This is a genomic window from Amycolatopsis sp. NPDC051106, from assembly GCF_040682775.1.
In the GTDB taxonomy this organism is placed as follows: domain Bacteria; phylum Actinomycetota; class Actinomycetes; order Mycobacteriales; family Pseudonocardiaceae; genus Amycolatopsis.
The window spans coordinates 1-55774 of record NZ_JBFBBQ010000021.1 but is presented as its reverse complement, the minus strand read 5'-3'; the positions used below and the strand labels follow the sequence as shown (position 1 = coordinate 55774).

General features: G+C 70.4%; 54 protein-coding genes and 1 tRNA gene (1 of these 55 cut by a window edge). 30 read left to right on the top strand and 25 right to left on the bottom strand.

The window, feature by feature from the left end; genetic code table 11:
- Positions 1-507, top strand: the 3' portion of a protein-coding gene (locus AB0M83_RS18400; protein WP_364518453.1) for an LLM class flavin-dependent oxidoreductase. It extends 483 nt beyond the left edge of the window; 507 of the gene's 990 nt are visible here — the last part of the coding sequence; its start codon lies beyond the left edge, outside the window; it ends in the stop codon at positions 505-507.
- Here the strand turns inward: AB0M83_RS18400 and AB0M83_RS18395 are convergent.
- From AB0M83_RS18395 to AB0M83_RS18385, 3 genes are all read right to left on the bottom strand, one after another.
- On the bottom strand, positions 476-868 hold the full coding sequence (locus tag AB0M83_RS18395) for an SCO5389 family protein (RefSeq protein ID WP_103338170.1): 393 nt from the start codon (positions 866-868) through the stop codon (positions 476-478). The two genes, AB0M83_RS18400 and AB0M83_RS18395, sit on opposite strands and share 32 nt — an antisense overlap.
- Before the next feature lie 100 nt (positions 869-968).
- Complete coding sequence (locus AB0M83_RS18390) at positions 969-1703, bottom strand: ABC transporter permease (protein ID WP_364518451.1); 735 nt, start codon at positions 1701-1703, stop codon at positions 969-971.
- Positions 1700-2413 carry an ABC transporter ATP-binding protein gene (locus AB0M83_RS18385; protein WP_364518449.1) on the bottom strand — a complete coding sequence of 238 codons (714 nt, stop codon included), beginning with the start codon at positions 2411-2413 and terminating at the stop codon, positions 1700-1702. The genes AB0M83_RS18390 and AB0M83_RS18385 overlap by 4 nt, the downstream gene beginning before the upstream one ends.
- A gap of 169 nt (positions 2414-2582) precedes the next feature.
- Here AB0M83_RS18385 and AB0M83_RS18380 point away from each other — a divergent pair, with 169 nt between their 5' ends.
- Together AB0M83_RS18380 and AB0M83_RS18375 are read left to right on the top strand one after the other, a co-directional pair.
- A complete protein-coding gene (locus AB0M83_RS18380; RefSeq protein ID WP_364518447.1) occupies positions 2583-4460 on the top strand; it encodes a histidine kinase in 1878 nt (625 codons plus the stop codon).
- Positions 4457-5056: a response regulator transcription factor gene (locus tag AB0M83_RS18375; protein WP_364518552.1), complete on the top strand. Its 600-nt coding sequence runs from the start codon at positions 4457-4459 to the stop codon at positions 5054-5056. Before AB0M83_RS18380 ends, AB0M83_RS18375 begins: the two co-directional genes overlap by 4 nt.
- On the opposite strand, the gene AB0M83_RS18370 is transcribed toward AB0M83_RS18375, so the two are convergent.
- On the bottom strand, positions 5053-6378 hold the full coding sequence (locus AB0M83_RS18370; protein WP_364518550.1) for a pyridine nucleotide-disulfide oxidoreductase: 1326 nt from the start codon (positions 6376-6378) through the stop codon (positions 5053-5055). The genes AB0M83_RS18375 and AB0M83_RS18370 overlap by 4 nt on opposite strands.
- A 111-nt stretch (positions 6379-6489) precedes the next feature.
- Between AB0M83_RS18370 and AB0M83_RS18365 the strand changes: the two genes are divergently transcribed.
- From AB0M83_RS18365 to AB0M83_RS18350, 4 genes are all read left to right on the top strand, one after another.
- Entirely contained in the window at positions 6490-7134 is a 645-nt protein-coding gene (locus tag AB0M83_RS18365) for an aminodeoxychorismate/anthranilate synthase component II (protein WP_364518445.1), read from the top strand.
- Positions 7131-7922: an ABC transporter ATP-binding protein gene (locus AB0M83_RS18360; RefSeq protein WP_364518443.1), complete on the top strand. Its 792-nt coding sequence runs from the start codon at positions 7131-7133 to the stop codon at positions 7920-7922. Before AB0M83_RS18365 ends, AB0M83_RS18360 begins: the two co-directional genes overlap by 4 nt.
- The gene (locus AB0M83_RS18355) at positions 7910-8551 is read left to right on the top strand and encodes a hypothetical protein (protein WP_364518441.1); all 642 of its coding nucleotides are present in this window, start codon (positions 7910-7912) and stop codon (positions 8549-8551) included. The genes AB0M83_RS18360 and AB0M83_RS18355 overlap by 13 nt, the downstream gene beginning before the upstream one ends.
- 98 nt (positions 8552-8649) lie before the next feature.
- Positions 8650-8967: a hypothetical protein gene (locus AB0M83_RS18350; protein ID WP_364518439.1), complete on the top strand. Its 318-nt coding sequence runs from the start codon at positions 8650-8652 to the stop codon at positions 8965-8967.
- Positions 8968-9021: 54 nt separating this feature from the next.
- On the opposite strand, the gene pknB is transcribed toward AB0M83_RS18350, so the two are convergent.
- From pknB to AB0M83_RS18315, 7 genes are all read right to left on the bottom strand, one after another.
- Positions 9022-10983: a Stk1 family PASTA domain-containing Ser/Thr kinase gene (gene pknB / locus AB0M83_RS18345; protein WP_364518437.1), complete on the bottom strand. Its 1962-nt coding sequence runs from the start codon at positions 10981-10983 to the stop codon at positions 9022-9024.
- A complete protein-coding gene (locus AB0M83_RS18340; protein ID WP_364518435.1) occupies positions 10980-12320 on the bottom strand; it encodes a serine/threonine-protein kinase in 1341 nt (446 codons plus the stop codon). Before AB0M83_RS18340 ends, pknB begins: the two co-directional genes overlap by 4 nt.
- 3 nt (positions 12321-12323) lie before the next feature.
- Positions 12324-13793, bottom strand: coding sequence for a penicillin-binding protein 2 (locus AB0M83_RS18335; protein ID WP_364518433.1), 1470 nt, complete (start codon positions 13791-13793; stop codon positions 12324-12326).
- Positions 13790-15277 carry an FtsW/RodA/SpoVE family cell cycle protein gene (locus AB0M83_RS18330; protein WP_364518431.1) on the bottom strand — a complete coding sequence of 496 codons (1488 nt, stop codon included), beginning with the start codon at positions 15275-15277 and terminating at the stop codon, positions 13790-13792. Before AB0M83_RS18330 ends, AB0M83_RS18335 begins: the two co-directional genes overlap by 4 nt.
- Positions 15277-16674 carry a PP2C family serine/threonine-protein phosphatase gene (locus AB0M83_RS18325; RefSeq protein WP_364518428.1) on the bottom strand — a complete coding sequence of 466 codons (1398 nt, stop codon included), beginning with the start codon at positions 16672-16674 and terminating at the stop codon, positions 15277-15279. The genes AB0M83_RS18330 and AB0M83_RS18325 overlap by 1 nt, the downstream gene beginning before the upstream one ends.
- Positions 16671-17132, bottom strand: a complete 462-nt coding sequence (locus AB0M83_RS18320) for an FHA domain-containing protein (RefSeq protein ID WP_003079002.1) — start codon at positions 17130-17132, stop codon at positions 16671-16673. The genes AB0M83_RS18325 and AB0M83_RS18320 overlap by 4 nt, the downstream gene beginning before the upstream one ends.
- 100 nt (positions 17133-17232) lie before the next feature.
- Entirely contained in the window at positions 17233-18468 is a 1236-nt protein-coding gene (locus tag AB0M83_RS18315; protein WP_364518427.1) for a DUF3662 and FHA domain-containing protein, read from the bottom strand.
- A 131-nt stretch (positions 18469-18599) separates the two neighbouring features.
- Here AB0M83_RS18315 and AB0M83_RS18310 point away from each other — a divergent pair.
- Positions 18600-18682, top strand: a tRNA-Leu gene (locus tag AB0M83_RS18310).
- Positions 18683-18816: 134 nt separating this feature from the next.
- Here AB0M83_RS18310 and AB0M83_RS18305 read toward each other — a convergent pair.
- The 4 genes from AB0M83_RS18305 to AB0M83_RS18290 form a co-directional block, all read right to left on the bottom strand.
- The gene (locus AB0M83_RS18305) at positions 18817-19557 is read right to left on the bottom strand and encodes a trypsin-like serine protease (protein ID WP_364518425.1); all 741 of its coding nucleotides are present in this window, start codon (positions 19555-19557) and stop codon (positions 18817-18819) included.
- Positions 19558-19672: 115 nt separating this feature from the next.
- Positions 19673-20425, bottom strand: coding sequence for a trypsin-like serine protease (locus AB0M83_RS18300; RefSeq protein WP_364518423.1), 753 nt, complete (start codon positions 20423-20425; stop codon positions 19673-19675).
- A gap of 89 nt (positions 20426-20514) precedes the next feature.
- Positions 20515-21270 carry a trypsin-like serine protease gene (locus AB0M83_RS18295; protein WP_364518421.1) on the bottom strand — a complete coding sequence of 252 codons (756 nt, stop codon included), beginning with the start codon at positions 21268-21270 and terminating at the stop codon, positions 20515-20517.
- 103 nt (positions 21271-21373) lie between these two features.
- Positions 21374-21748, bottom strand: coding sequence for an FKBP-type peptidyl-prolyl cis-trans isomerase (locus AB0M83_RS18290; RefSeq protein ID WP_364518419.1), 375 nt, complete (start codon positions 21746-21748; stop codon positions 21374-21376).
- A 139-nt stretch (positions 21749-21887) separates the two neighbouring features.
- Here AB0M83_RS18290 and AB0M83_RS18285 point away from each other — a divergent pair, with 139 nt between their 5' ends.
- From AB0M83_RS18285 to AB0M83_RS18270, 4 genes are all read left to right on the top strand, one after another.
- Entirely contained in the window at positions 21888-25106 is a 3219-nt protein-coding gene (locus tag AB0M83_RS18285; RefSeq protein ID WP_364518417.1) for a penicillin acylase family protein, read from the top strand.
- Positions 25107-25198: 92 nt separating this feature from the next.
- Positions 25199-26239, top strand: a complete 1041-nt coding sequence (locus AB0M83_RS18280) for a PLP-dependent transferase (protein WP_364518415.1) — start codon at positions 25199-25201, stop codon at positions 26237-26239.
- A 61-nt stretch (positions 26240-26300) separates the two neighbouring features.
- A complete protein-coding gene (locus tag AB0M83_RS18275; protein WP_364518413.1) occupies positions 26301-27080 on the top strand; it encodes a hypothetical protein in 780 nt (259 codons plus the stop codon).
- Positions 27077-27661 carry a class F sortase gene (locus AB0M83_RS18270; RefSeq protein ID WP_364518411.1) on the top strand — a complete coding sequence of 195 codons (585 nt, stop codon included), beginning with the start codon at positions 27077-27079 and terminating at the stop codon, positions 27659-27661. The genes AB0M83_RS18275 and AB0M83_RS18270 overlap by 4 nt, the downstream gene beginning before the upstream one ends.
- Here the strand turns inward: AB0M83_RS18270 and AB0M83_RS18265 are convergent.
- Positions 27658-28692 (bottom strand): patatin-like phospholipase family protein, encoded by a 1035-nt coding sequence (locus tag AB0M83_RS18265; protein WP_364518410.1) that lies wholly within the window; start codon positions 28690-28692, stop codon positions 27658-27660. The two genes, AB0M83_RS18270 and AB0M83_RS18265, sit on opposite strands and share 4 nt — an antisense overlap.
- A gap of 10 nt (positions 28693-28702) precedes the next feature.
- On the bottom strand, positions 28703-29449 hold the full coding sequence (locus AB0M83_RS18260) for a FadR/GntR family transcriptional regulator (RefSeq protein WP_364518408.1): 747 nt from the start codon (positions 29447-29449) through the stop codon (positions 28703-28705).
- Positions 29450-29515: 66 nt separating this feature from the next.
- Between AB0M83_RS18260 and AB0M83_RS18255 the strand changes: the two genes are divergently transcribed.
- From AB0M83_RS18255 to AB0M83_RS18210, 10 genes are all read left to right on the top strand, one after another.
- Positions 29516-31006, top strand: coding sequence for an ABC transporter substrate-binding protein (locus AB0M83_RS18255; RefSeq protein ID WP_364518406.1), 1491 nt, complete (start codon positions 29516-29518; stop codon positions 31004-31006).
- Positions 31003-31947, top strand: coding sequence for an ABC transporter permease (locus AB0M83_RS18250; RefSeq protein WP_364518404.1), 945 nt, complete (start codon positions 31003-31005; stop codon positions 31945-31947). Before AB0M83_RS18255 ends, AB0M83_RS18250 begins: the two co-directional genes overlap by 4 nt.
- On the top strand, positions 31947-32753 hold the full coding sequence (locus AB0M83_RS18245; RefSeq protein WP_364518402.1) for an ABC transporter permease: 807 nt from the start codon (positions 31947-31949) through the stop codon (positions 32751-32753). The genes AB0M83_RS18250 and AB0M83_RS18245 overlap by 1 nt, the downstream gene beginning before the upstream one ends.
- Positions 32750-33481, top strand: coding sequence for an ABC transporter ATP-binding protein (locus AB0M83_RS18240; protein ID WP_364518400.1), 732 nt, complete (start codon positions 32750-32752; stop codon positions 33479-33481). The genes AB0M83_RS18245 and AB0M83_RS18240 overlap by 4 nt, the downstream gene beginning before the upstream one ends.
- A complete protein-coding gene (locus AB0M83_RS18235) occupies positions 33478-34248 on the top strand; it encodes an ATP-binding cassette domain-containing protein (RefSeq protein WP_364518398.1) in 771 nt (256 codons plus the stop codon). The genes AB0M83_RS18240 and AB0M83_RS18235 overlap by 4 nt, the downstream gene beginning before the upstream one ends.
- On the top strand, positions 34241-35653 hold the full coding sequence (locus AB0M83_RS18230) for an aldehyde dehydrogenase family protein (protein ID WP_364518396.1): 1413 nt from the start codon (positions 34241-34243) through the stop codon (positions 35651-35653). The genes AB0M83_RS18235 and AB0M83_RS18230 overlap by 8 nt, the downstream gene beginning before the upstream one ends.
- Positions 35650-36405, top strand: a complete 756-nt coding sequence (locus AB0M83_RS18225; protein WP_364518394.1) for an SDR family oxidoreductase — start codon at positions 35650-35652, stop codon at positions 36403-36405. Before AB0M83_RS18230 ends, AB0M83_RS18225 begins: the two co-directional genes overlap by 4 nt.
- 9 nt (positions 36406-36414) lie before the next feature.
- The gene (locus tag AB0M83_RS18220; RefSeq protein WP_364518392.1) at positions 36415-37800 is read left to right on the top strand and encodes an amidase; all 1386 of its coding nucleotides are present in this window, start codon (positions 36415-36417) and stop codon (positions 37798-37800) included.
- A 79-nt stretch (positions 37801-37879) separates the two neighbouring features.
- Entirely contained in the window at positions 37880-38401 is a 522-nt protein-coding gene (locus AB0M83_RS18215) for a sigma-70 family RNA polymerase sigma factor (RefSeq protein WP_364518390.1), read from the top strand.
- Positions 38394-39263, top strand: coding sequence for a CU044_5270 family protein (locus AB0M83_RS18210; protein ID WP_364518388.1), 870 nt, complete (start codon positions 38394-38396; stop codon positions 39261-39263). Before AB0M83_RS18215 ends, AB0M83_RS18210 begins: the two co-directional genes overlap by 8 nt.
- A 40-nt stretch (positions 39264-39303) precedes the next feature.
- On the opposite strand, the gene AB0M83_RS18205 is transcribed toward AB0M83_RS18210, so the two are convergent.
- A complete protein-coding gene (locus AB0M83_RS18205; protein ID WP_364518386.1) occupies positions 39304-40152 on the bottom strand; it encodes a CoA ester lyase in 849 nt (282 codons plus the stop codon).
- Positions 40149-41219, bottom strand: coding sequence for a CoA ester lyase (locus AB0M83_RS18200; RefSeq protein ID WP_364518384.1), 1071 nt, complete (start codon positions 41217-41219; stop codon positions 40149-40151). The genes AB0M83_RS18205 and AB0M83_RS18200 overlap by 4 nt, the downstream gene beginning before the upstream one ends.
- A 421-nt stretch (positions 41220-41640) precedes the next feature.
- Here AB0M83_RS18200 and AB0M83_RS18195 point away from each other — a divergent pair, with 421 nt between their 5' ends.
- From AB0M83_RS18195 to AB0M83_RS18185, 3 genes are read left to right on the top strand one after another with little or no spacing between them, the layout of a single operon-like run.
- Positions 41641-42294 carry a hypothetical protein gene (locus AB0M83_RS18195; RefSeq protein WP_364518382.1) on the top strand — a complete coding sequence of 218 codons (654 nt, stop codon included), beginning with the start codon at positions 41641-41643 and terminating at the stop codon, positions 42292-42294.
- A gap of 32 nt (positions 42295-42326) precedes the next feature.
- Positions 42327-42977, top strand: a complete 651-nt coding sequence (locus tag AB0M83_RS18190; RefSeq protein ID WP_364518380.1) for an SDR family oxidoreductase — start codon at positions 42327-42329, stop codon at positions 42975-42977.
- Positions 42974-43924, top strand: coding sequence for a ribose-phosphate pyrophosphokinase (locus AB0M83_RS18185; RefSeq protein ID WP_364518379.1), 951 nt, complete (start codon positions 42974-42976; stop codon positions 43922-43924). The genes AB0M83_RS18190 and AB0M83_RS18185 overlap by 4 nt, the downstream gene beginning before the upstream one ends.
- Here the strand turns inward: AB0M83_RS18185 and AB0M83_RS18180 are convergent.
- Positions 43921-45216 carry a D-arabinono-1,4-lactone oxidase gene (locus AB0M83_RS18180; RefSeq protein ID WP_364518377.1) on the bottom strand — a complete coding sequence of 432 codons (1296 nt, stop codon included), beginning with the start codon at positions 45214-45216 and terminating at the stop codon, positions 43921-43923. The genes AB0M83_RS18185 and AB0M83_RS18180 overlap by 4 nt on opposite strands.
- Before the next feature lie 84 nt (positions 45217-45300).
- On the opposite strand from AB0M83_RS18180, the gene AB0M83_RS18175 reads away from it, so the two are divergent.
- Complete coding sequence (locus AB0M83_RS18175; protein WP_364518375.1) at positions 45301-46485, top strand: amino acid deaminase/aldolase; 1185 nt, start codon at positions 45301-45303, stop codon at positions 46483-46485.
- Positions 46486-46821: 336 nt separating this feature from the next.
- Here the strand turns inward: AB0M83_RS18175 and AB0M83_RS18170 are convergent, their stop codons facing one another.
- Positions 46822-47469, bottom strand: a complete 648-nt coding sequence (locus AB0M83_RS18170; protein ID WP_364518373.1) for a TetR family transcriptional regulator — start codon at positions 47467-47469, stop codon at positions 46822-46824.
- Between the two features lie 129 nt (positions 47470-47598).
- Here AB0M83_RS18170 and AB0M83_RS18165 point away from each other — a divergent pair, with 129 nt between their 5' ends.
- A complete protein-coding gene (locus AB0M83_RS18165; RefSeq protein WP_364518371.1) occupies positions 47599-48924 on the top strand; it encodes a GH1 family beta-glucosidase in 1326 nt (441 codons plus the stop codon).
- Positions 48914-50182 (top strand): MFS transporter, encoded by a 1269-nt coding sequence (locus AB0M83_RS18160; RefSeq protein ID WP_364518369.1) that lies wholly within the window; start codon positions 48914-48916, stop codon positions 50180-50182. The genes AB0M83_RS18165 and AB0M83_RS18160 overlap by 11 nt, the downstream gene beginning before the upstream one ends.
- 390 nt (positions 50183-50572) lie before the next feature.
- Here AB0M83_RS18160 and AB0M83_RS18155 read toward each other — a convergent pair whose 3' ends face one another.
- Complete coding sequence (locus AB0M83_RS18155; protein ID WP_364518367.1) at positions 50573-50998, bottom strand: hypothetical protein; 426 nt, start codon at positions 50996-50998, stop codon at positions 50573-50575.
- Positions 50999-51010: 12 nt separating this feature from the next.
- A complete protein-coding gene (locus AB0M83_RS18150; RefSeq protein ID WP_364518366.1) occupies positions 51011-51346 on the bottom strand; it encodes a hypothetical protein in 336 nt (111 codons plus the stop codon).
- A 337-nt stretch (positions 51347-51683) separates the two neighbouring features.
- On the opposite strand from AB0M83_RS18150, the gene AB0M83_RS18145 reads away from it, so the two are divergent.
- Positions 51684-53069 carry a helix-turn-helix transcriptional regulator gene (locus AB0M83_RS18145; protein WP_364518364.1) on the top strand — a complete coding sequence of 462 codons (1386 nt, stop codon included), beginning with the start codon at positions 51684-51686 and terminating at the stop codon, positions 53067-53069.
- 22 nt (positions 53070-53091) lie between these two features.
- Positions 53092-53979, top strand: a complete 888-nt coding sequence (locus tag AB0M83_RS18140) for an aminoglycoside phosphotransferase family protein (RefSeq protein ID WP_364518362.1) — start codon at positions 53092-53094, stop codon at positions 53977-53979.
- Between the two features lie 211 nt (positions 53980-54190).
- Here the strand turns inward: AB0M83_RS18140 and AB0M83_RS18135 are convergent, their stop codons facing one another.
- Both AB0M83_RS18135 and AB0M83_RS18130 read right to left on the bottom strand, forming a co-directional pair.
- Positions 54191-55219 (bottom strand): CopD family protein, encoded by a 1029-nt coding sequence (locus AB0M83_RS18135; RefSeq protein ID WP_364518360.1) that lies wholly within the window; start codon positions 55217-55219, stop codon positions 54191-54193.
- A gap of 2 nt (positions 55220-55221) precedes the next feature.
- Positions 55222-55767, bottom strand: coding sequence for a copper resistance CopC family protein (locus AB0M83_RS18130; RefSeq protein WP_364518358.1), 546 nt, complete (start codon positions 55765-55767; stop codon positions 55222-55224).
- Between the last annotated feature and the right edge of the window lie 7 nt (positions 55768-55774).

Sequence of the window (55774 nt, the reverse complement as noted above, 5' to 3'; positions counted from 1 at the left end):
GAGCGGCGGCCGGACGTCGTCGTGGCCTGCGGTGGGCCGGCGTCGGATGCCGTGCGGCTGGCCGCGGCGAGGGATCTGCCGCTGCTGCTCGGCCTGCACGCGGACGACGAAGAGAAAGCAGCCACCGTCGCGGCCTACGGAAAGCCCGCGGACCACGTCTCGACCGTGCTCTGCCAGGTGGGCGACGCCGGCGTCGTCCGCGAGGCGCTGCCGGCGTGGCTGAAGGACGGGCTCGCCGCGCACGTCACGGTCGACGGGCGGCCCGGGCCGGCGCGGGATCCGGGGGAGTACACCGAACGGCTCTGCGAAATTCACCCCGTCGGCGAGGCGGACCACTGCGTCCGGGTCCTGGGAACGAGCCTCCGGCGCACCGGCGTCTCCCACGTGCTGATGCTCGTGGAAGCGTCGGGTACGCCGGAGGGCACGTACGCGAACATCGCGCGGATCGGCACCGAGGTGCTGCCCGCGCTGCGGGCTAGCAGTCCCGCAGCTCCGGGCTCTGGTTGAGCAGCTGGCCGCGCGGCGAGACGAACGCGCGGTAGCGGTCACCGTCCAGTTCGGACTTCTTGAACACGGCGACCCGGTGGCAGTTCTGGAAGGCCAGCTTGACGCCGAAGTGGCGTTCGAGGCCGCCGCGGATCGCGTCCGAGGCCAGGGCCCGCAGGAGCTGCCCGCGGGCGGCCTCGCTCGGTGGCGGCGTCTCGTTGTCGGCGAAACCGTCCGCCGCTCCCTCGGCGTCGGCGATGACGCCGGTGATGACCTCCCAGGCGTACGGCAGGGATTCCTTGACGCAGGTGACGAACTCGGCGTCGGTGACCTCCCCGCGCTCGGCCTTCTCCAGCAGCGCGGGTGACACGTCCAGGGACATCGAACCTCCAGTTTGAGCAGGGCCACCTTCCTGGCTACCGGCCGGGTGGCCCGGCCACAAGAGAAAACGATGATCATCACCAATATGGCGGAAGGCGGGGTCACTCCCAGCGGAAGAGCTTCGCCGCCAGCGCCGTTCCGAGCACCGCGAACCCGGCGAGCACGACCAGCTGCGGCGGCTGCACGCCGGCGCCCACCCAGGCGTCCTGCAAGGCCTGGGTGCCCGGCGGGAGGTAGTCGCCGATCCGTTGGAGGACCTCCGGCAGCAACGCCCGTGGCAGGTAGACGCCGCCGAAGAACATCGTGGGCAGGAACGCGATCATCGCGAAGCCGCCGGCGGCCTTCGCCGTCCGGGCGACCGCCGCCGCCAGCAGGCCGAACGAGAACATCGAGACCGTGCCCAGCAGCAGTGTCACCAGGAATAACAGGGGATGCTTCGGCATCGGGACGTCGTAGGCCGCGTGGGCCACGCCCAGTGTCAGGCCGATGCCCGCCAGCGCGACGGCGACGTGGATCAGCAGCTGTGCGCCCAGCAGGTTCGCCGGGTGCACCGGGGTCGTGGCGAGCCGGCGCAGCACGCCCTGCTCGCGGTAGGTCGCGACGGCGCCCGGGATCGACTGCAGCGCCAGCATCGCGAGGCTGAGGACGATCACCGACGGCACCCACGCGTCGATGAACCGGTACCCACCGGCGGCCGAGCTGGGCTCCGTCATGCCCGGGATGGCGCCGACCGCCAGCAGCACCGCGGCCGGCAGCAGGATGCCCGCGACACCCATGAACGGCGTGCGGAGGAAGAGCTTCGTTTCGGTGGCGGTGATCTTGGCGAAGGTGTTCACAGCGTGCTCCTCGTGAGCGAGACGAACGCGTCGTCCAAAGTGGAGGCTCCGGCCGCGGCGCGGAGCTCGGCGGGCGTGCCGGTGGCGACCACGCGCCCGGCGTCGAAGACCGCGACGCGGTCGCAGAGCCGCTCGGCCTCGTCCATGAAGTGGGTGACCAGCAGGACGGTGACGCCGGTGGCGCGCACGCCTTCGACCAGCCGCCACGTCTCACGGCGGGCGTGCGGGTCGAGCCCGGTGGTCAGCTCGTCGAGGATGGCCAGTTCCGGGTTGCCGACCAGCGCCAGCGCGATCGACACACGCTGCTTCTGACCGCCGGAAAGCTTTCCGAAGTACGCGCGGGCGTGGTCTCGCAGGTCGACCTGGTCGAGCAGGACGTCGACGTCGGCCGGGTCCGGGTAGAAGGACGCGAACAGCTCCAGCGCCTCACGCACCCGCAGCTTCGCGGGCAGCCGGCTTTCCTGCAGCTGGACGCCGACGCGACGGGTCAGCGCGGCGCGGTCGGCCGCGGGGTCGAGGCCGAGCACGGAGAGCTCGCCGCTGTCGGCCTGGCGAAGGCCCTGCAGGCATTCGACGGTCGTGGTCTTCCCGGCGCCGTTCGTGCCGAGGATGCCGAAGATTTCGCCGCGCTCGACGGTGAAGGAAACGCCGTCGACCGCGACCCGGGAGCCGTAGCTCTTGCGGAGGTCGGTGACTTCGATGAGGGGCATGGTCATGAAGCTACGAAGGTTCGGCGCCGCGCAGAATGCCGCTGAATCCCCAGCTCAAGTAGGGTTTTGCTGAAGCCGGGGTGGGGCTGGGCCCACCCCGGTCGGGGAGTTTGGGGCAGTGCGTGGACCGGGGTGGTCCGGCGAAGATCTGCGGGGAAGGAGGTGCCGGATGACGTACCTGCGTGCCCTCGGGCGGGCCTGCGCGCTGGCCGCGTTCTCGTTGCTCAGCTGGTTCGACGTGCTCGTCGAGCTGATCGCGTTCGCCGTGCTGTGCGTCGGCCTGGTCTTCTTCCTCGGCCCGGCGGTCGAATGGACGCGGGGTCGCTCGTCGACGGCCCGGGCGCTGGCCGCGCGCTGGTGCGGCGTCGCGATCGAACCGCCGTACCAGCCCGAGCCGCCGGAACCGGTGCGGGAACGCGACGGCTGGTACCGCGACGGCAACCAGCTCTACAAGCGGGCGTTCTGGGTCCGCTGGCAGCACCGGCTCACGTGGGCGCTGGAGGACCCGGCGGCCGGCCGGGAGTTCACCTGGCAGCTGCTGAACCCGCTGGTCACGCTGCTGCTGCCGATCGCTGTGCTGCTCGGCGGGCCGGTGGTGCTGCGCGGCTACGGCCGGTGGACGCGCTGGTGGCTCGGCCCCCGCCCGGTCGTCGAACACCGCGAGAACTGGCTGCACCGGCACCTCGAATCACTCGGCCACCAGGCCGGCATCCTCGCGCTTTCCGTGGTGCACCTGGTTTTCTCGGTGTGGCAGCTGGCCGTCATCATCGTCGCTGCACCCGTGGCGGCACCGGTCGTGCTGGGGAGCCGGACCATCACGGACACGCTGCGGCGTGAGGCCGGGAACTGGACCGGCGTGCGGATCCCGCGCCCGTACCTCCCGCCGCCCGGTCTCCCGGTGCCCCGCCCGGACGGGCTGTTCCAGGTCGGCAAGCGGTTGTACGAGGAGCCGTTCTGGCCGGTCCAGCACGCTCGACGGCGATGGGTCCTGCGCGACCGGGCCACCTGGCGCGACCTCGCCGCCGGCGGCCTGGTCCCGCTGGTGTCGCTGGTGTTGACCCTGCCCACGGCCGCGCTGCTCAGCTGGGGATCGATCGGCTTGGCGATGCTGTGGGTGTGGCGGCCCTTCGTGACGTCGCCGGTCCAGTGGCTCTTCCTGCCGGAGGTGTCGACGCACCTCGGCGCGCTCGCGCAAACCCCGCTGTGCCTCGCCGCGCTGGCGGCCGGTCTGGCACCGACGACGTGGCTGGCCCGGCAGCAGGCGCGGTTCGCGCGGGTTTGGCTCGGGCCGACGGACGCGACCCGGCTCGCCCAGCGCGTCGAACGGCTCAAGCAGACCCGCAGCGACGTCACCGTGACGCAGGCGGCGGAGCTGCGGCGGATCGAACGCGACCTGCACGACGGCATCCAGTCGCGGCTGGTCGCGATGGGGATGAAGCTCGGCGCGGTCGAGGCGCTCGTGGACACCGATCCGGCGGCGGCGAAGCGGCTCGCGGCCGAGCTGCGCGCGGCGTCGTCGGAAGCGCTCACCGAGCTGCGGGTCCTGATCCGCGGCATCCACCCGCCGGTGCTGTCCGAGCGCGGGCTGCTGGACGCCGTGCGCGCGCTGGCTTTGGACAGCCCGCTGAAGGCGCAGGTCACGGGCTCGCTGCCGGGACGCATCGAGGAGCCGGTGGAGGCGTGCACGTACTTCGCGGTGTCGGAACTGCTGGGCAACGCGGCCAAGCACGGCGCGGGGCGGGTGTCGATCGACGTCGGCTTCGCCGACGACCAGCTGACGGTCGTCGTGACCGACGACGGCAAGGGCGGCGCGAACCCGGCGCGGGGCTCGGGACTCCGCGGAATCGAGCGTCGGCTGGGCGGCTTCGACGGTAGGTTGACGCTGACCAGCCCGATCGGCGGGCCGACGAGGGCGACCGTGGAGATTCCGTGCCTGATACATCCGGGGCTTCGCCCCGGGCCGGGGGCTCTGCCACCCGGAGCCCCCAAGGGGGGCGACCCAGAACAGTCGTCGCCGAGGACCAGTACCTCCTCCGAGACGGCCTGACGCATCTCCTGGCAGCACACGGTTTCGATGTCGTCGCGGCGGTCGGCAGCGGTCCCGAACTGGCCGCAGCACTGCGGGAGCACCGGCCCGATGTGTCCGTTGTGGACGTTCGCATGCCCCCGACGAACACGGACGAAGGCCTGCAGGTGTCGTTGGCGGCCCGGCGCGAATTCCCGGGCCTGCCGATCCTCGTGCTGTCCCAGCACGTCGAGCAGCTGTACGCCCGCGAACTCCTCGCCGACGGCACCGGCGCGATCGGTTACCTGCTGAAGGACCGGGTCTTCAACGCGGACCAGTTCATCGACGCGGTCCGCCGGGTCGCGGCCGGCGGCACGGTGATGGACCCCGAAGTGATCGCGAAACTCCTGTCCGGCAACGCGTCCGACCCCCTCGCCGCCCTGACCCCGCGCGAACGCGAGGTCCTCGGCTTGATGGCGGAGGGCTGCTCCAACGCGGCGATCGCCGGACGGCTGCACTTCAGCGAAGGCGCGGTCGGCAAGCACACAGCGAACATCTTCCAGAAGCTCGGCATCTCGGCTTCGGATGACACGAACCGCCGTGTGCTGGCCGTCCTCGCGTACCTCGGTGCCGTTTAGCCGCGCGAAACCCGGGTCATCTCTTCGCGCTCCACGACCTTGATCCGCTCACGGCCCGCGGCCAGGCCCAGCGACTTCTCGTGCGCGTCGAGCTTGCCCCAGCCTTCCCAGGTCGTGAACGGGATCCCGCGCGCCGCCAGGAACTCCAGGATCGCGTCCGGGGACGCGTACTTCGGGGCGGCCAGCGTTTCCGCGTCCGACAGCAGGTTCGCGATCGTCTCCGCCGCGTCGCCCTTCGTGTGGCCGATCAGGCCCACCGGTCCGCGCTTGATCCAGCCCGTGACGTACACACCCGGGAGCTGGTTCTCGTCGAGATCCAGCACGCGGCCCGCCTGGTTCGGGACCACGCCGTGGACGTGGTCGAACGGGAGCTCCGGCAGGTGCGACGACAGGTAGCCCACCGCGCGGTACACCGCCTGGACGTCCCAGTCGTGGAACTCGCCGGTGCCGCGCACGTTCCCGTCGCCGGTCAGTTCGGTCCGTTCCGTGCGCAGGCCGGAAACCCGGCCGTCCGTGCCCAGGACTTCCGTGGGCGAGTGGAAGAAGTGCAGGTGCAGCCGTTTCGGGCGCGAGCCCGGCTCGCGGATCGCCCACTCCTGCAGCGTCTTCACGACCATGTCGATCTGCTTCGACGCCCGCAGCGCCGCGATGCTGCCGTCGTCGAACTCGATGTCCTCCGGGGACACGATGACCTCGACGTTCGGCGAGTGGTCCAGCTCGCGCAGCTCCAGCGGCGTGAACTTCGCCTGGGCCGGGCCGCGGCGGCCGAACACGTGCACGTCGGTGATCGGGCTGGCCTTCAGGCCCTGGTAGACGTTGTCCGGGATGTCGGTGGTCAGCAGCTCGTCGGCCGTCTTCGCCAGGATGCGTGCGACGTCCAGCGCCACGTTGCCGACGCCGAGGACCGCGACCGAAGACGCGTCGAGCGGCCAGGTGCGCGGCACGTCCGGGTGGCCGTCGTACCAGGACACGAAGTCCGCGGCGCCGTGGCTGCCGTCCAGGTCGATGCCCGGGATGTCGAGCTCGCGGTCGGCGGACGCGCCGGTCGAGAAGATCACCGCGTCGTAGAACTCGCGCAGCTCGTCGAGCTTGATGTCGGAGCCGTAGTCGATGTTGCCCAGCAGGCGGATGTTCGGCTTGTCCAGCACCTTGTGCAGCGCCGTCACGATGCCCTTGATCCGCGGGTGGTCGGGCGCGACGCCGTAGCGGATCAACCCAAAGGGCGCGGGCATCCGTTCGAAGAGGTCGACCACGACTCCGCCCGACACGTCAGACTTGTCCAGGATGTCGGCGGCGTAAATGCCCGCGGGACCAGCGCCCACGACGGCTACGCGAAGAGATCGGCTCACTCGTTCCACGGTAGGTTAGGTTGCCCTAACCTAAAATGTGATTTACGGTACGGTCCACTAGCTGGGAGCCGGTAGGCTCGGCACATGCGCGTTCTCGTCGTCGACAACTACGACAGCTTCGTCTACAACCTGGTCCAGTACCTGGCCCAGCTCGGCGCCGACTGCACGGTCTGGCGCAACGACGTCGTGGACCTCGACCGCGTTCCCGAGTTCGACGCCGTGCTCGTCTCGCCGGGCCCGGGAACTCCCGAACGCGCTGGTCAGAGCATGGACGTCATCCGCAAGTGCGCCGAGACCCGCACGCCGATGCTCGGCGTCTGCCTCGGCCACCAAGCGCTCGGCGTCGTCTACGGCGCGACCGTGGACCGCGCGCCCGAGCTGCTCCACGGCAAGACGAGCCAGGTCCGGCACGAGGGCACGGGCGTCCTCAAGGACCTGCCCGAGGAGTTCACGGCCACCCGGTACCACTCCTTGACCGTGGTGCCCGACACCATCCCGGCCGACGTCTTCGAGGTCACCGGCCGCACCGAGACCGGCATCGTGATGGGCATGCGCCACCGCGAGCTGCCGCTGGAAGGCGTCCAGTTCCACCCCGAGTCGGTGCTCACCGAGGGCGGCCACCGGATGCTGGCGAACTGGCTGGCCGCGGCCGGTCATCCCGTCGACCCGGCCCGCGTCGAGGAGCTCGAGCGGGCGACCAAGGCGCTTCAGAAGGCCGCTGTTGCGTGATCCGGCTCGAGGGAGTCGGCAAGCGGTACGGGCGCGGTGACTTCGTCCTCCACGACGTCGACCTGAGCGTCGAGCCCGGGCACGTCGTCGGCGTCCTCGGCAGCAACGGCTCCGGCAAGTCGACGCTGCTGCGGATCATGGCCGGCGTCTCGCACCCGACCACCGGCACCCTCACCGGCACCCCGCGGATCGGCTACCTGCCGGACCGCTTCCCGGCCGGTCAGCGCATGGGCGCGCGGGCGTACCTGCGGCACATGGCGCGCATCCGCGGGTTCGCCGACCTTTCGGTGATCGACCCGCTGCTCGAGCGGCTCGCGCTGGTCGGCGGCCCGACGGCGCCGCTGCGCACGCTGTCCAAGGGCAACGCGCAGAAGGTCGGGCTCGCGCAGGCCGTCATGGTGCGGCCGGACCTGCTGATCCTCGACGAGCCGTGGTCCGGGCTCGACGTCGGGACGCACGCGATCCTCGGCGAGGTCGTCGCCGAGACGCGGGCGCGGGGCGCGAGCGTCGTGTTCACCGACCACCGGCCGCAGGTGGTGCACGACCACGCCGACGTCGTCCACCTCATGAACGACGGCCGGCTCACGGCGGAGAGCACCGAGCCGACGACGCGGATTGTGCTGCGCGGCCACGGCACCGGGTGGGTGGACGAGCCCGGCGTGCGCCACGCGGTCGCGGAAGGCCCCCAAGTCGTGCTCACGGTCGAGGTCGCTTCGGTGGACGCCATTCTGCTGCGGGCGTTGAAGGACGGCTGGTCGGTGCGGGAGGTGGCACCGTGCTCGCCCTGACCCGCTACTACCTGGCGCTGCTCGGCCATTCGCAGCGGTACCTGCCGGCGCTGCTGGCTTACCTCGCGCTGTGCGTGATCCTCTACGCCGACCCGCATTCGCCGCCGCTGCCGCTGTTCGGCGTGAGCGCCGGCGGCCTGCTCGTCGTGTCGTGCTGGCTGACGATCGCGCTGCTCGACATCGAGGATCCGGTGCAGCGGCTGGTCACCCTCAGCCACGCGCGGCAGTGGCGGCGGATGATCACCGGGGCGATCCTCACCGTGCTGGCGTGCTCCGCGATCCTCACCGTGATCACCGAGACGTGGTCGGCCCTCAAGTCGGTCAAGTTCCAGCCGGCGGCGCTGGGCATCGGGCTGCTTGCCCACCTCGCGTGCGCGCTGCTGGGCATCGCGATCGCGCTGCCGTGCTCGCGGCTGCTCGTGCAGCGGGTCGGCTGGACGGTGCTCGCCGCCGTCGTCACGACGATCGTCGTGCTGCTGGCGAAGATCCCGCTGGTCCACCCGCTGCTGCACGCCCTGACCGACGAGGAACCGGTCGGCGGACCGCTCGTCCTGGCCGTGATGACGTCGGCGGTGGTGCTGGCCGCGAGCTTCCTCGTCGTGGCTCGGCTCGTGCAGCGCCGTTCCTGAGTGCAATTTGCAATCTTCAATTTCCGCGGCAGGGTACCGGCGGGTACTCGAACCCGGCTAAGGTTCGGGTCCTTCGGTTCTGGGCGAAGGGAGAACGGGTGACGGCTGGGATCGTCGCGATCACCGGACCGGACTCCGACGGCGAGCTCCAAGACCTCGCCGCCTGGCTGCGGGGCGAGGACGAGCTGCGCGGCCGCGTCCAGTTGTTCGACGCCGTCGTGGTCGGCGTGACCAGCAACTCCGCCGGGGTCTTCTGCCGTTCGCTGTTCGCCTGGCTGCCGCGCTACCGGGAAGGCCGCGTCTCCTTGAAGGTCAAGCGCTCCGGCGCGGCCGAAGAACTGGAGCTCGACTGCGGTCCCGCGAGCGACGCCGAGCAAGTTCTCGGCGCCGTCCAAGGATTTCTCGACAAAGCCTGAACGACGAAGAAGGCCCGCACGGCGAACCGTGCGGGCCTTCTTCGTGAATGGGGATCAGGGACCGCTGGAGGGAGACGTCGGGAACAACGGGCCCTCCGACACCGAAACCGTGATCTTCTGGTCCTTGTCGATCTGCGTACCCGGCGAGACGCTCTGCCTCGTAATCTGGCCCTCGGGCTTGTTGCTCGTCCGGTCGGACTGCTCCTTCAGGGTTTCGGTCCAGCCCATGCTCTGCAGCTTCTGCTGAGCCTCGTCGACCGTCATGCCGACCAGGGACGGCATCTCGATCTTGGTGTTTTCCGGCTGACCCGTGGAGACGGTCAAGGTGATCTGGCTGCCCGCCGTCACCTGGCCGCCGTTCGGGGTCTGCTGGATGACCTGTTCCTTCGGCTGGTCGGACTGCTGCTCCACCCGCTTCACGGTGAAGCCCATGCCGGTGAGGGTGGAGCTGGCCTCGGAGAAGGTCTTGCCGATGAGGTTCGGGACCTGCTTGAGCTGCTTGCCCTTGCCGATGGAGATGGACACGCTCGTGCCCTGCTGGACCTCGTTGCCGGCCTGGGGAGTCTGGTTGACGACCTTCCCGGCGTCGTTCGAGTCGTCGACGTCGACTTCCTGCACCGACGGGTTCAGCGTCAGCCCGGCTTCCTTGAGCTTCGCTTCCGCCTCCCCGGGGGTGAGATCCTTGAGGTCCGGCACCTTCGCCTTGCCCGGCGCCTGGCCGATGGTGAGCGTGATCTGCGCTTCCTTGGCGACCGGTGTGCCCACGCCGGGGGTGATGTCGATGACCTGGTTGACCTGGTCGTTCGTGCAGGGCACGTTGCCGCTCGCGTCGGGAACGCCGCAAGGCACCGTCTTGTTCGGCGCGAAGTTGTTCAAGCCCTTCTCGCGCAAGGTGTTCTTGGCCGCCAGCTCCGACTGCCCCTTGACGTCGGGGATGGCTACGGTGGTCGCTTCGTCGTTGCTCTTGAACGCGTTCGACAGCCACATGATCAGCAGCACCGCGCCGAGCACGAACAGCGCGCCCAGCACGGCCAGGATGGTCCGGCGCCGGCGCTTGGCCTTCGGGTCCTCGTCGTCCGGGGCGTCGTACTCCTCGTAACGCTGCGGCTGGCGCCGGTCGGTGTTCATCACCTGCGTGCGCTCGTCCTCGGACATCACCATCGGCGCCGCCGGGCGCTGGCCCGAGAGCGTGCGCACCAGGTCCGAGCGCATCTCCGCCGCCGACTGGTAGCGGTTCGCCGGGCCCTTGGCCAGCGCCTTCAGCACGACCGCGTCCAGCTCCGGCGCCACCGCCGGGTTCACCGACGACGGCGGGCTCGGATCCTCACGGACGTGCTGGTAGGCGACTGCGACCGGGGAGTCGCCGGTGAACGGCGGCTCACCGGTGATCAGTTCGTACAGCACGCACCCGGCGGCGTAGACGTCCGAACGGGCGTCGACCGACTCACCGCGGGCCTGCTCCGGCGACAGGTACTGCGCCGTGCCGATCACCGCGGCGGTCTGGGTCATCGCGGACTGGCCGTCGTGCATCGCGCGCGCGATGCCGAAGTCCATCACCTTGACCGCGCCGTTCTTCGTGATCATCACGTTGGCCGGCTTGACGTCGCGGTGCACGATGCCGTGACGGTGGGAGAAGTCGAGCGCCGCGCAGACGTCGGCCATGACCTCCATGGCGCGCTTCTGCGACATCGGGCCTTCGGTCTTGACGATGTCGCGCAGCGTCCGGCCTTCGACGTACTCCATGACGATGTACGGCAGCGGGCCGAACTCGGCGTTCGCTTCGCCCGTGTCGTAGACCGCGACGATCGCCGGGTGGTTCAGGGCGGCGGCGTTCTGCGCTTCGCGGCGGAAGCGCTCCAGGAACTGCGGATCCCTGGCGAGATCGGCACGGAGGATCTTGATCGCGACTTCCCGGCCGAGGCGCACGTCGTGGCCGTGATGGACCTCGGACATGCCTCCGTAGCCGAGCGTTTCGCCCAGCTCGTACCGGTTGGAGAGCAGTCTGGGTGTGCTCATCTCTGGGTGCCGTTCCATTCCGTCCAAGGTGTGGTCAGGATGCCTTGCTGGCCATCGTCGGTCGTGCCGGGAGAGTCCGCCGGTAACGCGCCCGATGCGGGCGGTTCTCCCGCGGGCGGCTGTCTGCCCGGGACCACCTGGCTCGTCTGGCTGGTGTGCGGTGGCGAGCCCGAGCTGCCGATCATCTTCGCCACCAGGACGATGGCCGCCACCAGGACAACGAGCAGGATGGCCGCGAGGAGCGCCCACCAGCCCCACTGGGACTTCTTCCGGTGCACCGGCGCCATGACCGGACGCAGCACGGGCCGGGACGGCGGGCCGATGGCGACCATCGGGTTCACCGCCGGCGACGGCGGGCCGACCGGCATGTGCTGCTGCTGCGGCGGGACCTGCTGCTGCGGCACCGGTTGCTGCACCGGCTGCTGCTGCTGCTGCGGTTGCTGCACCACCGGCTGCTGGCCCGTCGCGTACGAGGCGTTGACCAGCCCGCGCGGCGTCGGCAGCGGCATCCCGGCGCGGACCGCGGCGACGGCGGCCGCGAACTCGCCGCCGCTGTTGTAGCGCTGCCGCGGGTCCTTCACCAGCGTCGCGTCGATCACCGCGCGCGCGGCGGGCGGGACGTCCGGCGGCAGCGGCGGAGCGATGTCGCGGATGTGCATCATCGCGACCGTCACCGCGTTTTCGGACAGGAACGGCCGGTGCCCGGCGAGGCACTCGTAACCGCACACCGCGAGCGAGTAGACGTCGGACGCCGGCTCGGCCGGGTGCCCGAGCGCCTGCTCCGGCGCGATGTAGTGCGCGGTGCCCATGACCATGCCGGAGCGCGTGACCGGGGCGGCGTCGGCCGCCTTCGCCACGCCGAAGTCGGTGATCTTCACCTGGCCCGCCGACGTCACCAGGATGTTGCCCGGCTTGACGTCCCGGTGGACCAGGCCCTGTTCGTGCGCGGCCTGCAGCGCGTTGCCCGCCTGCTCGAGCATGTCGAGCGTGAACTCCGCCGACAGCCGGCCGTGCTTGGCCAGCAGCCCGGCCAGCGGGTCGCCGTCGACGAGCTCCATCACGAGGTACGCGATCGGCAGGTCACCGTCGAAGATGGTCTCGCCGTAGTCGTGCACCGCGGCGATGCCGGGGTGGTTCAGGGACGCTGTCATCCGCGCTTCGGTGCGGAAGCGGTGGAGGAACTCGGCATCGCCGGAGAGTTCGGCCTTGAGGATCTTGACGGCAACGGTCCGGTCCAGCCGGGTGTCACTGGCCTGCCAGACCTCGCCCATCCCGCCGACGGCGATCCGGCTCGTCAGCTTGTAGCGGTCGGCCAGCAGCTGACCGGAGGACAGCATGCGCTATCCACCCCCGAGCTTGGCGTTGATCGCGGCGCGGCCGATCTCCGCGGCGACCGAGCCGCCGGTGGCCGCGAGCCCGCGGTTGCCGCCGTCTTCGACGATGACGGCGACCGCGATCTGCGGGTCGTTCGCCGGGGCGAAGGCGGTGTACCAGGCGTGCGGGGCGGTGTTCTTGGAGTCCGTGCCGTGCTCGGCCGTGCCGGTCTTCGACGCGATCTGGATGTCCGGGCGCTTGCCGCCGCCCTTGGTGAAGCCCTCGGAAGCGATCATCATGTCCTTGAGGATCGCGGCGTTCGACGACGAGAGTGCCGCCGTGCCGGTGAGCTCGGTGGGACTGTAGTCCTCGATGGTCGACAGGTCCGGCGCCAGTACCGACTGCACCAGCTGTGGCTTCATCGCCATCCCGCCGTTGGCCACGGTGGCCGCGAGGAGGCAGTCCTGCAGCGGGGTCAGCCGGACGTCGCGCTGGCCGATGCCGCTCTGGTAGAGCGCGCCCTGGGAGTCGAGCGGGCCGACCGTGGACGGCGCGACCTTCATCGGCACGGTCAGGTCGGTCTGCCCGATGCCGAAGTTCGCTGCCGTCTTCTTCATCTTGTCCGCGCCGAGCTGGCCGGCGAACTCCGCGAACGGCACGTTGCAGGAGTGCGCGAGCGCGTCCTTGAACGTGGTCCCCGGGCACGGCTCGCCGGCGTAGTTCTCCAGCGTGACGCTCGTGCCGGGCAGCTTCGTGTTCGGCGCCGGGTTGACCGGGGTGTCCGGGCCCTTGCCGTCTTCGAGCACGGCGGACGCGGTGACCAGCTTGAACGTCGAGCCCGGCGGGTAGGTCTCCGAGATCGCCCGGTTCAGCATCGGGTTCTTGTCGTCCTTGACGTAGGAGTTCCACGCGTCGGTCTGCGCCTTCGACGTGTGCGACGCCAGCTTGTTCGGGTCGTACGACGGCGTCGACACCATCGCCAGGATCCGGCCGGTCTTGGGCTCCATCGCGACGACCGCGCCGGTGTAGTTCTTCTGCGTCATCAGGTCGTACGCCGCCTTCTGCACGGCCGGGTCGATGGTCAGCCGGACGTTGCCGCCGCTGGGGTCGCGGCCGGTGACCATGTCCGACAGCCGGCGCACGAACAGCCGCGGGTCCGAGCCGTTGAGGACGTCGTCTTCGGAGCGCTCGAGCCCGCCGGAGCCGTAGTTGATCGAGTAGTAGCCGGTCACCGGGGCGTACATCGGCCCGTCGACGTAGGAGCGGGTGTACTTGTACTTGTCGTTCGACGGGTCGACCTTCGCCAGCACTTCGCCGTTCGCCTGCGAGACGATCTGGCCGCGGCGGCGGGCGAACTCGTCGTAGAGGACCCGCGCGTTGCGCGAGTCGGTGCGGTAGTCGTCGGCCTTCACCACCTGGATGTAGGTGGCGTTCGCCAGCAGCAGGACGACCATGACGAGCATCGCCATGCCGACCTTGCGCAGCGGGGTGTTCATGCCTGGGCGCCTCCGTCCGCCGGCGGGCGCTGCACGAGCACGGTGTGGGCCTCGGCGATCGGCGCCTGGGGCTGGGCCTGCGGCTTCGGGCGGGCCGCCGGCCGCCGGGCGGCGTCGGAGATCCGGAGCAGCAACGCGACGAGGATGTAGTTCGCCAGCAGCGACGAACCACCCTTCGACAGGAAGGGGGCGGTGATACCGGTCTCCGGGATGAGTTTCGTGACCCCGCCGACGACGACGAAGATCTGCATGACCATGGTGAACGCCAGCCCGCCGCCGAGCAGCTTGCCGAACGTGTCCCGCACCGCGAGCGCGCTCCGCATGCCGCGCATCGCGACCAGCAGGTACAGCATCAGGACGGCGGCGAGGCCGATGAAGCCAAGCTCTTCGCCGATCGCGGCGGTGATGAAGTCGGTGTTGGCCTCCGGGACCATGTCCGGGCGCCCGGCGCCGAGCCCGGTGCCCCCGATGCCGCCGGTGCCGAGCCCGAACAGGCCCTGCGCGATCTGGTAGCCGCCGCCGAGCTTGTCGTAGGTGGCCAGCGGGTCCAGCCAGTTGGCGACGCGCTGCTGGACGTGCGTGAAGAGGTTGTAGGCGATCAGGCAGCCGCCGACGAAGAAGCTGAGGCCGAGGACGACCCAGATGATCCGTTCGGTCGCCACGTACAGCATCATCAGGATGACGCTGAAGAACAGCAGCGACGTGCCGAGGTCCTTCTCGAACACCAGGATGCCGATGCAGGCGACCGCGGCGATGAGGATCGGGCCCAGGTCACGGGCGCGCGGCAGTTCGACGCCGAGGAACTTCTTGCCCGCCACCATGAACAGGTCGCGCTTCGACACCAGGAACGAGGCGAAGAAGATCATCAGCAGGATCTTCGCGAACTCGCCCGGCTGGATCGAGAACCCCGGCAGCTTCAGCCAGACCTTGGCGCCGTTGACCTCGGACAGGCTCGACGGCAGCAGCGCCGGCAGGGCCAGCGCCACGATGCCGACCAGGCCCGCGGTGTAGCCGTAGCGGGTCAGCGTGCGGTGGTCGTTCACGAAGATCAGCACCGCGACGAAGAACGCCAGGGAGATGACCGTGAACAGCACCTGCGCGGTGACGGCGGGGGTGTAGTCCTTGCCGTTCTGCGTGGCCCGTTCCGCCAGCGCCAGGTCGATCCGGTGGATCATCACCAGGCCGATGCCGTTCAGCAGCGCGACGCAGGGGAGCAGCACCGGGTCCGCGTACGGCGCCCATTTGCGCACCGCCAGGTGCGCCGCGGCGAAGATCGCGAGGTAGGCGAGGCCGAGCCAGACGATCGACCAGGTGAGCTGCTGCTCCTGGTTCGCCTCCACCAGCACCAGGGCGATGGTGACGATGAACGCGGCGAACCCCAGCAGCACCAGCTCGGTGTTGCGGCGGGTCGGGACCTCGCGCGGCGGGTTCGTCTGGAACTGCGCGGCGAGCGGCTCGGCGGTGCGCGCGGCGGGCTGGCTCATCAGTTACCGCCTCCCGTCGTCGGTGCCGTCGAACTCGGCGTCGAGCAGTCCCTCCCCGCTGGCTGGTTCGCCGACGACGGAGCAGTGGAGCCGGCCGGGGCCGACGTGGTGGGCGTCGGCGAGACCGTGGGGGTCGGCGTCGTGGACGGCTGACCGCCCGGCGGCGCGCAGTTGTTCAAGCGCTTGTGCAGCTGCAGGAAGTCGTCGATGTACTTCCGCGCGTCGTCGAGGCTGTCCTTCTTGACGCCGTTCTGCACCGCCAGCCGCGCGTCCTCCTGGAGCTGGTCGACGCGCAGCTTGTCCGTGCACACCTGGTTGGGCGGGCACGAGCCCTGCTCGTAGGTGTGCAGGTCGATGCCGAGGATGCTGCCGGGAACGCCGCGGTAGATCACGACCTCCTGGTCCGCACCTTCGCCGACATAGTACTGACTCAGGACGAAGTACCGGGTCGCGATGGCGGCCGCGGCGAGCACGATGAGGACCACCAGCGCACCGGCGAGCCAGCGGAACCGCTTCCGGCGCTTGGCCTTCGGGTCCACGCTCGGCTGCGGCAGCTCGGGACGCGGCTGCGGCGCCGGCTGCGTCAGTGCCCTGGCCCGCGCCGCGGGCGAGTCGCCCTGGTGCAGCTCGTCGCTGCCGTCCCCGGCGGCGCCGCCCACGATGGGGGCGTCCTCGCCGAAGTCGACGTCGACGACGTCGGCGATGATCACCGTGACGTTGTCGGTGCCGCCGCCCTTGAGCGCCAGTTCGATCATCCGGTCCGCGCACTGCTGCGGGTCCGGGATCTGCACGGCCTCGGTCAGCGTCTCGTCGCTGACCATGCCGGACAGGCCGTCCGAGCAGATCAGGTACCGGTCGCCGGAGCGGGCTTCGCGCACGGTCAGGCTCGGCTCGACCTCGTGCCCGGTGAGCGCCTTCAGCAGCAGCGACCGCTGCGGGTGCACCGCCGCCTCTTCGGGCGTGATCCGGCCCTGTTCGAGCAGTTCGTTGACGAAGCTGTCGTCGCGCGTGATCTGCGCGAACTGACCGCCTCGCAGGAGGTAAGCGCGCGAGTCGCCGACGTGCACCAGCCCCAGCCGGGTGCCGGCGAACAGCACAGCGGTCAACGTCGTGCCCATGCCGTCCAGGTCCGGGTCCTGCGAGACGAGCTCGGCGATCGCGGCGTTGCCGTTCGCCACCGCCTCGCGCAGCTGGGCGAGCAGGTCGTCGCGGGGTTCGTCGTCGTCGAGCGGCGCGAGCGAGGCGATGACGACCTTGCTGGCCACCTCACCCGCCGCGTGGCCACCCATACCGTCGGCGAGCGCGAGCAGGCGAGGGCCGGCGTACACGGAGTCCTGGTTGCTCGAACGCACCAGGCCCCGGTCGCTGCGGGCTGCGTAGCGGAGGACGAGAGTCATGGGCGAAGCTCGATCACCGTCTTGCCGATCCGGATGGGGACTCCGAGCGGGACCCGGAGGGGTGCAGTGACCTTAGCCCGGTCCAGATACGTCCCGTTCGTCGAGCCCAGATCTTCCACGTACCAGTCCTCACCGCGCTGGGCGATCCGGGCGTGCCGGGTCGACGCGTAGTCGTCGTCGAGCACCAGCGTGGAGTCGTCGGCACGGCCGATCAGGATCGGCCGCCCGTCGAGCGCGATGCGGGTTCCGGCCAGCGCGCCGTGGGTCACCAGCAGCTGCTGCGGCGACTTGCTGTTGCGCGGCTTCTTCTCTTTCTTGCGCCCGAAGGTCGGCACCTGGACGCGCATACCCGACGCCGCGTAGAGGTCCGAGCGGACGACTCTGAGCGCGGCGAACACGAAGAGCCAGAGCAGCACGAGGAAGCCCACCCTGGTGAGTTGTACGACCAGCTCTGGCACTTGGTGTGTCCGCTCCCGACTCGTCCGTGCAGCCGCGACGCGGGTACGCCGCGGTCCCCCCGCACGTCAATTCTGCGGGAACAGTATTCCGTGCTCCCAGTCAGCCCTGCGTACGGAACACGAGCGAGGAGTGCCCCACCCGGATGACGTCGCCGTCCGCGAGCTGCCAGGTCTGGACCGGAGTGCCGTTCACGGTCGTGCCGTTGGTCGAGCCGATGTCGGCGAGCGTCGCGCTCTGGCCGTCCCAGGTGATCTCCAGGTGCCGGCGCGAGACGCCGGTGTCCGGCAGGCGGAAGTCCGCGTCCTGGCCCCGGCCCACGACGTTCCCGCCCTGCTTGAGCGAGTACGTCCGGTTCGAGCCGTCGTCCAGCTGCAGGCTCGCCGCGAGCTGGCGGCCGGCCGCGGGCGGGGCGTACCCACCCTGCTGCTGGGCGTACGGGTCGGCGCCCGGCTGGGCGTACGCCTGCTGCCCGTACTGGTCGTAGCCACCCTGCTGCTGGCCGCCGTACTGGTCGTAGCCACCCTGCTGCTGGCCGCCGTACTGGTCGTAGCCCGGCTGCTGGTAGCCACCCTGCTCGTAGCCACCTTGCTGGGGCTGGGCGTACCCGCCTTGGTCGTAGCCGCCGCCCTGGGGCTGCGCGTAGCCGCCCTGGTCGTAGCCACCGCCCTGCTGGGGCTGGGCGTACCCACCCTGGTCGTAGCCAGCCTGCTGCTGGGCGTAACCCTGGTCGTAGGCGCCACCCTGCTGTGGCTGGCCGTACTGGTCGTAGCCGCCCTGCTGCTGGCCGTAACCCTGGTCGTACCCGGGCTGCTGGCCACCCTGCTGTCCGTAGCCGTACTGGCCCTGCTGGCCGTACGGGTCACCCTGGTCGTATTGGCCGTAGCCGGGGGGCTGGCTCATTGCTGGGTCTCCTGCGTTGCTGGGTCGTGCCGACCGCGGTGAACCGGCGCCTGAGGGGCGGGCGTCGGGATCGACGGACGAACGGGTCTTGAACTGTCCAGTATGCAGCGCCTCGTTGCGCTCGAGTGATACGACGACGTCACCATAGGTGTCCAGGCCTTCGGCGGCGAGGTGTTCCGCCACCGCCTTGGCCAGTACCTGGGTGACCCGTTGCTCGTCACCGGCCATGCGCTCGTGGTCAGCCGCCCCCAGGGACACGATGTAGTGATTGGGGGCGAGCTGCCGACCGCCTGCCAGCTCACGAACGTTCTCCTCACTCTCCCGCTCCAGGGCGATCGCCACTTCCTGCGTGACGACGTTGCCACCGAACATGCGCGCGAAAGTGTTCCCCACCAGGTTCTCGAGGCGTCTGTCAAAACGCTCGACGCGGCTCACCGGGGAAAACCTCCTCACACGTGTGCTTCCGCTATCGATCCTATCCGGGTGAGCGAGCCTCGACACGGCCCCCGGTGAAACCGGTTCAAACGACCTGCTAGTCTTCTCCTCGCTGTCGCAGTGAAGCGCTCGGGCGAGTGGCGGAATGGCAGACGCGCACGGTTCAGGTCCGTGTGTCCGAAAGGACGTGAGGGTTCAACTCCCTCCTCGCCCACAGCGAAAGGGCCCCGGCTGGTTGCCGGGGCCCTTTTTCGTGTGCCGCGAGCGGGAAAACTTCTTCTGGTCAGGTGGGGAATATCACCCGTTTGGCTCTGCGTGGTGTTCGCTCACGGCGGAGTGCGGGGTGTATCAAGCCGTCGTTTTGGTGATCCAGGCCGCCACGACGTCCGCCCGGCTCGTCGTTTCGATGCCCGCGTGGGGGCAGCCCGGGCCGGTGGCTTCGAGGGCGACGAGTTCGGTCCCCGTGAAGTACGGGGCTCCCGAGTCGTACGTGCACGCGCTCGTCGTGATCTCGGGAGCCGCGCCGCGGACGCCCAGGGTGGTCGGTTCCACCTTCGCGACGGCCACCGTGCCCTGCTGCAGGCGGGAGGCCGGCTTGGGGTCCGTGCCCGTCAGGCTGCCCCAGCCGGCCAGGGTCAGCTGCTGCCCGACCTTCGGCGCCGTGCGGTTCACCTTCAGGGGCGCGACGGTGGTCACCGGGGAGTCGAGCTTGGCCAGGGCCACGTCGTTCTCCTTGGCCTGGACCACCTCGGTCACCTTGCGGGCGATGCCGGACTCCGTCGCCTCGTCGACCAGGCCCAGGGTCGCCGTGGTCGGGTACGGGACCTTGCCCGAGACGCGGTTGCGGTTCGCGTCGTGGAAGCAGTGGCCGGTGGTCAGGACCCAGGCGGGTGCGATCAGGGTGCCGGTGCAATAGCTGCCGTAGGTCGAGCCGTCCGGGCGCGGGATCTTCGTCATGGCGAGCTTCGTGACGAACCCGAACTGCCCCGGCGGGACGTCCGAGCCGTGGGCGACCCCGGGCGCGGCCAAGGCGGCCGGGGCGGTGGTGATGGTCAGGACAGCAGCGGCGAGCAGGGCGCGCAGGCGCATTCTTCCCCTTCGTCGAGTCGGTGATCGACGTTCGACGTTAGGGCCGCGGCGCTCCCCGCGGAATTCCCTGGCCGGGCGTCACCCGATAACCCACCGGGTGACGCCCGGACGGCGGTCAGCCGACGTGCGAAGCGATCCAGTCCGCGACGACGTCCACGCGCGAGGCGGTCTCGAGCTGGTTGTGCGGGCAGTCGGGCCCGGTCGACTCGACGGACACCAACTGCCCGCCGGACCCGCCGGCGACGAAGTACGGCGCTCCTGAGTCGTACACGCAGGCGCTGGTGGTCGACGTCGGCGCGACGCCCTGGACACCGAGCGTGGAGGCGGCGATCTGGCCGACCTTCACGGTCCCCTGCTGCAGCTTCGTCGACGGCGTGGGGTTGGTGGCGGTGAGACTGCCCCAGCCGGCGAGGGTCAGCAACTGCCCGACCGCCGGCGTGACCCGGTTGACCGTCAGCGGCGTGATACCGGTGACGTCCGCGTCGAGTGTCGCGATCGCGATGTCGTTGACGCTCGCCTGGTAGACGGTGACGACGTTGCGCGTCACGCCGGGCGTGCCCTGGTTGACCGTGCCGAGCAGCACCGAAGTCGGGTACGGCACCGGCCCGGAGACGCGGTTGCGGTTGGCGTCGTGGAAGCAGTGGCCCGCGGTGATGATCCACTTCGCCGCGATCAGCGCGCCGGAGCACGCGCTGTTGTACTTCGTGCCGTCGGGCTTCGGGATGTTCGTCATCGTCAGCTTGGCGGCGAACTGGAACGTCCCCGCCGGGACGTCGGAGCCGTTGGCCACGGCCGACGCCGGGCCCGCGGTGGCGAGCCCGGCGGCCATTGTCAAAAGGGCAGCGGAAAACACAGCGCGAACGCGCATCGGTGGATCCCCCTTGTCACGCACCAGCGGTCGAGGGCCGGTGATCACTTCCGAGAGTAGTGACGTCGCGCTGCGGGAAAATACGCCGTTCAGCCCAAGTGCGAAGCGATCCAGTCCGCGACGACGTCCACGCGGGCCGTGGTCTCCGCCTGGTCGTGGGGGCAGTCCGGGCCGTCGCTCTCGATGGACACCAGGCGGCCGCCGCTCTTGCCCGACGGGACGAAGTACGGCGCGCCCGAGTCGTACGTGCACGCGCTCGTCGTGGACGTCGGGGCGAAGCCCTTCACACCCACGTACTGCGGGTCGACGGTCGCGACCTTCATCTGTCCCTGCTGGAGCTTCGTACCCGGCGTCGGGTCGACGGAAGTGAGGCTGCCCCAGCCGGCCAGCGTGACCTGCTGGTCGATCGCCGGCGTCCGGTGGTTGATCGACAGCGGCTCGATGCCGAAGACCGGCTTGTCGAGTTCGGCGATCGCGATGTCGTTGCTCGGCGACTGGTACACCGTCACGACGTTGCGGGTGACGCCCGGCTTGTCCACGGTCGTCGTGCCCAGCAGCACGGATGTCGGGTACGGCACCGGGCCGGACACCGGGTTGCGGGCCGCGTCGTGGAAGCAGTGGCCGGCCGTGATGATCCACTTCTTGGCGATCAGGGAACCCGAACAGGCGCTGTTGTACTTGGTGCCATCGGGTTTCGGGATGTCCGTCATGGTCAGCTTCGCGGCGAACTTGAACGTCCCCTGCGGGACGTCGGAGCCGTTGGCCACCGCCGAAGCCGGTGCCGCGGTGACCACCGCCGCGGCCAGCGCGAAGAACGTCGCGGACAGCAAAGCGCGAGTGCGCATGGGAAAACCCCCGGATCAGGGCCGGCTTCGAGGGCCGGCGACGGGGGCGAGGGTAGCGAAGAACGAAAAGGCGGTGGCGGGAATCCCCGCCACCGCCGGGAAGTCAGTTGACGCCGACCAGGTCGACGACGAAGACGAGGGTCTCGCCCGGCTTGATGACGCCGCCCGCGCCGCGGTCGCCGTAAGCGAGGTGCGGCGGGATGACGAGCTTGCGGCGGCCGCCGATCTTCATGCCCTCGACGCCCTTGTCCCAGCCGGAGATGACCTGGCCCGCGCCGAGGCCGAACCGCAGCGGCTCGCCGCGGTTCCAGGACGCGTCGAACTCCTCGCCGGTCGAGTGCGAGACGCCGACGTAGTGCACGGTGACGGCCTTGCCGGGCGTGGCCTCCGCGCCGTCACCGACCGTGATGTCGGTGATCTCGAGGTCGGCCGGAGGGTTGCCCTCGGGGCGGTCGATCTGGGGCTTTTCCAAGGTCATGGCACTCACCGTACCCACGCGCGCGAGGCTGCGCCGAACGGACTACGTCCAAGGGCTGAAAAACGCGAAAAGTCTTCACACTTCGGCTACTGCTCGGTAGCGTGCGCTTCGTCACTCTTCTGACTGAGGGGAGCCCGGCATGCGACGTGGCATCCGCGCCCTGACCTTGACGGCACTGGGGGCCCTCGTGGCCGGTCTCACCCAGGTCGCCGTCACCGCTCCGGCCGCACAGGCGGCCGCGTCGCCCGACGACTACTGCGGCGGGCAGTGCAGCGACATCCTGCCGCCCGGCGAACAGGGCAGCGCCACCCTGGCCGAAATCCTGGCGCACAAGGTGCTCGGCACCCGGCCCGACCACGCGGCCGACCAGCTCGGCAAGTACGCGTCGCTGGCGGGCGGCTACAAGTCGCTGACCACCAGCACGATCAGCCAGTACTTCAACGACGCTTCGTTCGGCGTCGCGCCCGACCAGGTCGCGAGCACGACGAAGCCGCGTTCGGACGTCACGATCGTCCGGGACAAGGCACTCGGCGTCCCGCACATCACCGGGACCACCCGCGCCGGCACCGAGTTCGGCGCCGGGTACGCCGCCGCGCAGGACCGGCTGTGGCTGATGGACGTGCTGCGCCACGCCGCCCGCGGCCAGGTGACCCCGTTCGCCGGCGGCGCCGAGGCGAACCGCGAGCTCGAGCAGCAGTTCTTCTCGAACGCGCCGTACACCGAGGCCGAGCTGCAGCAGCAGATCGACCGCGTCGCGGCCAACGGCCCGCGGGGCGCGCAGGGCCTCGCCGACGCGCAGGCCTACGTCGACGGCATCAACAAGTACATCAACGACTCCCACAGCGGCCGGTACTTCCCGGGCGAGTACGTGCTGACCGGGCACGTCGACGCGATCACCAACGCCGGGACGATCGACCCGTTCAAGCTGACCGACCTCGTCGCGCTGGCCTCGCTGGTCGGCGCCGAGTTCGGCGCGGGCGGCGGCGGTGAGGTGCAGAACGCCATCGCGAAGCTCGCGATGCAGGAGAAGTACGGCGTCGTGCAGGGCGAGAAGGTGTGGCAGAGCCTGCGCGCGGAGGACGACCCCGAAGCCGTCAAGACACTGCACGACGGCCAGACCTTCCCGTACGGCAAGACGCCGGCCAACGCGGCCGGGCGCGCCCTGCCGGACAAGGGCTCGGTGACCGGGCAGCAGCTGGTGTTCGACAAGACCGGCTCGGCCGCGACCGCGACGCCGTCCACTGTGGACGTCCCCGCGCCCGCCGACCAGGAACCCGCCCGCGGGATGTTCGACAACGGCGTGCTGCCGGGCAACATGCTGAGCGAGAAGCACGGCATGTCCAACGCGCTGCTCGTCTCCGGCGCGAAGACCGCCAGCGGCCACCCGGTCGCGGTGTTCGGCCCGCAGACCGGCTACTTCGCGCCGCAGCTGCTGCTGTTGCAGGAGCTGCAGGGCCCGGGCATCAGCTCGCGCGGTGCGGCCTTCGCGGGGCTGAGCTTGTACACGCTCCTCGGCCGCGGTCAGGACTACTCGTGGAGCGCGACGACGTCGGCGCAGGACATCATCGACACCTACGCGCTGACGCTGTGCGACCCGAGCGGCAAGGCGCCGACGAAGGACTCGAACTACTACACCTGGCAAGGCCAGTGCATCCCGATGGACACCGTCGAGGTCAAGAACGCCTGGAAGCCGACCGTGGCCGACGGGACCGCGGCGGGCTCGTACACGTTGCGCAGCTACCGGACGAAGTACGGTCCGGTGCAGAGCCGGGCGACCGTCGGCGGCAAGCCGGTGGCGTACGCGGCCCTGCGCTCGTCGTACTTCCACGAGGTCGACTCGCTGATCGGCTTCCAGGAGCTGAACGACCCGGGCTTCGTCAAGTCCGCGGCCGACTTCCAGAAGGCCGCGGCCGACATCAACTACACGTTCAACTGGTTCTACGCCGACTCCAAGGACATCGCCTACTTCAACTCCGGCAGCAACCCCGCGCGGCAGTCCGATGTGGACCCGAACATGCCGGTGTGGGGCGACCAGGGCCACGACTGGATCGGCTGGAACCCGGCCGGGAACGTCGCGACCTACACGCCGGCGTCGCAGCACCCGCAGTCGATCAACCAGGACTACTACGTCAGCTGGAACAACGCGCAGGCCAACGGCTACGCGGCCGCGGGCGCGGACAAGTCGGCCGTGCACCGCGTCGACCTGCTCGACTCGCGCGTGAAGCAGCTGATTTCCAGCGGTACCAAGGTCACCCGGGTCAACCTGACCCAGGCGATGGAGGACGCCGCGCTCGCCGACCTGCGGGCCGAGCGCGTCCTGCCGCTGCTGCTGCAGGTGCTCGACAAGACGCCGACCACCGGGGCGGCCGCGGACGCCGAGGCGAAGCTCAAGACGTGGCTCTCGAACGGCCACCTGCGCAAGGAGACTTCGCCGGGCAGCAAGGCGTACGCGGACGCCGACGCGATCCGCATCTTCGACGCCTGGTGGCCGCTGCTGGTCCAGGCCGAGTTCAAGCCGGGCATGGGCGACGACATCTACAACGCGATGACGGGCGTGCTGGGCATCAACGAAAGCCCGTCCGGCTGGCAGAACGGCAACGGGCAGCACACCGGCCAGCCGCACAAGGGCTCGTCGTTCCAGTTCGGCTGGTGGGGTTACGTCAGCAAGGACATCCGGCAGGTGCTCGGCCAGCCGGTGGCCGGCCCGCTCGGCCAGACGTTCTGCGGCGGCGGGAACGTCACGACGTGCCGCCAGGCGCTCGTCGACTCGCTGACCACCGCCGCCGGCCAGCCCGCGAACACCGTCTACCCCGGTGACGCGAGCTGTTCGGCCGGTGACCAGTGGTGCGCCGACACGATCGTGCACAACCCGCTCGGCGGCATCACGCAGGACAAGATCAGCTGGCAGAACCGCCCGACGTTCCAGCAGGTCGTCGAGTACACGGCCCACCGCGGGGACAACGTCGCGAACCTCGCGCCGGGGAAGACGGTCAGCGCCACGAGCGCCGAGTCCGGCTTCTACAACTCCCCGGCGTCGAACGCGATCGACGGCAACGCTTCGACCCGCTGGGCCAGCGACTGGAGCGACGACCAGGCGATCACCGTCGACCTCGGTTCGGTGCAGCAGGTCTCGCGGGTGGCGTTGAGCTGGGAATCCGCGTACGGCAAGAGCTACCGGATCCAGACCTCGCCGGATGCGGTGAACTGGACGGACGCGGCGGTCGTCACGGACGGCAACGGCGGACAGGACAACGTGTCCTTCGCGCCGGCGCAGGCCCGGTTCGTGAAGCTGCAGGGCGTCCAGCGCGGCACGAAGTACGGGTACTCGCTGTACGAGTTCGAGGTGTACGCGCACTGAAGGAGCCAGGCCGGCTCGCCCCTGGACGCGGGGACGAGCCGGCCGTCTTCGTCACAGTGACCGGCGCATGACCTGCGGTTACCGTGAACCGCATGGACGACTGGACGCCCCGCACCAAGGCCATCGCCGCCGGCCGGCCGCACGGCCCCGGCGAACCGCTGAACACCCCGCTCGTCGCCACCAGCACCTACCGGGCCGGTGGTGACTTCGTGTACGCGCGCGGCGACGGGACGCCGACCTGGCACGCGCTGGAAGAGGCCGTCGGTGCACTGGAAGGCGGCCACGCGACGGCGTTCGCGTCCGGCGTCGCGACGCTGTCCGCGGTGCTGGACCTGCTGCCGGTCGGGTCGCGGGTCGTCGTGCCGACGTTCAGCTACGCCGTGACGCGCGGGGTGCTCGCCCACGCGCAGAAGCTCGGCAAGCTCGCCGTCACCGAGCTCGAGCCGGCCGACACCGCGGCTTGGGTCGCCGAAGCCGCGACGTCCGACCTGGTCTGGCTCGAGTCGCCGACCAACCCGACCCTCGACGTCATGGACATCGAGACGATCGCCGCCGCCGCGCGCGGCCGGGTCGTCGTCGACAACACCTTCGCGACGCCGTTGCAGCAGCGGCCCCTGGAGCTGGGTGCCGACGTCGTCGTGCACAGCGGGACCAAGCTGATCGGCGGGCACAGCGACCTGCTGCTGGGCATCACCGTCGCCAAGGACCCGGCCGTCGCCGCCGAGCTGCAGGGCGCGCGGACCCGCGTCGGCTCGACGCCGGGCGCGCTCGAAGCCTGGCTCGCGCTGCGGGGCCTGCGGACCATGCCGGTCCGGCTGGCCGAGCAGTCCCGCACCGCCGCGCTGCTCGCGGCACGCCTCGGCGAGCACCCCGCGGTGCGGCGGGTGCGCTACCCGGGTTTCGGGATGATGGTCTCCTTCGAGCTGGCCGACGCCGAGGCGGCCGACCGGTTCTGCGAGTCGGTCCGGCTGATCGTCCCGGCGACGAGCCTCGGCGGCGTGGAAAGCCTGGTCGAACGGCGGGCGTGGCTCCCGGGCGAGGAACGCGTGCCGGCGGGGCTGATCCGGTTCAGCGTCGGCCTGGAGGACCCTGACGACCTGTGGCGGGACCTGAACAGCGCGTTAGCGGAGTAACGCCGGTCGACAAATCGTCGATAGTCGCGGCATCGCAGGTCAACCGCCGTTGGGAGTCATCGTGGGTAGAACGCTGAACCGGGTCGCGGGGGTCGTTTCGGCGGCTGCGCTGGCCACCTTCGCCGCCGCGCCGGTCGCGCTGGCGGACGACGAGACCAGCACCTCACCCACGGAAACGACCACGTCCACGTCCACATCGGAGACGACGACCACCACGGCTCCGACCACGACGGAGACCACGACTCCGTCCACTTCGGTCACCACCACGGGGACCACTTCGGCGCCGGCCACGACCGGCACCAAGTCGGAGACCCCGACCTCGACCTCGACTTCCGCATCGAGCGAACCGCCGAAGGACGACTTCCAGGACAACACCGGCGCCGGCTTCGTCGGCCTCGGCGGCGAAGGTGTCCTGGTCATCAACTGCGCGGCGGGTGCGCCCGGCAACCTCGCCGCCCAGTACCTGAGCGTCACCGGGGGCCCGGACCAGGACGAGTCCGACGGCCGGACCTGGAACTACACGGTCCGGGTGGACAACCTGCCCGCCGGCACCACCACCGGCAAGTTCAGCTGGACCTGCAACGGTGTCGAGGGCAACGGCACCGTCGAGTTCCAGCAGCCGGAGGTGCCGCCGACCAGCACCAGCGGCACGCCGACCAGCAGCAGCACGGTCCCGTCGAGCACCGCGCCGGTGACCACGGCGACCTCGACCGCCACGACCACCGCCACGGCCACGACCACCACCACCACCACCGCTTCCGGCAACGCTGCTCCGAAGGCCCAGGTCAAGGTCGCTCCCAAGGGCGGGGTCGAAACCGGCTTCGGCGGCACGGCCAGGTGACGCTCCGCCGGGCGGGCGCGGCCCTCGCGCTCGTCCTGACGCTGGCTGCCTGCAGCACCCCGGAAGCACCCAAGGCGGCACCGGCTCCGGCTCCGGTTCCGGCTTCGGTGCCGGTGACCGCGCCGTTCAAGGGACTCCGGCCGACCACCGTCAAGATTCCCAAGATCGGCGCGGAGTCCAGTCTCCTCGCCGTGGCGGTCAAGACCGACGGCTCGATCTCCGTTCCCTCGGTGCACACGCCGATGCAGGCGGCCTGGTACAAGCTCTCACCGGTGCCCGGCGACGTCGGTCCGGCGATCGTGCTCGGGCACGTCGACGGCGACAAGAAGCCCGGCATCTTCTACAAGCTCAAGGACCTCGCGCCCGGTGACGAGGTGGACATCGACCGCAGCGACGGCCGGAAGCTGAAGTTCGTCGTCGACCGCGTCACGCAGGTCCCGAAGGACACGTTCCCGAAGGACGCCGTGTACGGCAACAGCGACAAGCCCGAGCTGCGCCTGATCACCTGCGGTGGCGTGTTCGACCACGCCGAGCACAGCTACAAGGACAACATCGTCGTCTACGCGAACCTCGCGGCCTAGCAACCGCCCGGGTACGGAAAAGCCGGCTTGACCGTCGATTCGGGACAGACCCAGCGCCGCATCCCGGCGTCGCAGACCGCGTAACCCCAGTTGATCAGCCGGTCCTGCACCTGCTCGGACATCCTGGTGAGCCGCGTCTTCGTCTCGGCCAGCTCGCGGGTCCGCTCGACCGGCGCCGGCAGCGCGTCCGGCAGCTCGAAGTGCGTGATGTCGCTGTAGGTCGCCCAATACGTGCCGGCGAACCGCTTGTCCTGGTAGGACTTCAGCAGCGAGCCGGTGCGCAGTTCGCGGACCTGGTTGTCCATCACGGTCAGCACGCGGAACAGCTGCATCGGCCAGTTGTGCTTCGGCCGTTCCTCGTGCTTCATCTTCTTGCCGGCGTCGCTGACCAGGACGGTCGCGCGCTGGTTCTCGATCGGGTCGAGGCCGAGGTTGTCGTACACGCCCGCGTCGCTGAGCACGATCTTGCGGTCCGGCCGGTGCGGATCCGGGATCACGACCGGCGAAAGCAGCGGCGGGAAGGCCGACGACGCGGCCACCGCGGTCGCCAGCGGCACCTGCCCGTGCGGGCCGGGCTGCCGGAAGAACCACCACAGCGAGCCGTCCTGCAGGCTGGTCGCGGTGAACACGAAGTTCGGCCCGGCCGGGTCGAGGTCCGCGAGGCGGCAGTCGCCGAAGAGGTGCTTCGCGTAGCGGCGGGCCAGTTCCTCGCCGGCACTGCGCCACGGCATCACCATGGCCTTCAGCGTCACCGGGACGTCGAGGTGGGTGCGGGCGAGTTTCCGCAGCGGCTGCACGACTTCCTTGCCGAAGTTCTCCGCGACGCCGTCTTCGCCGAACCACAGCTTGTGCCACGCGTGCGCCAGGACGCCGGCGGCGATCGATCCGCCGGAGACGCTCGAGACGGTGGTCAGCTTCGGCAGCCAGCCGAGTTCGTTGAGCCGCCAGAGCGCGCCGGCGTGGAAGAGCATCGCGCGGTAACCACCCCCGGACAGCGCGAGCCCGACGCCGTCCCGTTTCGCCGTGTCCATCCCGCGCAGTCTAGGACCGCAGCAACGGTGTGAGGAGCGGCCGTTGCCCGGCGGGCACGTATTCGGCGTAGTTGTCGTACAACGCCTGCTTGGCCAGGTGGGCCGCGCCGGCGCCGTCGGCCGAGCGGATCGCGTCGAGCACCTCGGCGTGGTGGGAGAGCCACGCGCGCATCAGCGACGTGCGGTTGCTGGCGTGTTCGAGCTTGTCCTCGATCAGCTCCAGCACGACCCCGCGCACGACTTCTTCGCTGACCACCAGCAGGGGGTTGCGCGAGATGCGCGCGATCACTTCGTGGAAGGCGACGTCGGCGCGGCTGAACTCCGCGTAGCCGTGCGAGACGCCTTCGCGCATCGCTTCCAGCGCCGTGTCGAGGCCGGTCAGGTCGTCGTCCGTGCGGAGCTCGGCGGCGAGCAGGTGGGCCGAGCCGTCGAGGATCATCCGGAACTGCAACAGCTCCGCGAGCCCGACGTGGTCGGCGCGCGCGAGCCGGTGCATCGAGCGGTGCAACGCGACGGGTGACGCGGCCAGGACCTCCGGCCCCCGCGGGTCGCCGGGCCGGGACCGGATCATCTCCGCGGCCTGCAGCACCCGCAGGGCTTCCCGGACCGTCGAGCGGCCGACGCCGAACTGCGTCATCAGCTCGCGTTCGCTCGGCAGGCGCTCGCCCGGCTTCAGCGCACCGCTGACCACGGCCTGCTCGATCTGCTCCACGACCCGCTCGTACGCGCGGACCGGAGCCACCGGTTCGAACCGCATCCCTTGACCTCGACGTCCGTCGCGTGCAGGCTACTGGTCAGACCAGTGTACCTACCTGGAGGCGAGATGAAAGCCCGGATTCCCGTGCTGGCAGTGGCGCTGCTGCTCGTGGTGTCCGGCTGCTCGGCCGGCTCGTCGGCCAGCGTTTCCGCCGGCCCGGGCACGCTTTCCGTCGGCTTCACGGCGGAGCCGGCGAACTTCGACTTCACGAAGACCGATGGTGCCGCGATCCCGCAGGCGTTGCTCTACAACGTCTACGAAGGCCTGGTGAAGCTCGACTCGCAGGGTCGCGTCGTGCCGCTGCTCGCGAAGTCGTGGACGATCAGCCCGGACCGGAAGACCTACGACTTCCAGCTGCGACCGGGCGTCAAGTTCAGCAACGGCGCGCCCTTCACCGCCGAGGACGTCAAGTTCTCGCTGCTGCGCGTGAAGACCGATTGGACGATCTCGATCAAGTCCACGATGGACGTCGTCGACCACGTCGACGTCGTCGCGCCGGACCACGCGCGGGTCGTGCTGTCGAAACCGTCCAACGGCTGGCTGTTCAGCCTCACCAGCCGGCTCGGCGCGATGTTCAGCCCGACCGGGGTCGCGGACCTGGCGAACAAGCCGGTCGGCACCGGGCCGTACGTCGTGGCGGCGCGCAAGCGCGGCGACTCCGTGGTGCTGAAGGCGAACCCCGGGTACTGGGGCCGGAAACCGGCCTACACCACGGTGGTCCTCAAGTACATCAAGGACCCGACCGCGTTGAACAACGCGCTCTACAGCAACGGCATCGACGTCATTTCCGCGATCACCGCGCCGGACTCGATCCCGCAGTTCCAGGCGGACGACCGGTTCCAGGTCGTCCAGGGCACGTCGAACAGCGAGGTCACGCTGGCGATGAACAACGCGCGGGCGCCGCTGAACGACGTTCGCGTGCGGCAGGCGCTGACGTACGCGATCGACCGGAAGGCGTTGCTGGACACGGCTTGGGCGGGTCGCGGAACGCTGATCGGCAGCATGGTCCCGCCGACCGATCCCTGGTACGAGGACCTTTCCCAGGTCTATCCGTTCGAGCCGGCGAAGGCGAAGGCGCTGCTGACCGAGGCGGGGGCGACGAACCTGAACCTGCGGCTGCGGATCCCGAACCTGCCGTACGCGGTGTCGGCCGCGCAGGTCGTGCAGTCGCAGCTCGCCGACGTCGGGGTGCGGACGACGATCGAGCCGCTCGACTTCCCCGCGGTCTGGCTGAAGCAGGTCTTCACCGACCACGACTACGACCTGTCGATCATCCAGCACGTCGAGGCGCGGGACATCACGACGTTCGGGAAGCCGAAGTACTACTGGGGGTACGACAGCAAGCGCGTCCAGCAGTTGCTGGCCGAAGCCGACAGCGGGACGCCGGAGCAGCAGGTCGCGGACATGAAGCAGGTGGCGCGGCAGCTGAACACCGACGCCGCCGCGGACTGGCTGTTCCTGTTCCCGAACGTCATCGTGGCGAAGGCGAAGGTCGGCGGGTTCGTCCAGAACCAGGTCAGCGAGTCGTTCGACCTGACCGGATTGGTACCGCGATGACGGCCAAGGTGCTGCGCCGGGTGGCGATCTTCGTGGTCAGCGTGCTGGTCGCGTCGATCGTGGTGTTCCTGTTCATGGCGGTGCTGCCGGGCGATCCGGCGCAGGTCGCGCTCGGCGTCAACGCGACGCCGGAGCTGCTGGCCAAGACGCGCGCGGAGTTCGGCATCGACCGCCCGCTCGTCACCCAATACTTCGACTGGATCGGCGGGGTGCTGCACGGCGACTTCGGCCGCTCGTACGTCACGCGCGACACCATCGGCCCGCAGCTGCTCGACCGCCTCGGCGTCACGCTGTGGCTGGTCGGCGCGGGGATGCTGGTGGCGCTGGTGATCGCGATCCCCGCGGGCACGTTCGCCGCGGTGAAGCACCGCAAGGCGTCCGGTGCGAGCGTTTCGGGGCTTTCGCAGATCGGTGTCGCGATTCCCGCGTTCCTGGCCGGGATCATCCTGGTGCAGATCTTCGCGGTGCAGCTGCGCTGGCTGCCGTCGGGCGGGTGGACGCCGCCGAACCAGAATTTCGGCGAATTCTTCCGCGGTCTGGTCCTTCCGGCGTTGTCCCTCGGGTTGGTGCAGGGCGCGGTGCTCACGCGCTATGTGCGGTCGGCCGTGCTCGACACGCTCGGCCAGGACTACCTGCGCACCGCGCGGTCGAAGGGCTTGCGGCCGGGACAGGCGTTGGTGCGCCATGGTTTGCGCAACGCGTCCGTCCCCGTGGTGACGGTCTTGGGTCTGCAGCTGGCGACGCTGCTCATCGGGGCGGTCGTCGTCGAGCGCGTGTTCGTGCTGCCGGGCCTGGGCTCGATGCTGCTGGACGCCGTCGCCTCCCGCGACCTGCTGACCGTGCAGGGGATCGTGCTCGTGCTGGTGGTCGGGGTGCTGCTGGTCAACTTCGTCGTCGACGTCCTCTACACCGTGCTCGACCCGCGATTGCGAGGTTCGTGATGCGCAATCTCGTCATCGGCGGAGTGCTCGTGGGGCTGGTCGTGCTGGCCGCGGTGCTGTCGTTCTTCTGGACGCCGTTCGACCCGGTGAAGGTCGACGCCGCGCACCGGCTCCTGGGCTTCGGCGGTTCGAACCTGTTCGGTACCGACAAGTTCGGGCGTGACCTGCTCAGCCAGATCATGGTCGGCGCCCGGACCACGTTGTACGTCGGCGTGGTGGCGGTCGGCATCGCCGCGGTGATCGGCACGCCGCTGGGCATCCTCGCCGGGATGTCGCCGCGGTGGCTGGGCGAGTTCGTCATGCGGGTAAACGACCTCGTGCTCGCGTTCCCCGCGCTGCTGCTGGCGATCATGTTCGGCGCGGTGTTCGGCGCGGACACGCTGACCGCGATGGTCGCGATCGGCATCGCGACCATCCCGTCGTTCGCGCGGATCGCCCGGTCCGGGACGCTGCAGGTGATGAGCACGGAGTTCGTGCTCGCCGCGCGCGCCGGCGGCCGGTCGCGGCTGACCATCGCCGTGCGGCACGTGCTGCCGAACATCTCCGGGCTGCTGATCGTGCAGGCCTCGGTGTCGTTCGCGATCGCCGTGCTCGCCGAAGCGGCGTTGTCGTTCCTCGGTTTCGGGACGCGGCCGCCGACGCCGTCGTGGGGCCGGATGCTGCAGGAGTCCCAGGAACTCCTCACGGTGCAGCCGCGGCTGGCGCTGGTGCCGGGCATCGCGATCGCGGTGGCTGTGCTCGGTTTCAACCTCCTCGGCGACGGCCTGCGCGACCGCCTGGACCCCCGATTGGCGGCGAAAGTATGACGCTCTCGGTTTCGGGACTCACTGTTGCTTCGCTCGTCCGCGACGTCTCCTTCGAGATCGGCGCCGGCGAACGCGTCGGGCTGATCGGCGAGTCGGGCTCCGGGAAGTCGCTCACGGCCTTGTCGATCATGGGCCTGCTGCCCGAGGAGCTGCGCGCGTCCGGCTCGATCCGGCTCGGCGAGCGCGAGCTGCTGGAAATGTCCGAAAAGGACCTGTCCCGGCTGCGCGGCGACGAGCTGGCCATGGTCTTCCAGGAGCCGATGACGGCGTTGAACCCGGCCATGCGCGTCGGCCGCCAGGTCACCGAGCCGGGCCGGATCCACGGCCGCCGCCGGTCCGCGGACGAACTCCTCGACGCGGTCGGCCTGCCGGGCACGGCCCGCGCCTACCCGCACCAGCTGTCCGGCGGGCAGCGCCAGCGGGTGGTCCTGGCGATGGCGCTGGCCAACGAGCCGTCGCTGCTGATCTGCGACGAGCCCACAACGGCCCTCGACGTCACGGTCCAAGCCCAGATCCTCACCCTCATCAAGAGCGCACTTTCACGTGAAAGTGCGCTCCTGTTCATCACGCACGATCTCGCGGTGGTGGCGTCGGTGTGCGAGCGCGTGCTGGTGATGCTCGACGGCGAGATCGTCGAAGCGGGCTCGACGCGCGAAGTGCTGACGTCGCCGAAGCACGAGTACACGCGCAAGCTCCTGGACGCCTCGGACCTGGAGGCCCGGCGATGATCATCGAAGTCCGCGACCTCGAACGCCGCTACGCCCGGCGAGACGTGCACGCGCTGCGCGGCGTCAGCTTCGACGTCGAAGCGGGGCAGCGGTTCGGCATCGTCGGTGAGTCCGGTTCCGGCAAGTCCACGCTGGTCCGATTGCTGGCCGCGCTCGACAAGCCCACCGCCGGCACGGTCTCGTTCCAAGGCCGGCGCATCGACAACGTCCCCGAGCGGAAGCTGGGTTTCCTGCGTTCCGAACTGCAGATCGTCTTCCAGGACCCGATGGGTTCCCTCGACCCGCGCATGCGCGTCGCGGACATCATCTCCGAACCGCTGGGGCGCCGGAACCCGAAGCTCGTCGACGAACTGCTCGCGGCGGTCGGGCTCCCCGCGGACGCGGCGGGGCGCTACCCGCACCAGTTCTCCGGCGGCCAGCGGCAGCGGATCTCGATCGCCCGCGCGCTCGCGCCGAACCCGAGCGTGCTGATCGCCGACGAACCGGTCAGCGCCCTCGACGTTTCCGTGCGCGGCCAGATCCTCGATCTGCTCGGCTCGCTGGTGGAGCAGTTCGCGCTGACGCTGATCTTCGTGTCGCACGACCTCGGCGTCGTCCGGCACGTCTGCGACCGCGTCGCGGTGATGCGCCGCGGCGAGATCGTCGAGCTGGGCGACGTGGCGCAGGTCTACGACGCGCCGCAGCACGAGTACACCCGGGAACTCCTGGCCGCCGCGCCGAACCTGCGTGCGGAACTGGCCCGGTTGAGCGGAGGTGACGATGCCTGACTACCCGGACGGCCTGCCGGTCGGCGCGGAATGGGTGTCCACTGCAGACAGCCAAGAAATCGTTTTCCCTTACGACGGGAGCGTCATCGGCACCGCGCCCATCGGGACGCCGGAGCTGGCGAAGCGGGCTGTCGACGAGGCTGTCGCCGTCGCGCGCGAAGTGGCTTCGCTGCCCTCGCGGACGCGCCGCAAGCTGCTCAACGACGTCGCCGCCGCACTGGCCGAGCGCCGCGAGGAGTTCGAGAACCTGCTCGTGCTCGAGACCGGCAAGCCGCTGGTCGACTGCCGCGTCGAGGTCGCGCGCACGATCGTCACCTGGGAAGCCGCGGCCGAAGAGGTGTCGCGGCTGCACGGCGAGACCGTGCCGCTGGACCTCCTGCCCGCCGGCGACGGCCTGGTGGGGTTCTGGAAGCGCAAGCCGATCGGCGTCGTCGTCGGCATCGCGGGCTTCAACTACCCGCTGCTGCTCGCGTCGCACAAAATCGCGCCGGCGATCGCCGCGGGCTGCCCGGTGATCGTCAAACCCGCGCCGCAGACTCCGCTGGCGACGCTGTGGCTGGTTCACCTCGTGCGCTCGGCCGCGCCGCTCGCTGCCATGGTCCAGCTCGTCACGGGCGACGGGTCCGTGGGCGCTGCGCTGACGACCGACCGCCGGATCGGCGCGGTCTCGTTCACCGGCTCGGCCGCGGTCGGCCATCGCATCGCCCGCGACGCGGCCCCCACGAAGACGTTGCTGGAGCTGGGCTCGAACGCCGCCTTGGTCGTTGCCGAGGACGCCGACCTCGACGCGGCCGCGGACGCCGTACTGCGCGGCGGGTTCTACGCCTCCGGCCAGGCGTGCATCTCTGTCCAGCGCGTGCTGGTCGTCTCGTCGGTCGCCGAAGAGTTCACCCAACGCGTGCTGGCTCGCCTCGACGAGGTCGTCACCGGTGACCCGCGAGATGAGAAGACGCGGGTGTCGGCGCTGATCGACCCTGCTTCCACCGACCGCGTCGCCGCGTGGATCGAGAAGTCCGGCGCCCGCCAGGTCGGCGGTGGTGTCGACGGCACAGTCCTGCGGCCGACCGTCTTGCTCGACGTCCCGGACGGCGTCGAGGCCTGGGACGAGGAGATCTTCGGCCCGGTCGTCTGCCTGCGCACGGTGTCCGATGTGGACGAAGCCTTCGCCGCGGTGAACGCATCCCGCTACGGCCTGCACGCCAGCGTCTACAGCAAGTCCCTGAACACGGCGTTCCGCGCGCTCGACGAGCTGGAGGTCGGCGGCGTCGTCGTCAACGAGGTGCCCGGCTTCCGCTCCGACACCATGCCCTACGGCGGCGTGAAGGACTCCGGCATCGGCCGCGAAGGGCCGCGGTTCGCCGTCGAAGAGCTGACCGTGACGAGGATGGCGGTGCTGCGCCCGTGAACTACGAGAACCTCTTCCGCCTGGACGGCCGGCGCGCCGTCGTGCTCGGTGCGGGCGGGATCGGCCGCGAAGCCGCGCGAGCCCTGGCCGCCCACGGCGCCGACGTGGTCTGCGCGGACCGGGACGTCGAGGCCGCCCGCGAGTCCGGCGTCGGCGAGGCGTACGAGGTCGACCTGCTGGAACCCGGCGCGATCGACCGCGCGGCGACGGACCTCGGCCCGCAGGACATCGTCGTGCTGACCGCGGCGACGAACGTCCGCAAACGGTTGCTGGACTACACGCGAGAGGAGTTCGACCGCGTTCTCGCGCTGAACCTCGGCGTGTCGTTCGAGGTCGTCCGCGTCTTCGGCGCCGGCATGGTCGCGCGGGGGCGGGGGAGCATCATCGGCTTCTCGTCGATCCGCGGGACGACCGTCGAGCCCGGTCAGGGCCCGTACGCGGCGACGAAAGCCGGGCTCGTGCAGCTGTTCCGGACGGCCGCCGCGGAGTTCGGCCCGGCCGGGGTCCGGGTCAACGCGATCGCCCCCGGCGTCGTCGAAACCCCGTTGACCGCGCAGATCAAGGCGAACCCGGAGTGGTACGACGCGTACGCGCAGAAGGGCGCTTTGGGCCGCTGGGCGCGTCCGGACGAGCTGGCCGGCGCCGTCGTGTACCTCGCTTCGGACGCTTCGTCGTTCGTGACCGGCTCCGTGCTCGCGGTCGACGGAGGCTGGACCGCCGTCGACGGCCGCTTCGAACCGCCTGCTTCCTGAGGAGCGTTCATGACCGAGCTGCCCGACCTGACCGCCGTCGAACTCGTCGCGCGGTACCGCGCGAAGACGCTCTCGCCGGTCGAGGTGACCGAAGCCGTTCTCGCGCGCATCGAGGCGCGCGAGCCCGAGCTGCACGCGTTATACGCGTACGACCCTTCGGCGGCTCTCGACGACGCGAAGGCGTCCGAAGCGCGCTGGGCGTCCGGCGAACCGCTGGGCCCGATCGACGGCGTCCCGCTGACGCTCAAGGAGAACATCGCCACGCGCGGCACCCCGGTGCCGCTGGGCACGGCGGCGACCGAGCTGGTCCCGGCCGCCGAGGACGCACCGGCGGCCGCGCGCGTCCGCGAGTCCGGCGGCGTGCTGCTGGCCAAGACGACGATGCCGGACTACGGGATGCTGACGTCCGGGCGGTCGAGCTTCCACGAGACGGCGCGGAACCCGTGGGTGCCGTCCGCGAGCCCGGGCGGGTCGAGCGCGGGTGCGGGCGCGGCGGCGGCCGCGGGGTACGGCCCGCTGCACGTCGGCACCGACATCGGCGGCTCGATCCGGCTGCCCGCGGGCTGGTGCGGGCTGGTCGGGCTGAAGCCGAGCTTCGGCCGGGTGCCGGTCGACCCGCCGTTCCTCGGCCGCGTCGCCGGCCCGATGACCCGCACGGTCGCCGACACGGCGCTGCTGATGAGCGTCCTGTCCGGTCCCGACGCGCGCGACCACCTGAGCCTGCCGCCGGCCGACCTGCCGTGGTCGTCGCTCGACGGCTCCCTGTCCGGCATGCGCGTCGGTCTGCACCTCGACCCCGGCGTGGGCCTCCCGGTCGACCCGGCGACGCGCGACGCGATCACAGCGGCGGCCCGGGCCTTCGAAGCCGCGGGCGCGGTCGTCGAGCCGGTCGGCCCCTTCCTCACGCGCGCCATGCTCAGCGGCCTGGACGTCTTCTGGCGCACGCGCGCGTGGTCGGACATGCTCGGGTTGCCGGCGGAGCGGCGCGCGAAGGTGCTGCCGTACATCGCGGACTGGGCCGCGGGCGGCGCCGACGTGTCCGGAGTGGACGTCTACCGCGGTTTCGCCCAGATCGACGTGATCAGCGTGGCGGCCCTGCGCGCGACCTCGGCGTTCGACGTCGTGCTGTCCCCGACGTGCCCGGTCGCGGCACCGCCGGCGGAGTGGGCGTCCCCGACGAACGACCCGGCCCGCCCGTTCGAGCACATCGCGTTCACGGTGCCGTACAACATGTCCGGCCAGCCCGCGGTGTCCGTGAACTGCGGTTACACCGACGACGGCCGCCCGATCGGCCTCCAGATCAGCGGCCGCCGCTTCGACGACGTCGGCGTCCTGCGCGCGGCCGCGGCGTACGAAGGCCTCCGCGAGCCGCAGCGTCCCTGGCCGATCGGGTAGGGAAGAAGATCCGGGCCCGCGGCGAAGTGGTGGTGAAGCTGTCGCCGACGGGAAGGATCCCCATGACAGAGGCAGCCCCATGACGGCGGCCCCGGTGCTCGGCGCGGAGTCGTTCACCGAGGTGCACGACCGCCACTTCGCGGCCGTCTACCGGTACGTCGCCGGCCGCCTCGGCGCCCAGGTGGCGGAGGACGTCGCGGCGGAGACGTTCCTGGTCGCCTTCGACCGCCGGAAGACGTTCGACGCCACCCGCGGCGACCCGCGGGCCTGGCTGTTCGGCATCGCGACGAACCTCGTGTCGAGGCACCGCCGCAAGGAAGCCAGGCACTACCGCGCACTCTCGCGGCTCGAGGCGCCTCCGCCCGCCGAAGGCCACGAAAACCGCGTCCTGTCGGCCATCGCGGCCGGGCAGCTGGGCCAGGCGCTGGCCCAGCTGTCCGCGGGCGAGCGGGACGTCCTGCTGCTCGTCGCCCTCGGCGAACTCGGCTACGCGGAAGTCGCCGAAGCACTCGGCATCTCCCCGGGCACGGTCGGCTCCCGGCTGAACCGCGCCCGCAAGAAGCTCACCCCCGTTCTGGCCCAGGAGGCCCGCGATGAATGACCTCGAGACGCTGCGCGCGGCGCTGATCCCCGGCGAGCCCGCCCAGGATGTCGTCGACCGGAGCCGCCACCGGCTCCAGAACCGGATGCTCGCCGCGCCACGACGGCGGGTGCGCCCGTTCGCGCTCGGCGCCGGCCTGGTCGCCGCCGCGGCCGCGGCCGCCGTCGTGGTCGCGACCCTGCCGGGTGCTCCGGCTCCCGCTCCGCAACCACAGGCCGCGGCCCCGGTCGTCACCGGCGCGCAGGTCCTGCTGGCGGCGGCCACGGTGGCCGAACACGCCCCGGCGGGCACCGGCAAGTACTGGCACGTCAAAACCGCGTCGGACAACCTGGTTTACGAGAACTGGTTCAGCGTCGACGGCCGCATGTGGTTCCGCGGCGAGAAGTCCGGCGGCCGGGTCATGCCGCTGGGGCTGTCCCGGCTGCAGCTGGCCGCCACCGACGTGACCTTCGAGCAGCTGCGGACCCTGCCCGCCGACCCGGCGGCGCTGAAGGACTGGCTCGCCGACGCGATCGCGCACAGCGGTGCCCGGACGAGCGCGGGCCCGTTCACCGCGGCGGACCGGGAGCGGGAGCTGCTGCTGTCGATGGTGTCCCTGGTGTCGGCGTTGCCCGCGCCGCCGGCCGTGCGAGCCGCGGCCTTCCGCGCGATCGCGGCGTACCCCGGCGTCCGCGACCTCGGCCCGGTCCCGGGCGGCCGTGGTTTCCTGCTGCCCGGGGACTACCGCCTGGTCGTCGACCCCGCGACCGCACGCATCAACCACACGTCGATGTTCGTAACGGCGGACGGCGCCATCTACGGGGCCTCCGGTCCGCAGGGCGCCGAGGTCAGTGCCGAATGGACGGACTCGCTGCCGAAGTGAACCGCACCGGTGGCCGGGCGACCCGCCCGGCCACCGGCCGTCAGCTCTTGACGGCCTCGGCCAGCGCCAGCACCCGCCGCGCGTTGTCGACGTGCAGGTTCTCGATCATCCGGCCGTCCACGGTGACCACCCCGCTGCCGGCCTTCTCGAAAGCCTCGATGATCCGCCGCGACCGGTCGATCTCCTCTTCGGACGGCGCGAAGATCCGGTTGCACGGCTCCACCTGCGCCGGGTGGATCAGCGTCTTGCCGTCGAAGCCGTACTGCCGGCCCTGCTCGCACTCGGCTTCGAACCCTTCGAGGTCCTTCACGTCGTTGTAGACGCCGTCGAGGATCACCTTGCCGGTCGCCCGCGCGGCCAGCAGGCACAGCGACAGCCCGCCGAGCAGCGGGCCGCGGCCCGGGACGAACTCCGCGTGCAGCTCCTTGGCCAGGTCGTTCGTGCCCATCACCAGCACGGTCAGCCGTTCGGACGCCGCCGCGATCTCTTCGGCGTGCAGCATCGCGACCGGCGTCTCGACCATCGCCCAGATCTTCGTGTGCTCCGGCGCGCCGCCGAGCTCCAGCGCACGCTCGATGTTGTGCACCTCGGCCGCCGAGTTCACCTTCGGCACGACCACCGCGGCGGGCCCGGCCGACGCGGCCGCGCGCAGGTCGGCGTCGTGCCACTCGGTGTCGAGGCCGTTGACGCGGATCGTCACCTCGCGCGTCCCGTACGAACCGACGGCGGCGCACACGCGTTCGCGCGCGGCTTCCTTCGCGTCCGGCGCGACGGCGTCCTCGAGGTCGAGGATCAGCGCGTCCGCCGGGATGGTCTTGGCCTTCTCCAGCGCACGCTCGTTCGCGCCGGGCATGTAGAGAACGGAACGTCTCGGCTTCAGCTCGGTCATCCGAGGGCCTCCTTGGTGGCGTTGTCGTAGGCGGCCGCGAGCTCGGGGTCGTCCGCCGCGAGGGCGTCGGCCAGTTCGGCGACCACGCGGCACTGCTTCACCGACGCGTCGTCCTGCATCTTCCCGTCGATCATCACCGCGCCCGTGCCGTCACCCATCTCGGCGATCACGCGACGCGCCCAGGCCACCTCGGACGGCGAGGGCGAGAACACCTTCTTCGCGATGTCGATCTGCACCGGGTGCAGGCTCCACGCGCCGACGCAGCCGAGCAGGAACGCGTTCCGGAACTGGTCCTCGCACGCGACGACGTCGCGGATGTCCCCGAACGGCCCGTAGTACGGCAGGATCCCGTGCATCGCGCACGCGTCCACCATCCGCGCGACCGTGTAGTGCCAGAGGTCCTGCTGGTAGGTCGTCCGGCCTTCGTTCAGGTCGTCGCCGGTGGGGTCGGTGCGCACCAGGTAGCCGGGGTGGCCGCCGCCGACGCGGGTCGTCTTCATCCGGCGGCTCGCGGCCAGGTCGGCCGGGCCGAGGGAGATGCCCTGCATGCGCGGGCTCGCGCCGGCGATCTCCTCCACATTGGCCACCCCGCTGGCCGTCTCGAGGATCGCGTGCACGAGCAACGGCTTCGTGAGCCCGGCGCGCGCTTCGAGCTGGGCCAGCAGGCGGTCGACGTAGTGGATGTCCTGCGCGCCCTCGACCTTCGGCACCATGATCACGTCGAGCTTGTCGCCGATCTCGGTGACGAGCGTCACCAGGTCGTCGAGCACCCACGGCGAATCCAGGCTGTTGACCCGCGTCCACAGCTGGGTCTTCCCGAAGTCGTTCGCCTTGGCGATCGCGACGAGCCCGGCACGCGCGGCCTCCTTGCGGTCGGCGCGCACGGCGTCCTCGAGGTTGCCGAGCAGGACGTCGACCTTCTTCGCGATGTCCGGCACCTTCGCGGCCATCTTCTCGTTGCCCGGGTCGAAGAAGTGGATCATCCGGGACGGCGTCACCGGGATCTCCCGCACGGGGGCGGGCGCGCCCAGGGCGAGCGGGGCGAAGAAGTCCTTCGGGGAGCGCATCGGTCCTCCACGGCGACGACTAAGTGACTGATCGGTAACTTTAGTCCGGGGCGCGCGAGGCCGCTGCGGCGTAAGTCACCGCCGTGGGGGTGACGGCGGACAACCGCTGCTCAGCGACCTGCGTCCACTGTGGATTTTTCCCGGGTTGCGCCGAACGGGCTAGCCGGCGAGGTTTGCCGGATCCTGCCGCGGGTAGTCGGCTGTGGGCGGACGGTAGTGCCACTCAACTCGCGATCACTCGGTTGGCCGCACCGTTCGACCGAAGTCGGATGACCGCCTACCGACCGGTCATCGACCGCTGGCCGCCGCCGATCGCAGCCACTCGCACTACCCGGCGACGTCGCGCCGCCGCGCTGTTAGACAGATTGAGTGCCGGTTTTCACCGGTCACGAAGCGGTGCAGGTTAGAAGGAGGCGGACTCGTGGCGGCTACACCTCAGAACACCGAGCGCTCGACGGTCGCCGGTGGCGCGAAGCGCAGCCGGTCGATGCCGAGCCGAGTGGTGCCGCCGATCGAGCTCCCCGCGAGCGTCGACGAGCTCGCCCGCGCCGCCGCCGCCCAGCTGGGCTGGAACGGCGTCGTCCTCCCCGAGACCACGATCCTCGGCCGCAAGGTCTGCGTGGTCGCCAAGCTTCGCACCGACGTGCACGCCGAACGCATCGCGATGGGTGCCGGCCCGGTGGCCGACCGCGCCACCGTCGACACCTGGACCTGGCCGGAGCTGGCCGGAACCGCCCCCGCCCCGGCCGCCGAGATCGTCGGCGTCCTGGCCGTCGCGCGCCACTGGCGCACCGCGATGGCCTCCGCGGTTCCGTTCGCCCGCTACGGCGAGGCCGCGTTGGTGCTGCCGTCGCCGGCCGTCCTCACCGAGGACTACGTCGGCAACTGCCTGCCGCGCGCCCGTGCGTACGGTCTCGCCGTCGTGACGGCCGACCCGAACGCGGTCGTCGACCTCGACCTCGAGGGCCGCACCGAGCGCGTGCTGCTCGCCGAGGACCCGGTCTCGCGGCTGGTGAACGAGGTCGTCTACGACCACCTGCTCCGCACCGCCGAGGCCCCCGCTTCCCTCGACTGACGGGCTCGATCGCACGGGGATAGGGTCGGCTCATGCGAGTCGTCATTGCTGGTGGACACGGTCAGATCGCGCTGCGGCTCGAGCGGCTGCTCGCCGCGCGCGGTGACGAAGCGATCGGGATCATCCGGAACCCCGCCCACGTGGCGGACCTCGAGGCCGCCGGCGCCCGAGGCGTCGTGCTCGACCTGGAGAACTCCGATGTGGACGCCGTCGCCGAAGTCCTGAAGGGCGCCGACGCGGCGATCTTCTCGGCCGGCGCCGGCCCGGGCAGCGGCACCGCCCGCAAGGACACTGTGGACAGGGGCGCCGCGGCGCTGTTCGCCGAAGCGGCCGAGCGCGCCGGCGTCCGGCGGCACATCCAGGTGGGCTCGATCGGCGCCGACAACCCGGACAACCCCGACGTCACCGAGGAGTTCCGGCACTACCTGCGCGCCAAGCGCGCGGCGGAAGACGACCTCAAGGCCCGCGACCTCGACTGGACGATCCTCCGGCCGGGCGCGCTCACCGACGACCCGGGCACCGGCCTGGTGCTGCTGGCCGAGCAGACGGGCCGCGGCCCGATCCCGCGTGACGACGTCGCCGCGGTGCTCGTGGCCCTGCTCGACACGCCCTCGTCCGTCCGCCGCACCCTGACGCTGATCTCGGGCGAGGACGCCATCGGCGAAGCGGTCTCCGCGCTGTGATCTCTCAAGCATCAAGAGAAATCGCCGTCTTCAGCGGCAGCGCCCACCCCGAACTGGCCGAAGAGATCTGCGAACACCTGGGTGTGCCGCTGCAGCCGACGGAGATCCGGCGGTTCGCGAACGACTGCCTCGAGGTGCAGCTGCAGGCGAACTGCCGTGAGCGGGACGTCTTCATCATCCAGCCGCTCGTGAAGCCGGTGCAGGAGCACCTGGTCGAGCTGCTGCTGATGCTCGACGCGGCGCGCGGCGCTTCGGCGTCGCGGATCACCGCCGTGATGCCGCACTACTCGTACGCGCGCTCGGACAAGAAGGACGCGCCACGCATCTCCCTCGGCGGCCGCCTGGTCGCCGACCTGCTGACCACGGCCGGAGCGAACCGCGTGCTCGCGATGACCCTGCACTCGCCGCAGGTCCACGGCTTCTTCAGCGTCCCGGTCGACCACCTGCACGCGCTGAAGGAGCTGGCCAAGCACTTCCGGCAGTACGACCTTTCGCGCACCACCGTCGTCTCGCCCGACTTGGGCAACGCGAAGGAGGCGTCGCACTTCGCGCGGCTGCTCGGCGTCCAGGTCGCGGCCGGGGCGAAGGAACGCTTCCCCGACGACCGCGTCCAGATCAGCTCGGTGATCGGCGAGATCACCGGCCGCGACGTCATCGTGCTCGACGACGAGATCGCCAAGGGCAGCACGGTCATCGAACTGCTGGACAAGCTCGCCGAGCTGGAGCCGCGGTCGATCCGCGTCGCCTGCACGCACGGGCTGTTCGCGGCGAAGGCCATCGAACGGATCGGCAGCCGGGCGGAAGTGCTGGAGATCGTCTGCACCAACACGGTCCCGGTGCCCGAAGAGGAACGCGCCGAAAAGCTCAAGATCCTGTCGATCGCGCCTGCGATGGCCGAGGCGATCCGCCGGATCCACAACGGCGAATCGGTGTCCGCGCTCTTCTAGGCCGGGCCCAGCACCCGGTCGAGGTAGGTGTTCGTGAAGACGCCGTTCGGGTCGGTTTCCTTGCGCACGCGCAGGAAGTCGTCGAAGTGCGGGTAGCGCGAGCGGAGGACGCCGGCGTCGAGGTCGTGCATCTTGCCCCAGTGCGGGCGGCCGCCGACCGCGCCGGCGATCTTCTCGAACGCGCTGAAGTACTCGCGGTACGGCATGCCGGTGAACTGGTGGATGGCGATGTAGGCGGAGTCGCGGCCCTGCGCGGTCGACAGCCAGATGTCGTCGGCGGCGGCGACCCGCACCTCGACCGGGAACATCACCGGGTCCTTCAGCGTCGGGACCACGGCGCGTAGTTCGGCGAGCACGTCGAGCACTGATTCACGTGGAACAGCGTATTCCGTTTCGGTGAAACGGACGTTGCGCGCGGTGACGAAGACGCGGTGCGAGGTGTCGCTGTACTCGCGCGCGGAGAGGACGTTCGACGCGAAGCTGCCGAGCGACGGCACGAGCCGCGGCATCAGCCGGCCGGTCCGGCAGAGTCCGCCGAACGCGACGTTTTCCATGATCCGGTAGTCGACGAACTCGCGGACCTTGCTCAGCGGCTCCGCGGTCTCACACCGGTTGTTGCGCTTGACCAGCGCGTTCTTGCCGTAGGGGAACCAGTAGAACTCGAAGTGCTCGTTCTGGTCGGCGAAGTCGTGGAAGCCTTCGAGGACCTGCTCCAGCGGCTCCGGCCGCTCCTGCGCGCGCAGCACGAACGACGGCTCGCACTGGAGCGTCACGGTCGTGATCACGCCGAGTGCGCCAAGGCCGACGCGGGCGGCGGAGAAGAGGTCGGGTTTGTGCTCCGCCGAGCAGGTGACGACCGAGCCGTCGGCCAGGACGAGCTCGAGCGCGGCGATCTGGGTGGCGATGCCGCCGAGGCGGGCGCCGGTGCCGTGGGTGCCGGTGGAAATCGCGCCCGCGATGGTCTGTGCGTCGATGTCGCCGAGGTTGGTCATGGCCAGCCCGAGCACGTCGAGCTCGGCGTTGAGCTGCTTGAGCGTGGTGCCCGAGCGGACGGTGACCTGGCGGCTTTCGAGGTCGACGCGCTCGATGCCGGTCCAGTGGCGCAGGTCGAGCGCGTCGGAGTCGGCGACCGCGATCGCCGTGAAGGAATGTCCGCTGCCCCAGGGGCGCACGGTCCGGCCGGCCGCGGCGACGCCTTCGACGACCGCCGCGATCTCCGCCGCGCTGCGCGGCTGGTGAACGTGCTGCGGCGAGGCGGACGCCGTGCCCGCCCAGTTGGTCCACCGGGTCATGCGCGCCCCCTCCATCGGTGAATGCCCGAGACAGTATGTGAACAGTATTCGCGTTTCAAGCTTTGTTGTCGTACTTTAGACCTCGTGACCAGTGCGACGGTGTACGACTTGGCGACCAAGGACCTCGATCCACCCTTGGCCGTGGTCGACTTGGCCGCCTTCGACGCGAACGCCGACGACCTCCACCGCCGCGCGGGGGGCAAGCCGATCCGCGTCGTCAGCAAGTCGGTCCGCTGCCGGGCGTTGCTGGAGCGCGTGCTCGCGATGCCGGGCTTCGCGGGCCTGATGTGCTACTCGCTGGCGGAAGCGATCTGGCACGTCGAGCAGGGCACGACGGACGACGTGGTCGTCGCCTACCCGACGGCCGACCACGAGGCGCTCCGCCGCCTGGCCGCGTCCGACGAAGCCCGCGCGGCGATCACGATCATGGTCGATTCGCCCGCGCACCTGGATCTGGTGGACGCCGCCCTCGGCCACGGCCACCCGGAGATCCGCGTGTGCCTGGAGCTGGACGCGTCGTGGCGCCCGCTGCCGGGAGTCCACGTCGGCACCCGGCGGTCCCCGATCTTCACGCCGAAGCAGGCGTCGGCGTTCGCCCGGCAGGTCGTGGCGCGGCCCGGCTTCCGCCTGGTGGGCGTGATGGCGTACGAGGGCCAGATCGCCGGCCTCGGCGACGCGGCCGGCCGCCGGCTGAACCAGGCGGTGATCGGCTGGATGCAGCGCCGTTCGGCGGCGGAGCTGAACCGCCGTCGCGGCGAAGCGGTCCGCGCGATTCTCGAAGTGGCGGACCTGGAGTTCGTGAACGGCGGCGGCACGGGAAGCATCGAGTCCACGGGCGCGGACGCGGTGGTCACGGAGATCGCGGCGGGCTCCGGCTTGATCGGCCCCACGCTCTTCGACGGCTACACGCGCTTCAAGCCCCGCCCGGCGGCGCTGTTCGCCCTGCCGGTGGTCCGCCGCCCGACGCGCAAGATCGCCACGCTGTACTCCGGCGGTTACATCGCATCGGGGCCCACGGGCCCTTCGCGCCAGCCGACGCCGTACCTCCCGACGGGCCTGAAGTTCCTCGGCTTCGAGGGAGCGGGCGAGGTCCAGACCCCGGTGACCGGCCGAGCGGCGCGCACGTTGCAGCTGGGCGACCGGGTGTGGTTGCGCCACGCGAAGGCGGGCGAGCTGGCCGAGCGCTTCACGCACTACCACCTGGTGCTGGGCGACCGGGTGGAACGCACGGTCCCGACCTACCGAGGCGAGCACAAAAACTTCGGCTGACGGGGCCCGGGTCGCGGCTCGGTTCACACCACGCGACGCCCGTGCCCGAAGTCGATCCGCTCTGGGCAAGTCGTCCGGCGCGTGTCGGCCGGCGAAGTGCACGGCGCCGGTCCAGTCGGCCGGTGTCTTGGGAGCGCACGGAGCCGCCACTCTCTCGATCCCGGCCGAGATGCGCCCCCGGGGTTCCGCCGAGCAGCTCACCAGCCGAGGCCCGGACGCGGCCCACCCCCCCGGGGGAACCCCCGCTTCCAGTCTATCGGCGCCCACAGACGAACCCGGGCGAAACCACCGAGTTGTCCACAGCTGTGTATACCTGTGGATAACTTCTGTGGACAGCTAAGACTGCTCCCCGAACCGAGCCGCCAGATAGCCCTTCACCACGTACTTGGCCTCCGCGACGATCTTCTCGTCCCCGCTCGGCTCCTTCCGGAATGCCAGCTTCAGCAGCGCGTCGGCCACCTCATTGGCGATCCCGATCGCGAACCGCAGGTCTTCCACCGGCCGGTCCACCTGCGTGGCCACCAGGTCCGTCAGCGAATCCACGATCACCGCGTTGTTGTCGCGCGTTTCGTCGAGCAGTTGCCGGTCGATGATGTCGCCGAAGTGGACCTTCGAGAACCCGGGTACCGAGCGGTGCATCTCCAGGTAGATGTCGAGGATCGAGTCCACGACGTCCCACCAGTGCTCCGGCCCGAGCTGCTTCAGCCGCTCGTTCACCGCGCCCACGAACCGCTCGAGGTTGCGGGCGGTGAGCGCTTGCACGACCGCTCGCTTGTCCGGGAAGAACTGGTACAGCGAACCGACGGCGACGCCCGCTCGTTTGGCGATCAAGGTCGTCGTGAGTGCGTCGTAGCCGAGTTCGTCGATCAACGCCGCGCTGGCGTCGAGCATCTGCTCGACCCGCTTCGCACTGCGTTGCTGAACCGGCTGGCGGCGCAAGGGGGTGGCTTCTGCCGGCACCTTCGCGGCCTGGATGTCGGACACGGCGCTCCTCCTCGTCTGATCTGGGACTTTATCGTGCCGACGGGCTTCCCCACGGACGAGTGACGACCTAGTATATGAGAACTTTTCATGTTCACCCGTACGGGTGGCCTGACGAAGGGGTCAGCGCCAGTGCAGAACCCGATCTTCCCGCCCGGCTTCCTTTGGGGTGTTTCGACCTCGGCGTTCCAGATCGAGGGCGCCACCAGCGAAGGTGGGCGCGGACCGTCCATCTGGGACACGTTCGCCGCGACCGAGGGCAAGATCGCCCGCGGTGAACAAGCAAACGTAGCCGCCGACCACTACCACCGCTACCCCGAAGACATCGCGCTGATGGCTGAACTCGGCGTCGGCGCCTACCGGATGTCCATCGCCTGGCCCCGCATCCAGCCCGACGGCAAAGGCGCGCCCAACCCCGAGGGGCTCGGCTTCTACGACAAGCTCATCGACGCCGTCTGCGAAGCCGGGATCGCCCCCGCCGTCACGCTCTACCACTGGGACACCCCCCAGGCGATCGAAGACGACGGCGGCTGGCTCTCCCGCACGACCGCTGAGCGCTTCGCCGAATACGCCCACATCCTCGGAGAACGCTTCGCCGATCGGGTGAAACTGTGGATTCCGCTCAACGAGCCGATGGTGATGTCCATCTTCGGCTACGCGATCGGCGAGTACGCGCCCGGCAAGACGCTCCTGCTCGACGCCGTCCCGACCGCGCACCACCAGAACCTCGCCCACGGCCTCGCCGTCCAGGCCCTCCGCGCGGCGGGCGCGACCGAGATCGGCACCGCCAACAACCACTCGCCGATCTGGCCCACCGACGACTCGCCAGAAGACGAAAAAGCCGCCGAGTGGCTCGACGCGCTGCTCAACCGGCTCTACGCCGACCCCGTGCTGCTGGGCAGCTATCCCGAACAGCTCCACGAGCACCTCCCCGCCGGGTTCGCCGACGACCTGCCCACCATCGCGCAGCCGCTCGACTTCTACGGCGTCAACTACTACGAGCCGCAGGGGGTCGCGAAGCCCAGCCCGGGTAACCCGCTGCCCTTCGACCTTCGCCCGATCGAGGGTTACCCGATGACGACGAACGACTCGCCGATCGTCCCGCACGCCCTGCGCGAGCTGCTGCTCGACTTCCACCGGCGCTACCGCGACAAGCTCCCGCCCATTCAGATCACCGAAAACGGCTGCAGCTTCGCCGACGTCGTCGCCGAGGACGGTGGCGTGCACGACCCCGAACGCATCGACTTCCTGCACAGCCACCTCGTCGCGCTGCGGGAGGCGATGGACGCCGGCGTCGACGTCCGGGGTTACTTCTGCTGGTCTCTGATGGACAATTTCGAGTGGTCCAAGGGCTACGCGCCGCGCTTCGGGCTCGTGCACGTCGACTACGAAACCCTGCGGCGCACGCCGAAGGACTCGTTCCACTGGTACCGGAAGCTGGTGCGGGATGAGCAGTGAGACGACCGAGACGACCGGCCTGCCGGAAGCCCTCGCCGAACCCGTCGTGCGGGTGCGCCCCGGCTGGATGAGCCTGCTGTTCTTCGCGAACATCGCGCTCTGGCTGGGGATCTACGCGCCGATCCAGGTGCTGCTGCCGCAGCAGGCCGAACTCCTCGACCAGGTCAACAAGGAGTTCGTGCTCGGCCTGGTGATGGGCGTCGGCGCGATCGTGGCGCTGGTCGTCAACCCGGCCGTCGGGCTGCTGTCCGACCGGACGTGCTCGCGCTTCGGCCGTCGCCACCCGTGGACGGTCATCGGTGCGGCCGTCGCGGCCGCCGGGCTGCTGGTGCTGGGCTTCGCGCCGGACGTCGCGCTGCTGATCGTCGGCTGGTGCCTCGTGCAGGCCGGGCTCAACGGCATGCTCGCCACGCTCATGTCCGCCATCGCCGACCGCGTGCCGGTCGGACAGCGCGCGCAGGTCGGCGGGCTCGTCGGCATCGCGCAGATGCTCGGCACGGTGCTGGGCGCGGTCGTGGTCGTCGTGATGCTCGGCATCGCCGGGATTCCGCTGGCGTACGCGGTCTGCGCGGTGATCGTCGTCGTGGGCGCCGCGTTCTTCGTGCTCCGGACGCCGGACGCGCGGCTGCCGGTCGAGTTCCGGCCGTCGTCGCAGGCCGGCGAGGTCCTGCGCAACCTGTGGGTCTCGCCGCGGCGGCACCCGGACTTCGCGTGGGCGTGGTCCTGCCACTTCATGATCAACCTCGGCAACGCGTTCGGGACGCTCTACCTGCTGTTCTTCCTCAAGGACGCGGTGCACTACGAGGACCCGGACACGGGCCTGCTCATCATGATGGGGCTGTACGGCGTCGCGCTCGTGATCGGTGCCGTGCTCGCCGGTCACTTCTCGGACAAGTCCGGACGGCGTAAGCCATACGTCCTTGCGGCGTCCGGCGTGATGGCGCTGGCCGCTTTGCTGCTGGTGATCTGGCAGAGCTGGCCGGTCGCGCTCGCGGCGTCCCCGCTGCTGGGCGTCGGCTTCGGTGCGTACATGGCTGTCGCCCTGGCGATGCTGACGCAGGTGCTCCCGACGGCGCAGGACCGGGCGAAGGACCTGGGCGTCATCAACATCGCGAACTCGCTGCCGCAGGTGGTCGCCCCGCTGCTGACCCCGCTCGTGCTCGCCTACCTGGGCGGCTACTCGGGACTGTTCGCGGCTTCGGCCGTCGCGACGCTTTTGGCCGCGCTGCTCGTGCTTCGCGTGAAAGCGGTTCGCTGAGAGAAAGTGGAACCGCGGGCCGGTGCCGGTCGGGGGAGGGGAGTGCAACGGCACCGGCCCGCGGAATTCAGGGGCCGCTCACAGGCGGATCACGTCGAGGCGAACCAGTGGTCCAGGCCTCTTCGATGATCAATCTAGCGGGGGATTACCGCCTGGGCTAGGCCTAACGCGTATTTTTTTCGATTAATCGCGGTGGGGACCGGGGTGAAGCGGCCGGGGACCGGTTCGCACTGCTCGGGGGTGCGGGCGAAACAGTCCCCGGCCGGGCGAGCGGGCGCGGGTCCGATGGGGCGATCGGCCGGCCGTGCTCGCCGGATCAGGGGTGGGGCCGGGTGGCGCGAAGACCGGCGTCGGGTCATCACCGCGGGAGGTGGCGACGGCCCGGGTCCGTCAGGCCGTGACCGCTCGGCGCGGGTTCACCAGCGCGTGGCGACCGGTGGTCTCGGCCGCGGTGGGGGCCGGGGCCGGCCGGGCCTGCGCCGGGACCGGGCTCTTGCGGCGGCCCTGCAGCCGGCTGTCGCCGGAAGCCTGTTGCTGCGGCGCGAGCCCGCCGGCCACCAGGTGTTCGTGCGCGACCTGCCAGACCGAGCACGGCGCCTTGCAGCGGTGCCACCGGGTCGAGCAGGTGGGGCAGTCGCCACGCTCGTCCGGCTCGTGCATCTTCAGCATCGCGCGCCACGCCTCCGTCAAGCGGGGGAGTTCGGAGCGTGCGACCGAGACGAGCGACTGGGCGTCGGCGCGGTTCGCCAGGTCGGTCAGCATGTCGAGGCGCTCCCAGACCGCATTGCGGAGGACCTGCCCGAGTACCTGATCCATGTCAGCTCACCGTTACCTTTCCGCCATCTTGGCGGCTTCGTTGAGCGCGGCGCGCAGCTGTCCGAGCTGGCCGGACGTCAACCGCGCGGTCTCGCCGGGGGGCGAGACCAGTACCACCTGGTTGTCTTCGACGAACACCGTCACCGCGCGTTCGCGGCTGATGAGGTCGCCGCACTGCACGCGCCACACCAGCTGACCGCCCTCGTAGTGCCGGACGTTCGCGGTGCGGGGGTCCACCGCGGCGGCGGGGGTGACCGGGCGGACGGCGGAGATGGGAGAGACCACCGGCCGTACGGCGCGGGTCGCCGTTCCGGCATGTCCCCCTGCGAACGAGTCCACGAACTCCACGCCCTTCTCCGCTCTGTCGTGCCGTCTCCGAACCCTTCGGGGCTCTGAAGATGCCTTCTGCAACATCGCCTTGTCATAAGCACTGCGGTTTTCGTAGCTCTCCGTGTTCGCTGCCGGTGTCCGGGCGGTGACGGAGATCTGACAACTACAGTGAGGTGAAACCGGGTGCGATAGAAGGTCGAAATGGCGTCATAGCGGTGACCGGACCAGGTTCCACGGTAAGCGGTCAACGGACTTCGCCCGGACCGATCAGGGCGCCAGTTCGGCTGTTCACACGGTTCCGCAGGTTTGCCTACGCTGTTTCACAGACGCCCGACCGGACAGTGGAGGGGGCGCGATGGACGCCAGTAACGGTGGCAGTGCCGACGCCCGGCAGAGCCACGCAGTTCCCGCTGACGCGTGGGAGCAGCCGGAGATGAGAGCGGCTCTCGCGTCCCGCGAGATCAGCGCCGTCTACCGGCTCCTGCGCAAGCACGGTGTCTCGCAGCGCCAGATCGCCGCGATGACCGGCCAGTCCCAGTCCGAGGTGTCGGAGATCCTCAAGGGTCGCCAGGTCATGGCCTACGACGTCCTCACGCGGATCGCCGACGGCCTGGGTGTCCCTCGTGGATACATGGGCCTCGCCTACGACGAGGCCACGGCGATACGCGTCGTCGGCTCCGCCGACGGCCAGCAGGCTGAGGAGGACGAGTCCGTGAAGCGACGGAGGTTCCTCGCGCACGCCGCCCAGGTCACGATGGGTGCGGCGGTGTTCGGTCCGGAATCCGGCACGTGGTCGGCGGGACCGGCCAGGACGCCGGCGCCCGGGCGCATCGGCATGACCGACGTGCGCCAGGTGGAGGCCGCGACGCGGGCCCTCCGAGCGCTGGACTACCAGTACGGCGGCGGGTTCTGCCGCGACGCCGTCGTCGCGCAGCTGTCCTGGGGCCAGCAGATGCTCGAGGCGCACGGCACGGACATCGTCAAGAACCGGCTGTACGTGGCGCTCGCCGACCTCCACTCGCTGGCCGGCTGGACGTCCTTCGACACCGGGCTGATGGACTCCGCCCGCGGCCACTTCGCCAACGCGCTGGACCTCGCCAAGCAGGGCGAGAACCACCCGCTGGTGGCCAACGTGCTCTACCGCATGGGCCGCGTCTACCTGCACCAGGACGCCCCGAACGACGCGCTGAAGCTGTTCCAGCTGGGCCAGATCGCCGCCCAGGAGTCCGGCTCCGAGCTGGCGGTTTCCGTGCTCTGCGCGAACGAGGCGTGGGCCTACGCGATGATGGGCAACGAAGAGCAGGCCGTGAAGCTGCTCGGCCGGAGCAAGGACGAGTTCGAGCGCGCCAACCTGGCCGAGGCCGAGTCGTGGGTGAAGTTCTTCACCGAGACCGACGTCTACGCCATGGTCGGCACCGTCCACACGGTCCTCGCGCAGAAGAACGCCGAGCACACGAAGTACGCGATCCCGGCGCTGACCAGGGCCGTCGAGTCCTACGACGACGAAATGGCCCGCTCCAAGACGTTCATGCTGAGCGCGCTGGCCACCAACCACCTGCTGGACGGCGACCTCGACCACGGCTCCAAGGTCGGCGGCAAGGCCATCGACTGCGCCGAGGGCATCAAGTCCGAGCGGGTCAAGGACCGCATGCGGCCTCTGCAGGACGAGGCCGAGCGCCGCCGCAACAACGCCGACGCCCGTGACCTCGCCGACCGCCTCAACGCTTTCTACGCCGCATAGCGCCGAAGGAGCCGGAACCGTCTTGGACGGCCGGTTCACCTCCGGCAAGCTGCGTGGGGTACTGGCGGAGACCTGTGCGCAGCTGGGTTTCGACCCGGCGGGCGCGCGCCTGCTGCGATTCACGAACAACGCGGTGTACGCGCTGGTCACCGCGCCTTTCGTGATCCGGATCGTCGGCTCCACCCGGCTCCGGCACCGCGTCGAAACCGTGGTGCGGGTGGCCCGGCACTTCGAACGGCACGACGTCCCGGCGATCCGGCTGCTCGACGGGATCGAGCAGCCGCTGCAGGTCGGCGGGCACCTCGTGACCGTGTGGCACCAGGTGCCGAGCATCGGCCGCCCGGCGACGTCCACCGACCTGGCCCGCCTGCTGCGCCAGGTGCACGCGCTGCCCGCGCCCGACGGTCTCGCCGGATGGGCGCCGTTCGCCGCGGTGCGGGCCCGGGTGTCCGACGCCGAAGAGCTCACCGCCGCCGACCGCGAGTTCCTGCTCGAGCGCTGCGCCGAGCTCGAAGCCGCGCTGGCCGAGCTGGAGTTTCCGCTGCCCAGGGGCCTCGTCCACGGCGACGCCTACCCGGGCAACGTCATCCCCGGGCCGGACGGGCCGGTGCTCTGCGACTTCGATTCGTCGTGCGTCGGCCCGCCGGAGTGGGACCTGACGCCGCTGGCCGTCGGCCGTGAGCGGTTCGGTGACCCGGCCGTGCGCTACCGGACGTTCGCCGCGGCGTACGGCTTCGACGTCACGTCGTGGCCCGGCTTCGCCGTGCTCCGGGCGATCCGCGAACTGAAGCTGACGACGAGCGTGCTGCCGATCCTGCGCAGCCGGCCGCAGGTGCGGCCCGAGCTCTACCGCCGGTTGGACGACCTCCGCAACGCCCGGACGGACACGCGGTGGACACGTTACCGCTGAGCGTGATCTGTCACTTCGTGTGACCGGCGCCACAATCTGCACGTGCATTCGACGACGGCAAATGACCGTTCGTCGCTTCGGAAATGCGGTCAGCTCTGGGTAGAAAGTTCGGTCCGACCGGTCGCCCCCAATGGTCTACCCCTCATCCCAATGCGCAAGTTGCAGCTACTCGCCGTGACCTCAGATCGGCTCTACCAGCGGGGAAGGGCTTTCAGGACGCGACGACCGGCGCCCGCGTCAGCACCACGGCGAAACCGAAGGCGAGTCCCATGACGGTCAGCTCGAGCGTCGCCCACGCGGCGAGCGACGTCCGGTTGTGCCGGACGATCTGCGGCATCAGCCGCCAGCGGGTGTACGCGCCGAGCAGCGCGATGACGCCGGTGCACAGGAACTTCAGGACGAAGAGCTGCCCGTACGGCGTCGTGAAGATCGCCGCCCAGAACCCGATGGTCGGGTTGAGCGAGATTTCGACGAGCCCGTTGAACAGGCCGGTCGCCGCGGACAGGACCAGGCAGAGCGTCGCGAGCTTCGAGAACCGGGGCAGCGCGTGCGCCAGCAGCGTCCGGTTCGCGACGAGGAGCACGGTCATCGCGCCGAGGCCGCCGGTCCAGGCGACGGCGCTCATGACGTGCAGCTCCATCGAGATCATCGTGTAGTCGTGGTAGTTCCAGTTCGACGCGTGCCCGGTGACCGGCAGCGGCAGCAGCGCGAACAGGCCGAGCCCGACGCGGACCTCGGCGGGCACCTTCTCGCCGAAGCGCAGGGCCAGCGCGCCGATCCCGGCGTGGACGAGCGCCAGCGCGGCGACGATGACGAGCGCCTTGCCGGCGCCGACCGCCCCGATGTAGTCGCCGATGTCGCCCGCCGAGAGCGTCGACGAGCCCGGCTTGTACTCGGCGGTCTGCAGGACCAGCGCGACGACGGCGGCTGTGGCCCAGACGAGCGCGGCGGCGACGCCGGCCGGCCGGGCCAGCCGCATGATCGGCTCGGTGAGCTTCGGCCGGTCGTAGCCGACGAGCACGGACAGCAGGGCCAGGCCGATGGTCGTGACCGCGGCCAGGTCGAGCAGGACCCGGACGACCGGGATGCCGGCCGAGACCACCGCGCTGGGCTGCACCACACCGGGGATCGGGGTGGTGGCCATGAGCGCGACGCCGATCAAGGCGCCGAGCAGGCCTGCCGTCACGACGCACAGCAGCGTCCAATAGCGGGGTTTCGCGGTGGTCTCGGCTTGGGTCATCGTCAGTTCTTCTCTTCCACGGACCGGCCCGAGCGCAGGGCCACGGTCAGCCCGATCGCCAGCAGGACGACCGCGCCGGCGATCCAGACCCAGATCGGCACCCCGGTCGAGCCGGACTGCGGGGCCGCCGCCGCCGAACCGCCCGGCGACTTCGCCGCGTCGACGGTCGCCGGCGTGCCGGTGCCCGCCGCGGTGAGGGTGAAGGTGAGCTCACCGGTTACCGGGTGGCCGTCCGCGGACAGCACGCGGTAGCCGACGGTGTACTTCCCGGCCGGGCCGAGCGGCCGCAGGGGCGCGCTGATGACGTTGTTCACCACGCTGATCGGTCCCTCGGCCCACTGGCCGCCGCCGGGTCCGGTCACCGCGATCTGGTTGACGTCCGCGCCCTGCACGTACTGGTCAAAGGTGAGGCTGATCTTCTGCGGGCCGGCGGCGACGGACGAGCCGTTCGCCGGGTCCGAAGAGATCAGCACGTTGTGCGCCAGCGCCGGGGGGGGGGGGGGGCGGCCCGGCCCCCCCCCCCCACCCCCCGCCGGGGGGCGCCACACCCGTTAT

Excerpts from the sequence above, each read along its gene's own strand:
- AB0M83_RS18395 (WP_103338170.1), bottom strand. The coding sequence starts at position 868 with ATGTCCCTGGACGTGTCACCCGCGCTGCTGGAGAAGGCCGAGCGCGGG.
- AB0M83_RS18385 (WP_364518449.1), bottom strand. The coding sequence starts at position 2,413 with ATGCCCCTCATCGAAGTCACCGACCTCCGCAAGAGCTACGGCTCCCGG.
- AB0M83_RS18380 (WP_364518447.1), top strand. The coding sequence starts at position 2,583 with ATGACGTACCTGCGTGCCCTCGGGCGGGCCTGCGCGCTGGCCGCGTTC.
- AB0M83_RS18365 (WP_364518445.1), top strand. The coding sequence starts at position 6,490 with ATGCGCGTTCTCGTCGTCGACAACTACGACAGCTTCGTCTACAACCTG.
- pknB (WP_364518437.1), bottom strand. The coding sequence starts at position 10,983 with ATGAGCACACCCAGACTGCTCTCCAACCGGTACGAGCTGGGCGAAACG.
- AB0M83_RS18340 (WP_364518435.1), bottom strand. The coding sequence starts at position 12,320 with ATGCTGTCCTCCGGTCAGCTGCTGGCCGACCGCTACAAGCTGACGAGC.
- AB0M83_RS18335 (WP_364518433.1), bottom strand. The coding sequence starts at position 13,793 with ATGAACACCCCGCTGCGCAAGGTCGGCATGGCGATGCTCGTCATGGTC.
- AB0M83_RS18330 (WP_364518431.1), bottom strand. The coding sequence starts at position 15,277 with ATGAGCCAGCCCGCCGCGCGCACCGCCGAGCCGCTCGCCGCGCAGTTC.
- AB0M83_RS18325 (WP_364518428.1), bottom strand. The coding sequence starts at position 16,674 with ATGACTCTCGTCCTCCGCTACGCAGCCCGCAGCGACCGGGGCCTGGTG.
- AB0M83_RS18305 (WP_364518425.1), bottom strand. The coding sequence starts at position 19,557 with ATGCGCCTGCGCGCCCTGCTCGCCGCTGCTGTCCTGACCATCACCACC.
- AB0M83_RS18300 (WP_364518423.1), bottom strand. The coding sequence starts at position 20,425 with ATGCGCGTTCGCGCTGTGTTTTCCGCTGCCCTTTTGACAATGGCCGCC.
- AB0M83_RS18295 (WP_364518421.1), bottom strand. The coding sequence starts at position 21,270 with ATGCGCACTCGCGCTTTGCTGTCCGCGACGTTCTTCGCGCTGGCCGCG.
- AB0M83_RS18290 (WP_364518419.1), bottom strand. The coding sequence starts at position 21,748 with ATGACCTTGGAAAAGCCCCAGATCGACCGCCCCGAGGGCAACCCTCCG.
- AB0M83_RS18285 (WP_364518417.1), top strand. The coding sequence starts at position 21,888 with ATGCGACGTGGCATCCGCGCCCTGACCTTGACGGCACTGGGGGCCCTC.
- AB0M83_RS18280 (WP_364518415.1), top strand. The coding sequence starts at position 25,199 with ATGGACGACTGGACGCCCCGCACCAAGGCCATCGCCGCCGGCCGGCCG.
- AB0M83_RS18265 (WP_364518410.1), bottom strand. The coding sequence starts at position 28,692 with ATGGACACGGCGAAACGGGACGGCGTCGGGCTCGCGCTGTCCGGGGGT.
- AB0M83_RS18260 (WP_364518408.1), bottom strand. The coding sequence starts at position 29,449 with ATGCGGTTCGAACCGGTGGCTCCGGTCCGCGCGTACGAGCGGGTCGTG.
- AB0M83_RS18255 (WP_364518406.1), top strand. The coding sequence starts at position 29,516 with ATGAAAGCCCGGATTCCCGTGCTGGCAGTGGCGCTGCTGCTCGTGGTG.
- AB0M83_RS18250 (WP_364518404.1), top strand. The coding sequence starts at position 31,003 with ATGACGGCCAAGGTGCTGCGCCGGGTGGCGATCTTCGTGGTCAGCGTG.
- AB0M83_RS18245 (WP_364518402.1), top strand. The coding sequence starts at position 31,947 with ATGCGCAATCTCGTCATCGGCGGAGTGCTCGTGGGGCTGGTCGTGCTG.
- AB0M83_RS18240 (WP_364518400.1), top strand. The coding sequence starts at position 32,750 with ATGACGCTCTCGGTTTCGGGACTCACTGTTGCTTCGCTCGTCCGCGAC.
- AB0M83_RS18235 (WP_364518398.1), top strand. The coding sequence starts at position 33,478 with ATGATCATCGAAGTCCGCGACCTCGAACGCCGCTACGCCCGGCGAGAC.
- AB0M83_RS18230 (WP_364518396.1), top strand. The coding sequence starts at position 34,241 with ATGCCTGACTACCCGGACGGCCTGCCGGTCGGCGCGGAATGGGTGTCC.
- AB0M83_RS18220 (WP_364518392.1), top strand. The coding sequence starts at position 36,415 with ATGACCGAGCTGCCCGACCTGACCGCCGTCGAACTCGTCGCGCGGTAC.
- AB0M83_RS18215 (WP_364518390.1), top strand. The coding sequence starts at position 37,880 with ATGACGGCGGCCCCGGTGCTCGGCGCGGAGTCGTTCACCGAGGTGCAC.
- AB0M83_RS18210 (WP_364518388.1), top strand. The coding sequence starts at position 38,394 with ATGAATGACCTCGAGACGCTGCGCGCGGCGCTGATCCCCGGCGAGCCC.
- AB0M83_RS18205 (WP_364518386.1), bottom strand. The coding sequence starts at position 40,152 with ATGACCGAGCTGAAGCCGAGACGTTCCGTTCTCTACATGCCCGGCGCG.
- AB0M83_RS18200 (WP_364518384.1), bottom strand. The coding sequence starts at position 41,219 with ATGCGCTCCCCGAAGGACTTCTTCGCCCCGCTCGCCCTGGGCGCGCCC.
- AB0M83_RS18190 (WP_364518380.1), top strand. The coding sequence starts at position 42,327 with ATGCGAGTCGTCATTGCTGGTGGACACGGTCAGATCGCGCTGCGGCTC.
- AB0M83_RS18180 (WP_364518377.1), bottom strand. The coding sequence starts at position 45,216 with ATGACCCGGTGGACCAACTGGGCGGGCACGGCGTCCGCCTCGCCGCAG.
- AB0M83_RS18160 (WP_364518369.1), top strand. The coding sequence starts at position 48,914 with ATGAGCAGTGAGACGACCGAGACGACCGGCCTGCCGGAAGCCCTCGCC.
- AB0M83_RS18155 (WP_364518367.1), bottom strand. The coding sequence starts at position 50,998 with ATGGATCAGGTACTCGGGCAGGTCCTCCGCAATGCGGTCTGGGAGCGC.
- AB0M83_RS18145 (WP_364518364.1), top strand. The coding sequence starts at position 51,684 with ATGGACGCCAGTAACGGTGGCAGTGCCGACGCCCGGCAGAGCCACGCA.
- AB0M83_RS18135 (WP_364518360.1), bottom strand. The coding sequence starts at position 55,219 with ATGACCCAAGCCGAGACCACCGCGAAACCCCGCTATTGGACGCTGCTG.